Source organism: Bacteroidota bacterium (genome assembly GCA_005882315.1).
Lineage (GTDB): Bacteria > Bacteroidota > Bacteroidia > Chitinophagales > Chitinophagaceae > VBAR01.
Map to the genome: position 1 here is coordinate 1 of VBAR01000003.1, position 57,671 is coordinate 57,671.

Consider the following 57,671-nt stretch of genomic DNA (forward strand, 5'->3'; position numbering starts at 1 on the left):
GTAATAAACTTTTAAAACAAGTATTTGCAGTGGTAAAAAACAAAACATTGTATCAACCTAATTATTGCTCAGCTAAACCATAAAAAAAATCAATTTTATATTTGGTTTTTTACACAGTTCATGTTGTATGCTGTGCTCCCTCGTCTATTCGTTGCGACAATCAGAAAACTGAAGCTCTTTACAAAGTCTATTTAGCTTTTGTCTTCCAACTTCATTTAATAACCCTTCTCGTTTGGGGTCGCCGATCTTAATCGTCGATTCTAATCTTGCACAACTTAAACAAATCGCTGTTTGTCCAATTACTCTACCATTTTTAAAGTAAACAATTCCGTGTCTGGGTTCATAACATGCAACAAGTACAGGGTTGGAATATGATTTTTTGTCACCGATAACAGTAGCAACATAATCTTCTTGTTGTTGTGTCAACTTTTTTACTTGTTGGATTTTGTTTATCCATTGTCCTTTGTCGTTAAGCGGTAAAAATGTATACTCGCCTTCAAAACCAGTATAATCAATAGCAAGAACAGAATCACAATCAAAATTTTTAGTTTTATATGAAATTGTCGTGTCTATGGCCATTTCAACCTTTGAACTGTCGAGCCATTTAATACTTGACCCAAAAAGTTGTTGTTCAGGGTTTGCTATTTTCCCTGTGTCTTGCGACGTCAGCTGGGAGTTTTGAGATGAGTTGTTGCAACTGAGAGAAGTCAAACAGCAAATGGCGAATATGGTAAGAGGTGTCTTCATAGTATTGCATACAACTCAAAAATATTCAAAAATTTTCTAGCTTCCTAAGTTACATATACCATCAATTTTCATCAATTTCCCTTCTGAAAATAAAAAGTCCCGCAACTTGCGGGACTTCTCTTATAACTTTCGGTCGAAACCGATTTACTTCTTCTTCTTCTTAGCTGCTTTCTTTTTAGGAGCCGCTTTTTTCTTTGCTGCTTTTTTCTTTGCTGCCATGATTTGTGAATTTAATGTTTAGTAAAAATGGGTTAACGTTAGTAAAAATAGTAAAATTTTTAAACTAACAAAAATAAATTCACAAAAAATGCACAATGGAGCTTTTGGAAGCTTACGCTTCAACAGGGTTAACAGAAATAAACATTCTGTTGCTTCTTCCTTTTTTAAATTCAACAACACCATCGATCATTGAAAAAATAGTGAAGTCTTTTCCAACTCCAACATTTTTTCCAGGATGATAAGTTGTTCCTCTTTGACGAACGATGATGTTACCAGCAATAGCAGGCTGTCCGCCATAAATTTTTACACCGAGTCTTTTGCTATGTGAGTCGCGGTTATTTTTTACACTGCCTTCACCTTTCTTATGTGCCATGACGAATGAGTTTTGAAATTAATTATTTAATGCTTGTGATCTTGATTTTAGTATACGCAGTACGATGACCTTTTTTCTTGTGAAAACCTTTTCTTCTTTTTTGTTTGTATGCAATCACAGTATCACCTTTTTCCTGGCTTACTATTTCTGCAGCTACTGTTGATTTCACATCACTACCTGCCGTCAACTTACCATCGGCATCTACCATCAATACTTCCACTTCTACTTTATCACCAGCATTACCTTCCACATGAGGAACGTAAAGGGTCTGGTCTTTTTCTACTTTATACTGCTGTCCGGCGATCTTTATTACGGCTATCATATACAAAAATTTAAGGGTGGCAAAGGTAAGGGGAAATGCTTTTCCGGCAAACAGATTATCAAAGTTTTATGTCCACATCCGGGTATAATTAATAGGGCGTCCTTTATATTTGCATCCCGCCCCGGCGGGACTACTCAGCCAGCTTAGCAGTTAGTGTATGAAAATCAAGTCTTTTTTAGCGAAACCCTTCGCTTCATATATATATAAAGGTATCCGAAAAGGGATGGCTACAGCCGTGGCCGACCAGGAAAATATTCTGAAAACTCAGATAAAAACCGGGCGGATAACGGATATCGGCAAGGATATGAAGCTGGCCGATGTGGATAATTATGAGACCTTTAAGCAGGCGGTACCTGTCCGGGATTATGAGCAAATGAGGCCTTATGTGGACAGGATCAAGGAGGGTAAGCATAATGTTCTGTGGAAAGGCAAGCCTATTTATTTCGCCAAAACATCCGGCACGACAAGCGGGGCTAAATACATCCCTATTACAAAAGAATCCATCCCAAACCATATTAATACGGCACGTAATGCCCTGCTTTGTTATATGGCAGAGACGGGTAATACTGCTTTTGCTAATGGTAAATTGATCTTTCTTTCAGGTTCCCCGGTGCTGGACAGGATTGGCGGCGTTCCAACTGGCCGGTTGAGTGGTATCGTCAATCATCATGTTCCAAAATATCTCAGGGCAAACCAGATGCCTTCGTATGAAACTAATTGTATTGAAGACTGGGAAACCAAACTCGGAAAAATAGTTGATGAGACCATCAATCAGAACATGACACTCATTAGTGGTATACCACCATGGATGCAGATGTATTTTGATGAGTTGACAAAACGCAGTGGAAAAAAGATCGCTGACCTGTTTCCAAATTTCAGTGTGATGGTTCAGGGCGGTGTAAACTTTGAACCTTACAAAGCCAAACTGTACGAAAGCATTGGCAAGAAAATTGACTGCATTGAGCTGTTTCCTGCAAGTGAAGGTTTCTTTGCTTTCCAGGATTCACAGAATGCGGAAGGTCTTTTGCTGAATACTAATAGCGGAATTTTTTATGAGTTTATCCCGGTTGCAGAGTTTTATAATGATAACCCAACACGATTATCATTGAGAGATGTAAAAGTGGGAGAGAACTATGCAATGATCATTAATAACAATGCTGGCCTTTGGGGATATAATCTTGGTGATACGGTAAAATTTGTTTCAACAAATCCTTACCGGTTAGTTGTTACAGGCCGTATCAAACATTTTATTTCAGCATTTGGAGAGCATGTGATAGGTGAGGAGGTAGAATATAGTTTGTTGCGTGCTGCAGAAGAAGAGAGAGTACATATCACAGAATTTACTGTTGCGCCATTTGTAAATAAATCGGATGGCAGATCCTATCACGAATGGTTTATTGAATTTGAGAATAAGCCAGATGACATGACTGCCTTTATTAAAAAAATGGATGACAACCTGCGGACAAAGAATGTATATTACGATGATTTAATAAGCGGAAATATTTTGTCAACCCTTAAAGTGACGCCAATTCGCAAGAATGGTTTCATTGATTATATGAAATCCATCGGTAAATTAGGCGGACAAAATAAAGTACCAAGATTGAGTAATGACAGGAAGATTGCGGATGAGTTAACTAAGTTTGCTGAATGACCAATGACTCTAACATAAAACGTATTGCCCTTTTTGGCTCTACCGGTTCTATCGGTACGCAGGCATTGGAAGTAATTGCTGCCCATCCGGATAAATTTTCTGCTGAAGTATTGACTGCACAAAACAGCGATGACCTGTTGATACAACAAGCGCTGAAGTTCAATCCCAATATTGTAGTGATCGGTGATGAAAAGAAATACCAGAAAGTAAAAGATGCTTTGGCTGCTACGGATGTAAAAGTATTTTCTGGCGAAAAAGCATTGGAAGAAGTAGCTGCAATGGATTGTTATGATCTGATGCTTGCTGGTATTGTTGGCTTTGCTGGGTTAAAACCTACACTTAAAGCAATTGAAAACAAAAAGACAATTGGACTCGCTAATAAAGAAACATTGGTTGTTGCAGGAGATATTATAATGCAGAAAGCCGTTGAAAACAGGGTTGCTGTTATTCCAGTTGATTCAGAACATTCAGCCATTTTTCAATGTCTTGTTGGTGAATCAAGAAACAAGATCGAGAAAGTGATCCTCACTGCATCAGGCGGACCATTCCTGGGAAAGAAGCCAAACTTTCTCGTGAATGTAAAAAGAGAACATGCTTTGCAGCATCCAAACTGGACAATGGGTGCAAAGATCTCAATTGATTCATCTACACTAATGAATAAAGGGCTTGAGATGATCGAAGCAAAATGGTTGTTTAACCTGAAACCGGAACAGGTACAGGTTATCATTCATCCGCAAAGTATTATTCATAGCATGGTGCAGTTTGAAGATGGAAGTATAAAAGCGCAGATGGGTTTGCCGGATATGAAACTGCCAATACAGTATGCATTAGGTTTCCCTCATCGTATTCCAAATAATTATCCGCGGTTTGAATTCAGAAAATATGCGACACTGAATTTTGAAGAACCCGATATCAGAACATTCCGAAACCTCGCATTGGCGCAGGATGCTTTATTTAAAGGCGGTAATTTGCCCTGTGTAATGAATGCGGCCAATGAACTTGCAGTCTATGCATTTTTAAGGAACAGGGTTGGCTTTTTGGAAATGACAGACCTGATTGAAAAGACGATGGCAAAGATCCCTTTTATAGAAAAGCCTACGCTGGAAGAATATTTTGAAAGCGATGGTGAGGCCCGTAATTTTGTCGCCGACATTATAAAATTGTAACGTTCCCCAACTACGGTTGGGTTGTTTTTTAATAAGAATCTATTATGCATTATTTGTTAGCTATTGATTTGAGTACACTTGGAGTGAAGGCTGCCCAGTTTATTTTATCTTTTTCAATCCTGATCGTCTTACATGAATTTGGTCATTATATCACAGCCAAATGGTTTGGTTGCCGGGTAGAAAAATTCTATTTGTTTTTCAATCCATGGTTCTCGCTTTGGAAAAAGAAAAAAGGTGAAACTGAATATGGACTCGGCTGGATACCATTGGGCGGTTATGTGAAGATCTCCGGAATGATCGATGAGAGCATGGACAAAGAGGCAATGAAATTGCCGGCACAACCTTATGAGTTCAGAAGTAAACCGGCCTGGCAGCGATTGATCATTATGTTAGGTGGGATTATAATAAATGTGGTATTGGCGATCCTCATTTTTATTGTAATACTTTGGGTTTGGGGAAAAGAGTATATGCCGCCGGCCAATGCTAAGTACGGAATTGCAGTGGATAGCCTTGCGCAAACTGTTGGATTAAAGGATGGAGATATTGTGTTGAAAGTAGATACAACAACTTTGAAGGATATTGGTTCTGTGAAGGGCAGGATCGTTTTAGATGAAGCAACTTCACTTACAATACAAAGAGGGGATAGCCTGATTGAATTAAAACTCGATGATGGATTGGTGAGAAAACTAAATACGAGGACCTCAGGAAGTTTTGTAAATGTGAGGGCGCCATTTGTTGTGAAAAAATTTGCTAAAAAATCAAATGCTGAAAAAGCAGGTATTTTGGCTGAAGATAGAATTGTAGGCGTTAATGGTATTGAAACATTATACTATCACGAGTATAAAAGAGCAACAAAAGATATAAAGGATACCAGCCTGACGATAAAAATTCTTCGCGGTAATGACACGATCACTAAAACTGTTGAGTTTGATAAAAATGGATTAATAGGTGTTGAAGCAAAATCCCTGGAAGAGCTCGGCTTTATATTCGAGGCAGAGCATTTTAATTTTTTCCAGGCCATACCGGCTGGTTTTAAAGAATGCTGGTCAACATTAGGAAGATATATGACAGGGTTGCGCCAATTGTTTACTGGTAAAGCAAAAGCCAGTGAATCTGTAGGTAGTGTTTTGAGTATTGGTGGTATTTATCCTGATGAATGGAACTGGCAGATATTCTGGTCGCTTACTGCGATATTCAGTATCATTCTTGCATTCATGAATATATTGCCAATACCCGGGCTTGATGGTGGGCATGCATTATTTACATTAGTAGAAATGATTACCGGTCGCAAACCGAGTGATAAGTTTTTGGAGTATGCACAAATGGTAGGAATGGTATTACTGCTTGCATTAATGGCTTATGCATTAGGGCTTGATATCTGGCGGATATTTAAATAGGGCTAAGAGTTTGAAAGAGAGAAAGAGAGGTTTTATGTCTTTGTATAGTTTATAACAGGGATAAAATTTACTCTTTGCCTCTTTCCACACCTTTATCTCTTAGCTTATAATTCGATCCCAATCTTTTTCATCAATAAAGAGGCGTTCATGCTTTGGCATACGCCTCTTTTTAATTTGTAATCAAAATACAATTCATCGTTCGCTACCTGCACATCAAAATGATAGTTGTGAATATTGGCAGGAAATTCATCAGCCAGTTTTGCCAATTCCAGATCATGTGTAGCGATCAGCCCGGCGGCTTTATGTTGTATGAGTTGTTTTATTAAAGCTTTCGAACCTGTATGCCTGTCGCCGGAATTTGTGCCTCTTAAAATTTCATCCAGCAGCAGGAAAACTTTTTCATTATTATAAACGGCATCAATTACTTCTTTTAGCTTTTTAAGTTCTGCATAAAAGGTAGATGTGCTTTCTTCCAGGTTATCACTAACCCTCATGCTGCTCAGCACTTTCATTGGCGAAAGCGTAAGTGATCTTGCATGAACAGAGGCGCCCATCATCGCTAAAACTATATTCACCCCGATACTTCTGAGAAATGTGCTTTTACCGGCCATATTAGAACCCGTAACAAGATTCATCTGGTTTAATCCTTCGGTTGCAAAAGAATTGCAAACCAGTTTTTCTTTTGGGATCAAAGGATGCCCCAACTCTTCAGCATTAAAAACGCCTTGTTGATCCGATATGACCGGGAATGAATTTTCGGAGTGATTGAAATGAAAATTACCCAATGACGAAAGACATTCAATTTCTGCAAGGGCATGAAACCATTCATCAATGCTTTCTTTATTTTCTTTTTTCCATTTTTCAAGGACAAATATTTGCTGTAAGTCCCAGAATAAGAAAGTGTTTAAAGGAATAAATACAAGTGGGTTCAGGCGAATATCAAACCGGTCTAAAATATTTTTCAATTTTTTTATTGATTGTGATGATGTGCCTGACCCGGTTTTGAATTTGTTTTTTAGCTGTTCAAGTAGTTCGGATCTAAACTCCTTTTGTTCGATCCATCTTATACTGCCAGACAGTGATTCTAATTGCGGGGCTACTTTATCCAATTGCAGGTATGAAGGCATTACTTGTTTTGAAATAATAAAGGAGATGCCAAGCATCAGGATCATTAACGGATAAAAAGCAGATGATGAAAGAACATCCGTAAGATGCAGGATAAGTAATGTAAAGCTTATTACAGGCAAGAGATATTTCAGAACCCGCCAGTATGATTTGCCTGAAAACTCATTAGGTTCTTTAAGCCAGTTATCAATTTTTCGCTGTGTGCTGATGCTGATCGGACTTGCGGTGCCATAGGATTGCAGTTGCTGACGCCAGTTTAGTTCAGTTGTCAGTTCGTTAACTGCGTGCTGACGTTGAAGTATAGCTTCGGGTTCTGCAGGATGCAGCAACCAGTCTGAAAATAATTTATTTCCCTGCTCACTTTTGGTTCGATTGATATATTGATATAAGGAAGCTCTCCCGAAAATATCGAGGTCGTTGGCATATTCATGCATTTCGGGTTTGTATTGGCTGCCATCTGGTAAATGGGTGAAATGATGATTCAGAACTTCAATTTCAGTTTCGTTTATCTTAATAAGTCTTTCAAGGTTTTCGATTGCATCATTATTGTTGAGATCTTTTGTGAGGATGAAAAGAAATAAAGCAATAAACAAAAAGGGTAGGGGAAGGAGGAAAAACATTCCATTTGTCCAAAGCCACCATAGGCTGACTAATGCCAGGCCCATGCTTAGTAACCTAAGCCAGCCCAATAAAGATTTTCGCTTTTCTAGTTTATTAAGTTCAGCCTTTAGTCTTGTAATTTCTTGCTGATAGGTTTCTAATGGATTCGTCATTGGGTAAAAATAAAATATTTCGCATTGGCATGGTGGCGAAATAAATTTTAAGTAAAAATTCAATATGCACCACGGGAAACATGGTTATCTTTGCAGACAGTTCGATTATGCTGAATAGGGATACCGAACGTACAAGAGTGCGACGCAACAATGGCCTAATAGTAGCAATGTTGCCGGTAACAAAAGTAGCAATGTTGCCGGTAACAAAATATCGAAATGAAAATGGGGGTGCCCGGTTTTGACAGCATAGATCTTTGAAAGTGTAAGCATGTTCTGCGTTGTGTAATTAGCAGGCTAATCTGAATACTCAAAACTCAAATGGCAATACTCAGTATGCCATGGCTGCCTAATCAGTGATTAAGTAGTCATTAGGGCCGCCGGGCCGGTTCGCTTGTTTCCATGCCCTGCCGCCGACTTAAAATAAAACAAGTTGCTGCAATCATAGGCTGTGCTGATTGCCTAAGACCATCCAGCTAAGGAAGTGATCGGTTGTTTGTTTCCAGTTACTTTCCGACACAATAAAACAGAATAAGCATGTAGAAAGCTTTCGGCGAATATGTTTGGACAGGAGTTCGATTCTCCTCACCTCCACCCGGTTTAAATGCAACAAAATGTAAGCGACTGCAAAATTATGATTAGCAGTCGCTTTTGTTTTTAGCATGATGCAACTATCAGCAAGCTGCTGCAATTTTCTGGTGTACTTTCAGAGACATTTTCGTTAGGCACCCGTTCACTTTTGGCGATGTCCAATTTTGTAGCATTCTGCAGCAATTATCACTTTGAAAATATTCACCTCCACCCGGTTTAGATGTAAAAAATGTAAGCGACTGTTAATGATTAGCAGTCGCTTTTCGTTTTAGCATCGTTGATGTCTCAGCTCTTTTATTTTCTTAGATTATCCGTTCAATGTCTTCATTGTGAGTAATTAATTACCCATTTTGTTAGATTTCATTTTCGTCTTTCTAATGATTTTGAGTTGGCACGATTTTTTTAAGGGTATTGTTGTCTTAACTTTTAAAACCTTTTATTATGACTCCAAATCTTACCCTCGATGAAATGATACTTCAATACAGTGAGAACCCATTCATCGACGAAAAAATGTTTCAAGCCCCGGCTTTTTCAGATAACAAGCAAAAGCATAAGATATTAACAAGATTAGTACTTATTGCCAGGAATTTGTTTAATAAAGAGCAAGAACCAATTCTCGATACTTACAAAAGACGATACGAGATCATGCATGGATAACATTTTTCTCCTTTAAATTGATCGGTTGACTTAATTCTCTTCTAAAAAATAATTGCCTCAATGAAAATATATGCAATGTATATGCAAGAGGTACTAGTACTCCCGGCAATAAGATAAAAGGAAACTCTGCTACTAATGTGTTTGCCGGCTCGTTCATAAAATAACGGATGGATGTTGGCATTGAAAGCACTGCGATCACAAGTATATTGATCAGTAAAAGGATCCCAAGAAAATTATAGAAAATAGCCAATTTAGATGCATTACTTTTTCTTCTTGCCAGTAAATAACCAACTGGCAAAGCAAGTAAACCAGTGAGTATATCAAAATTTCTTCCTTCGAATGTCATTTGAACAGGCAACTTATTATTTAAAAAGGCTAAAAGAAGTAATAGTTCTACCATTATTCGGAAAGATTGCATCCAGATCAGCCAATGCGGTGGGATTGATTGTAAGAGTTGTGTCCCTTTTTTTGAAAATGCAATGAGTAAAACAATTGGTAAAGGAATAAGTATTGCTAAAGCCGGTTTTGGTGGTAAACTACTGAAGTCGGAAAAGAAATCCTGGAACGAAAGTACTGAAAGCAACACTGCCCATAATAATATAGCAACTGTTGAGATAGTAAATATTCTTTTGCGACGAGTTTCTTCCCAGCCTGTTCTTTTTAAGACAGCCTGTAATCCTTTTATGATAAGGGCAATACATGCCAGGGTAAGCAACAGCATCAGGAAGCCCGGTATTGAAAAATTGCTTTTCATTTTATAAGCTTTTATTGTGTTTTGATCTTATGATCATATCACAAAGAAACTATAGAGGATCTTGCCTGCTCTTTGCAAATGACAAGAAATGACCGGGGATTATTTTTTTAGATATTCCTTTCGAATGCGGCTTAAAGAAGTATCAGTAATGCCAAGATAAGAGGCGATATGTTTCAGTGCAGCATACTGAAATATTTCAGGATTGGTTTTCAATAGTGTGTCGTACCGTTGCTCCGCTGTTTCGGTGATCATTGAGAGCATTCTTGTTTTTAGTGAAGAAAATCCTTTTACTAATATGGCACGGCCAAAATCCCTGAACTCATGCAGAGAATGAAAAAGATTATTAAGCTGGTCGTAGGTTATACACCACCCTTCAGAGTCAACAATTGACTGAAAGTTTTCTTTTGATATTGTGCGATTAAAAAAGGATGACACTTCAAATACCACCTGGTTTGAAGAATAGAAATTAGTTGTAACCTCATTGCCATCTGTATCATGTGCAAATGCTCGGATGAAACCATTTTCAAGAAAAAAATAATCATTGCAAATTCTTCCTTCTTTAAAGAGAAAATCATTTCGTTTGATTTCTTTTGGAGTAAACTGTCCGGCTATCTCTTCTGCTGTTTTTTGAGAGACGAGGTTGGAATTTCTTAAAAATTGAATTAGTTTTTGACTACCCATGAATAATCATTTTAAATGATCGGTTTATTTTTCTTTCTTAACCACAATTCCATCATCGCAATTGTTGCAAGGAACATAGGCGATCCTCGTTTAATATCATTGGTGCAAGTTAATATATTGCTGTCTAAACAAATAAAGCAGGGCATTTCTGTGCATGGTATTTGTAGGCCTGATTAAGTAATTAATTTCTTAATCTTAAAAATCAAACCTATGAGTCACGAAAAAAATATAGGATTGATCGAAATGCTGAATCGTTGCGCTATTGAATGCAGCCATTGTGCAATGGCCTGCCTCAATGAAGATCATGTAAAAATGCTGAACCGCTGTATTAAGCTTGATCTTGACTGTGCTGAACTTTGCCGTACTATAGCATCACTTCTTTCACGTGGCTCCGAACATGGTGAGCATTTGCTGAAAGAATGCGTAGAACTTTGTAATGTATGTGCTGATGAATGTGAAAAACATTCACATATGCAACATTGTAAAAGATGTGCAGAAGTATGCAGGGAATGTGCAGAGGAATGCAGTGCAATGGCGTAAAAAATCACAGGGACGATCCATCGTCCCTGTTTACTTATATAAAATATTTAAAATAATATGATCATGTCAGTATATGTAATAAACGCTTATGACATACACGACTTTGAAACATTCAAAGATTATCCGCCGCGTGTAGGACCCTTACTTCAGAAACATGGAGCAAAATTGTTGGCAATGGAAACAAATCCAAAAGCATTGGAAAGAAACCCTAAAACCATGAATGCTTTAGTAGAATTTCCTTCAGAGGAAGCTGTACTTAATTTTTATAATGACCCCGAATATCGATCCTTTATTCATTTAAGACACAATTCCACATCAAATTGCACAATGATCATATTGAATCAATTTGAAAACAAGCAAAGTTGAATAATATTCATGCGGTTCCTCATTTCTTTAAATCAAAAACAACCTTCGCATTTTTTTGTTCGCTGGAGGAGATGAAAACCTGGTAGCGGTCGTTTGCAGTAGTAATGATCATGACGGAAGTATTGGGCGGAATAGAGCCTAAATTTTCAGCAACCATAATTATTTCATGATGAGGTTGAGAAGGATTTATACTAACGGTGATTGATATCGGTTTTTGAGAAAGCCGCATATGCGATCTTATTAATGTATTGTTGTGGTATATGCTGATCGTATCACCATCGATCTCACCATTATCATATAGATCAATTTTTATTTCACTGGCTTCAGTTTCAATTTCCCTGACCAATGCATTTTCCCTGTTCTTTAATACCAAAGGGGCAGCAGGAAGGATATTCTTATGTTTAACAACTGGATTTGTTTTTAATAGCGTATCAGTTTTCGGTTTGATCACAGGTGCTGGCTGGACTTTTTTCTCCAGTGGAGTTGTAGATTTTTTAGGTGCCGGTTTTGGCTTTGTTGTCACCGGTGAATTTTTCTGTGAAGTTTTCTTTGGCACTTCAGCTACCTGTGTATTTTGTTTTACACATTCGCGGAATGTGATATCGTCTAATGCAAAATCATTTCCACAACCACTTGGTCTATTATCGGCCATCACAAGTATCAATGTTGACGTTGAGGCAGGAGTTGTGAAATAGACACGATGCTGCGTCCAATGCGGATCTTCAACTCTTGGCAGATCGCCTGTCACAATGTTTGCGACGATTTTCCCTTCAGGTGTTTCCAATCGAATATTCAGGTTAGGTAAAAGTGGATATGGACATTTTTTTGTAGGCCTGCAAAGATTGACAAGCCACAAGCCTAATTCATAAATGGTATTACTCTTCAACCCAGTTATTGGCGTTCTTAGAAATACATCTCCTGCCACTCCAGCATTTACCAACAACATATTTCCATCCGCATCGCCGGCGGTGTGGTCCTCAGAAATGGTATGCCAATCGTCGTCGAAGCATTCACTGGTATATGAAGCAAATGAATAATATCCATCAGAAGGGCAATAGCGTGAAACCCGCCGGTAGCCTGTAAGTTCATTATTAATATCGCGGACATTGCCGGTACCAAAATGTATGGTGAATTGAGAGGGCTTAAAGATACAGTTAACCTGTTGCGCTTTTAAAAAGAAAGCGAAGGAAAGAATAATGAGTATGAAACCAAACTTCTTCAATGCCGCTGCACTTTACTCTTAAAGTTACTTTACCAGGGATATATTTTTTTAAAGGATTTTATGAAAGGTAAATTTTTTTCGAAAAAAAATTTGGTGGTTTAGAATAATATTTAGACATTTGGCTAAATATACAATCATTGAATTAAGAGATTATGAACAATGTATTTAAAGCTTTGAATGATCCTACCCGGCGGGAGATACTTGAATTACTGAGAGAAAAGGATATGACGGCAGGGGAGATAGTGAACATGTTTAATATATCCGGTCCCAGCATTTCTCACCACCTGGATCTGTTGAAACAGGCCAAATTGGTGATCGCAGAAAAAAAAGGACAATTTGTTTCTTACTCTCTTAATACAACAGTTGTAGATGAGATCATGAAATGGTTACTTCAAATCAAATCAAAAAAGAAATAATTATGGATAAGTTTTTGAAAAGGATCATTTGGCTGTTCATTGCAGGCCCGGCAGTTTATCTCGCCATCGCCTGGAATAACATTCCTGAAATAGTTGCTATCCATTTTAATTTAAATGGAGAACCTGACCGTTATGGCAACAAAAATGAGCTTATTATGATGACAATAATATTGACAGTAGTGAATGCAGCTGTTTATTTATTGTTGCCCCAGGTTTACAGGATCGATCCAAAAAGATATGCAGCAGAAAATAAAAACAGATTACATCGTATAGCCTTTGCTGTAAGCGTATTTATTGCTGCTGTTCTTTGTCTACTTATATATACTTGTGTTCATGAAAATATAAAATCCAGTGGCCGGTTTATTGTGGCTGGAGTAGGCCTCTTGTTTGCAATTATTGGTAATTATATGCATACTATCAAACCGAATTATTTCGCTGGTATACGTTTGCCCTGGACGTTGAATAACGACGAGAATTGGAGAAAGACACATTTGCTGGGAGGAAAATTAATGTTCGCAGGCGGATTGCTGATCGCTGTTATCAGCCTTTTTACTTCGTTCTTATTATCTATGATCATTTTATTTGCAGTAATGAGTTTAATAATACTTATTACCTGCATTTATTCATATAATTTATACAAAAGGCTAAAAGCTTCACAGTAAATTATTAACGGAAGATCATTTGTCGTGTCGCTTGAGTATTAATTTATTTTATGCGTTCACCTTTAGCATCATAGGTGCCAAGCACAGATCCGGTAACATGATCGTCATCTTTTTTGATCAGTGTTATGTTAACATCATTTCCCATGGCCTGGTAATAAAGTGTTACTTCATTGTCTTTTACTTCGACTTTAGAACATTTGGTTATTTCTTTACCGGTTGAATCCTGCACTATTCCTGTGAGTGTATTGTCGGTTTTCTCCAGCGAATAAATTCTTTTAAGGTCTCCGTAAGGCGTGCCGGTCACCAGTACTTTCCATTTACCTGCAAAAAAATCTGCACCCGTTTTGGATTGCGCATTCACACCACCTGCTAAAAGCATAAATGCTAATACTATTGCGACTGAATTTAATCTTTTCATACGAGATGTATTTGAATGTTTTTAGTTATTTAGAAAAATCGAAATATTATTTTCTATTTGTTTTGAGATGGATCAGTTGTTGCAATATCAACTGCATTCTTCCATGTACCATCTGCTTGTTTACGCCAAATAGTTACTGCCTTATTATTTGTTGTAATTGTTTTGCCGGTTGAGTCATTATAGGAAACTTTTGAATTCTCAATCAGGTAAGCCATATCGCCGTTATCTGAAACTTCAACACTTTGTGGTTCCCAACTTATACTAAAGCCAAGCATTTTAAAACTTCCTTCTACCATTTGCCGGATCGCCTGTTTACCTTTTAACGGAGCCATCCCTTCCTGCATTACCAAAGCATCGTCTGCCCAATAGCTTAACGTCTTCTCAATATCCTTTGTAGCAGCTGCCTGCGACCATTCCTTGCTTAGCTGTATAATTTTTTCGCCTTCTGCTTTTTTATCAACCTTCGTTTCACTGCAACTAGCTATTGCCAGTAAGAACAGAAATATTGTTATTGGTTTCATATCTGTATTTATTTTAATAAATTAATCATCCATGTCATCGTCATCATCATCATCCATGTCAACATCATTATCATCGTCATCATCATCATCCATGTCAACATCATTATCAAAGTCATTATCGTCTAAGTCATCTTCATCTTCATCGTCATCAGCATTGATTTCTTCCTGGTTAATGCCTGAGGGAAGCCCGGAATAAAGTTGTAATCTTAAATGGCCATCTGGTGTTTGCGGATTATCCAATTCGTCAAAATCTTCCCAGGCATCTTCTTTTGCATCTTCTTTTGTTCGCCCGATTCCATGAAAAGTACGCTCAGTCCTTTGATCAGTGATAATACAATCGTACGAAATAGCATTCCCAAATTCGGTTTTCCTTTCAATATATTCAATCTTAAATCTTTCTGACATGACTGGATTACACGTTTAAAGATCCATTCAAACTTTCATAAAGTAACAAAAAAAATCAGACTTCCATTTTCTAATGAATATAAATGAATGTGTAGAGATCCGGAAGGTCTTCTGCGGCCCCCTTTCTATTTGGATATACTTATAAGGTAATTAGAATAGGATTATCATTTATTTTTTCCGCAGAATGATAGCTGCACTTCTTTTCAAGTCGCCTTCAAAACGTATATCATACCGGGTGGTACCATCTTCAATGATCAAAAGCCCTGTATTGGGAGGAATGGTGCCTAATGATTCTGCATGCATTACAAGTATCAACGAATCACCTTTTCCAATCCTTGCTGGGATAGTAATTGAAAATGCTTTGGTAGTAAGTCCTTTTTTCTCAGCTATCATTTTTCCATTCAGTACCATGCTGATCGTATCACCATCGACGGTACCATTATCAACGATACTTAATTTCAGGCTGTCTGCGGAAAAAAATATTTCCCTGATCTTTTCAATTTTTCGTTCATTGATTTTTAAGGGAGCAACAATATTTTTTTCAGATACTGATTTTTTCTCTCTTGTTCGTGTAAATGCAAGATTATGTAACAGGTTCAATTCATCTAAACTAGATAAAATTTTTGGTGATGTTGCTTTGCTGGATTTTTGAAGATAGACCTCGCCATTATAATTTCGTGTGTCCCGGAAGTCGATCGACCTTGTTTTGAAGATGCCACTTAAAGTCCATACCGTATCTTTCTTTTGTATTGTAAGAAACCCATAAAGTTTTGTTCGGATAGCTACTGTATTGAAGTTTTCGTAGATCAGTTCTCCATCTTCAACCCGTATTTCTTTTTTGCCTACAGTGATCTTTGCTGTCTTGATCCCGATATTGTCGAAACCTTCCTTATCATAAATAATTAATGAATATCCGGATGTTTTTTCATTGTTTTCGCTTATCGCCAGTTCATAGGGAAGCTGGCTTCCGGGAGTTTTAATATAACCCGTCCATACACCAGCCAGGCTTTGGGCAAAGATCCATAGGGGAAAAAGATTCAATATGGTTAAAAGGATTTTCATTAAATCATCAGAATTATTCAGAGCCTTAAGTTAACAGGTTTATTGGTTTAGCAAAGTTATTTTTTGACTGACAAAAGTTTTTATGTAAGTTGATAAAGATCAGGTAAACAGGATTGAATAATATCAATTTTTGCAGGCTATGAAACGAAAAACAGCTGAATATGTATCAGCAAAAGAGGCATTGCAGATCGTAAAACCGGGAGACCGGGTATTTATTCACGGAAGTGCCTGTACGCCTACGTATATGTTGGAGCAGTTGGCCAATGAATCATACAGGTTGCGGGATGTCGAAATCGTTTCCATATCTGTATATGGAGAATTCTTTTTGAATAGGCCTGAATACCTCGGCATATTCAACATTAATTCTTTATTTGGTTCATCTACTCTGCGAAACAGCATGAATGATGGTCATGCAGATTATGTTCCCGTATTTCTGAGTGATATTCCTGAACTGTTCAAGCAAAAGATTCTGCCGATCGATGTTGCTATCGTCCAGGTTTCTGTGCCAGATGCTCATGGGTATTGTTCCCTTGGTGTTTCTGTTGACGTAGCAAGGGCAGCAGTGAATACAGCAAAATTTGTAATAGGACAGGTGAACCCGAATATACCCCGAACACATGGCGATGGGATGGTGCCGGTTGAACGCTTTCACAGTATGGTGTATCATGAAGCGCCACTGCATGAAGCACATTTTGCAGAAAAGGTAACCGAGAAAGAAATGCAGATCGGAAAATTTATTGCTGAGTTAATTGATGATCGCAGCACTTTGCAAACCGGTATTGGTGCTATACCTGATGCAGTGTTGAAATCGCTTTATAATCATAAAGACCTGGGTGTACATACTGAAATGTTTTCAGATGGATTAATCGATTTGGTGGAAAAAGATATAGTAACAAATAAATATAAAAGGATACACCCTAATAAAGTAGTAACCGGTTTTGCACTCGGCACAAAAATGCTTTACGATTATGTTCATGATAACCCTGCTTTCGCTTTTTTAGATATTGATTATGTAAATGAAACTTCTGTTATTCGTCGCAATCCAAAAGTAATTGCCATCAATAGTGCAATTGAAGTGGATATAACTGGGCAGGTTTGTGCCGACTCTATCGGCACTTATCAATTCTCTGGTGTTGGCGGACAAATGGATTTTATAAGAGGCTCAGCATTGAGTGAAGGAGGTAAGCCTATCATCGCATTGCCATCGAGAACACAGAAGGGTGTTTCAAGAATTGTTCCCATTCTGAAACCCGGTGCCAGCGTTGTTACAACAAGAGCACATGTGCATTATGTGGTAACCGAATATGGTGCTGCTTATTTGTTTGGAAAAAATCTGCGTCAACGGGCAAAAGCATTGATCAATATTGCACATCCGGATGACAGAGAACTATTAGAGAAAAGTTGTTTTGAAAGATTTAAAATCTTCTGATCAGTTTTACAGGTATAAATAATAATCTTTTAAGAGTTGTACAAATTCCTCTGTGTATTGCTGATGTTCATCCCAAATCGATATTTCATCAAACTCTGCTTCAGAGTAGCCTTCTTCAGTAATAGTGCCCATGATCATAATGCGGAAAAAATTATGGTGAACTGATTGGCGTACCAATGTGATTTGTTTCAGCTGCATTTTATTTTGGTATACCAGGCTTCTGATCTCTTCATCTCTTTTAAAAGGAAGTAAAAGAAAAAATAAACCACCAGGGTTCAAGTTTTGCTTGATAGCCGTAAGTAAATCCTGTAATGATAAATTTTCGCCATGATGAGCTATATTCTTTTTTGATGAAACTGATTTCAGTTCATTTTCATAAAAAGGAGGGTTGCTGATAATGACATCATATTTTTTTTCAAAATGATGATCCCGGATATCAGCGTTTATCACTTGTATACTGTTTCTGAAGGAACATGCCTCTTCATTTTCTGTAGCCTGGGCTGCTGCCTGGTCGTCTATTTCTATTGCATCAATATTTGCGTCGCAATTTTGTGCCAGCATTAATGAAAGTAAGCCAGTGCCTGTTCCTATATCCAGTACATTTCCAACTTTCAGATTCTGACTCCCGACTCCCGACTCCTGACTCCTGACTTTTTCCGCTAACCATGCTCCAAACAAACAGGCATCTGTTGTCACCTTCATGGCGCATTTATCCTGGCGGATGATGAATTGCTTAAATCTGAAGAAGGAATTAGACATACTGGATACTTGATGCTAGATACTGGATGTTTAAGCTCCTGTTTTTAGGAATAGTCGAATATAAAGTTAACTAGAATCTAGTATCTGGTATCCAGTTCACCACTCGGCTCTTGCACTTGCAGTAACATCAAGGCTTGAAAAGTCGCCAGCCAAGTATTTGTAATAGCCGGTGATGGCAATCATGGCAGCATTATCAGTGCAATATTCAAAGGCGGGTATAAAACAGTTCCATTTATATTTCTCACCCATTTCATAAAATGCTTTTCTTAAACCGCTGTTAGCTGATACGCCGCCGGCAAGACAAATATCCTTTATGCCTGTTTGAATAGATGCTTTTTTTAGCTTATTTAGCAGTATGGAAATAATGCGTTGCTGTACTGAAGCGCAGATATCTTCAATGTTTTCTTCAATAAATTTTTTTCTTTCAGCTTCTGGTGCTAGAAATTCTTCTTTATACAAATTGCTTTTGCCTGCATTTTGTAAAAAATAAAGGATGGAAGTTTTTACACCACTAAAACTAAAATTCAAATCAGCTATTTGTGGCTCAGGAAAATTAAAACGGTTTGCATCGCCATTCACAGCATACTTATCGATCAACGGTCCGCCGGGATAAGGGAGGCCCAATAATTTTGCTGTTTTATCAAATGCTTCGCCTGCTGCATCATCAATGGTTTCACCGATCACTTTCATAGCTGTTGGTGATTCACATAAAACAATTTGTGTATGCCCTCCACTAACTGTTAAGCATAAAAATGGAAATGAAGGTTTTTTATCTGCAATCCGGTTTGCCAGCACATGTGCCTGCATATGATGTACTGCAACTAAAGGCTTGTCTAATGATAATGCTAATGATTTTGCAAACTGGGCACCAACAAGCAGTGAGCCGATCAACCCGGGTGATTGAGTGAACGCAATACAGTCAACAGTCTGCAGTTCACAATTAGCAGTCTTAAGTGATTCAGTTACTACAGGAATAATATTTTGTATATGTGCACGACTCGCCAGTTCTGGTACAACGCCGCCATACTGTTCATGTACTTTTTGCGTAGCAATAATATTTGACAAGATATTTCCATCCCTGCATATGGATGCGGAGGTTTCGTCACATGAAGATTCTATAGCGAGAATTATGGGCATGAAATGTAAAATGCAGAATATAAAATTTAAAATGTAAAAGTAAGTGATATCACTTCTTCGGTTTTACATTTTGTGTTTTAGATTTTATATTTATTATTTACTCCTGATTGCGACTACAGGATCCATTCCTGCTGCCTGAGAGGCAGGGATAATACCGGCAATGATCCCTACAGAAAGGCAGATAATAAAAGTCCACATCATATTAGCGACAGATATGAAAATAGGAAAATTCAGTGCCTTTGTTAATATAACGGTTACCAGGAAAACCAAAAGCAGCCCGATCAAACCACCGATAACACAGAGAAATGCTGATTCCATTAAAAACTCAGAAAGGATAATTCTTTTCTTAGCGCCAATTGCTTTTTTCAATCCTATCTGGCTGGTACGTTCTCTTACAGTAACAAACATAATATTAGCCACACCAAATAGACCAACGATCAAACTAATGCCTCCGATAATGGCACCGCCCATATTCAATCCTGAAAATGCTTTACTTACAGCAGCGCTGAAATCGTTTATATCATTTAAGGAAAAATCATTTTCCTGTGTAGGATTGAGTTTGTGAATGCTCCGCATTGTTCCTTCCAGTTCATCTTTCAGTGCCACACTTGTGATATTATCAAGTCCCTGAACCATTATTAACGGGTTAGCCCTGCGTTCGTCCATAATATTTCTCGCCATCCGGTAACTCATCAATATGCTTTCATCAAAATTCCATCCGCCGATCAAATTCTTGCCCTGCTTACGTATTACACCCGATACAGGTATTTTTTTTCCTCTTGCCTCAATATGTTTTCCTATTGCCAGTTCAGCTTTACCATATAATTTTTCAGCAACTGTATAGCCGAGAACAACTGCACTACTTCCTGTTGCAAACTCAGCATCCGAAATGTAGCGACCAAATTCAATATCTATTTTCTGTACTTCGTTGAATTCTTCATTAACTCCATAATAATTAATATTCGACAGGTCATTGTCTTTATAGCCCACCTTATCATTTAGACTTATTTTAAATCCTATGAATTTTGCTGAGTGTGTTCTCTCTTTGATCTGCTTTACTTCATCAAAGCGGGGAGAAGGACGTTTTTGAAACTGCCACCAGGGTCTGTCAGGCCCGCCACCCCATTCCCATTTGTCAACGTAGATAGTGTTAGTGCCAAGTGATTTTATTTCACCCTGGATATTATGCTCAAGGCTGTTTACAACGGTGAGTACGCCAATAATACAAAGAATGCCGATAGTAATACCAAAAAGAGAAAGAAATGTGCGGAGCTTATTCTTCCACAATTCCTGTGCAGCCATTTTTATACTATTGCCGATTATATCCAGCGTTCCGCTTAACATTTGGCAAAATTAACTGATGGTAACGGTGCAATAAAAGAAATTATTTAGGTGGTTACCAGCATTGGTTTCTTGGTTGATCGTCCCTTGCAAGTTTATCCTGAGCTTGTCGAAGGCACTCTTGTACTGTTGTATCTCTGTTCATCAGTCAAAAATCACTTCCAAACCTTACCTTTGCCCGCTTGAAATAAATTCGCATAAACCAGAAAATTAATTATTCCCCGCTGCGGCGGGGATAAGGGTATGAAATACGCAACTGAAATACAACGCCGCCGCAGCTTCGCCATCATCAGCCACCCGGATGCGGGTAAAACAACATTGACAGAAAAATTCCTGTTGTTTGGAGGTGCTATTCAAACGGCAGGTGCTGTAAAAAGCAATAAGATCAAGAAACATGCTACCAGCGACTTTATGGAAATAGAAAGACAACGTGGTATCTCGGTAGCTACTTCCGTAATGACATTTGAATACAAAAAGATTTTGATCAACTTGCTCGATACTCCCGGTCACAAAGACTTTGCAGAAGATACTTACAGGACATTAACTGCTGTTGATAGCGTAATTCTTGTTGTTGACAGTGTGAATGGGGTAGAGGCACAAACAAGACGATTGATGGAAGTGTGCCGTATGCGGGATACACCTGTGATTGTTTTCATTAATAAAATGGACCGTGATGGTAAAAGCCGGTTTGATCTATTGGAAGAAATAGAAAAAGAATTATCTATTCACCTGCACCCGATGACATGGCCGATCAATAGCGGTAAGGAATTTAAAGGTGTTTATAACCTGCATGATAAGAATCTTCGTTTGTTCACTGCTAATACGAAGGGTGCCGATGATGAAGTTGTTTCCATCAGCAATCTAAATGATGCAGTGGTAAATGAGTTACTGGGTGAAAAAGATGCTGATCAATTAAGAGAAGATGTGGAATTGGTTGATGGGGTACACGGTGTACTGAATGCTGATGATTACCTGGCTGCCAAAGTTGCCCCTGTATTTTTTGGTAGTGCTATCAACAACTTTGGCGTAAAAGAAATGCTCGATACATTTATTCGCATTGCACCCACACCACGAAGCAGGGAAACATCAACCCGTAACCTGGATGTATACGAAGATAAAATGACCGGCTTTGTATTTAAGATTCATGCCAATCTTGATCTGAAACACCGCGACAGGATTGCATTCCTCCGCATTTGCAGTGGTAAATTTGAACGCAACAAATACTATCATCATGTACGCTTAGATAAGGATATTCGCTTCAGTAATCCTTATTCATTTATGGCGAGGGATAAAAGCATTATTGATGATGCCTATGCCGGTGATGTAGTTGGATTGTTTGATACAGGTAACTTTAAGATCGGTGATACATTAACAGAGGGGGAGGATTTTTATTTTACAGGTATTCCTTCTTTCTCGCCGGAGATATTTAAAGAAGTACTGAATAAAGATCCGATGAAAACTAAGCAACTGGAAAAAGGATTATTGCAATTAACGGATGAAGGAGTAGCTCAATTGTTTACTCAGCATGGAGGAAATAAAAAAATAATTGGTTGCGTAGGTGAACTGCAGTTTGAAGTAATTCAATATCGTTTGTTACATGAGTATGGCGCTTCAGTTGTCTTTAATAATTTACCTTTTTACAAAGCCTGCTGGCTTTCAAGTAAGGATCCGAAAAAGCTGGAAGAATTTTCCCGTTTCAAGCAAATGAATATCGGTGCTGATAAAGATGGGCACATGATATATCTTGCCCAAAGTGAGTGGTATTTGAATACCGAAAAAACCAATAACCCGGATATAGAGTTTCATTTTACGAGTGAGATACATAAGGAAACAGTTTAGAAATAATAACTTCAATAAGTGCAATCCCAATTCATTTTTGAAACGGACCGGTTAATTGTCAGGCGGTATTCTCAGGCAGATAAAGACAATTTTTTTTCACTCAGCGGGGATGAAGATGTAATGCGTTATATCCGGGCTGTTCAGACTCGGGAAGAAAGCGAAAAATTTCTAAAAGAAAATATTGAGTTTTATACTATGTACCCCTTGATGGGAAGATGGGGCGTAGAAGAGAAGCTAACAGCTAAGTTTGTTGGTTCCTTTGCAATAATCTTTATTCCGGGAAGTGAAAAAATCCAATTAGGTTATTCTTTAAAAAAAGAGGAGTGGGACAAAGGTTATGCAACCGAGTTAACCAAAGCTGGTCTGAAATATGTTTTTGAAGTGATGAAACTTCCGTTGATCTATGCAGTAACTGAATCAGCAAACACTGCTTCTCAAAAAGTGTTGCTCAAGGCAGGCTTTGAAAAGGAACTTATTTTTAAAGAAGGCGAAAAAGAATTATACCGGTTTATTATCCATAACAAAACTTCTTAGCGTACTACTTTCCATAAAGTATAATAATCTGATGAAGCAAAGCTATGTCGCACAATAGTTACTGAATTGTCAGGATTAAATTTCAAATCATATTCACCGTCTAGTATTAATGACCAGTCAAAATCAGCAGTCCACATACAGACATCATCAAACTGAATTGTATTTGAGCTGCCATTCTTAGTTACAGAAAATGTGCCATTACAAATAGCAGGATATTTAGGCCTATCGCTACTGCCACTAAAATTATTTTCTGTAAAAAGTAGGGATACATTTACAGTATCACTACCTGTTCTATAAAATTTGCCCATATATCTTCCACTTAAAACATGATCTTCTCCTTCAGGAAATTCCTGTGATTTTTTACAGGCAATTATCAGCGGAATTGCTATCAGGAGGGTAAACAGAATTTTCATATACAAGGTTTTAAACCCTGTTTGCAAAAACTGTGCAAATTAGCTAATATGAAAATCAGCTATCTTATGAGTGTGATAACACCTTTTCTGAAAACTGATGATTCACAGGTAGTTTTGGCCCTGATCCAGTAAACGTAAACATCAGATTTTTGTTCCACCCCTCGGAATCTTCCATTCCAGCAATTACCCGGGTTTGTAGTGTGAAATACTTTTTCACCCCATCGATTAAAAATATTAAACTCTAATTCAACAATTGGTCCCCAGAATTTAATTCCAAAGCAATCATTCAATCCGTCATTATTTGGAGTAAATGCACTTGGCATCAGGTAGCCAGATTTCCCGGTTGCATTTACATTTACCATTACGGAATCTATATTAGTGCAGCCAGACGCATCCGTTCCGGTTACAAAATATTGAGTAGTTATAACCGGGCTTGCAATCGGCGTGGGTATGTTAGCATTATTTAAATCGGCTGCTGGGCTCCAACTATAATCTTGTGCCCCAGTTGCTGTAAGTTGGGCAAAGTCCACTGTACAATCTATATCATTTGATCTTGTTGCAATTATTGTTGGCAGTGCTAATACATTAACCGGAACTGTTAAGACCGATGATTCATTACAGGTTGTTTCTGTTATGGTGACAGAATAGTTGGTGGATATCTGAGGATTTGCAAGTGGATTAGCTATTGATGCATTATTCAGACCGATTGAAGGTGACCAAGAATAAATAGTACCACCTGATGCATTCAGTTGAACGGTTTCATTTTTGCAAATTTCCTGTGCAGGACTAACTGTAAATTGTGCAGGTGAAATGACATTCACTTTTACAGAATCATTACTGCTGCAATTATTGTTGTTAGTTACCGTAAGATAGTAAGTTGTATTTGCAGATGGTGATGCAACGGGATTTGAAATAGTTAGATTGCTGAGAGTTGCGTTCGGTGCCCAGGTATAGGTGCCGCCACCTGAGGAAGAAAGTTGTAGTGTGGTGTTTCTGCAGATCGCAGTATCATTTGAAATAGTTACAACAGGGGTTCCTACAACTACAACTTGCTTGCAAATACTTGCCTGTGTTGGAAGACCATCATCAATTGTCAAGTTAATATTATAAGTGCCGGGAGTATTATATGTTACTGGTGGTGGATTAGGTCCTGTGAAATTTGGAATGTTTGAATTATTGCAACCTGTAAATTGCAAACGTGTTATTGTACCATTATCAACATTTGTAATAAAAGAGTATAAGTCTGCGCCAACTCTGAAAATCTTTGATAAAGAATGAGGGAAGCTAAGATTCCCTGTATTTCCAAGAGATGTAAGCGTTGGAACTGAGGTAAGGTCATTGTTGAAATCAAGCCTCACCAGGTCAGGAGCATTTAGAAAACCATTTACAGCAAAGCCAGTGATCTGATCACAGTATTTTATCATTGTCAGATCTCGTGGGTGTCGTAGTAAGCCGCCAGGATTGCCAAGATTTACTCCCGTCGGAGTATTTAATAACGATGCGCCAAAATCAAGTCTTGTTAGAGAAAATGTTCCGCCGGTTCTTGAGTTATTTCCTGCATTTACAATAAACACTCTCCAGTTAGTATTGTCTTTTATAGCATGGATACCTACAGGGTAACTTAGATTGCCTATATTCCCAAGATTAATTGCTGATGGGGTATTGTCAAAGCTATTTGTAAAATCAAACCGTGTGATCGTATTGTTTTCTGCGTTCACTGTAAATCCATACCAGCTACTATTTTCCTGGAATACGTGCAGGTCTATAGGATTTAGCAGATTACCAATATTACCCCAGTTCGTTGCAACCGGACTAGTATTAGTAATGTTAGTTCCGAAATCAACTTTCAAAACTCTGGGTGTACTTCCCCCTGGCACATAACCTGCCACCATTATTGCATACCATTTTCCTTCATTCTTAACTACCTGTATTCCTTCAGAAATAAGTGGTATTACTCCACCCATATTTCCAAGATCAGTTGTTGTTGGAGTATTCAATAAACTATTTCCGAAGTCAAAGCGTACTAGCTTGCCAGGCGCAAAATTTACTACGAATCCATAATAATTGTTATTCTCATAAACATAATCCATAAAAACAGGCGTGGTGATCACACCTCCAAAATTTCCGAGATTAACAGCAGCAGGAGTTTGATTGATATTTCCAACACAGAAATTCCAAAAGTGGCTTGTGGCTCCTGTTGACGTATTTTGAATATTAACGGGAGCATTTACACAAACAGTGTCAGGTATTATGAAACTGGCGGTTTGAGAAATACCATTTTCAAACGTGATGAATAAAAATGTAATAACAACTGAAAAATTTATAAGAGCCTTTTTCAAAACTTGCATAGTCTGTGACGGATAATTAATTAAGGTCTGCTTTTTACTTATTTATAATAGGACGGGTTATTCCCGTATAATTATGTGGGGTTATTTTCTTCAATTCTTTTTTCACAGCATCGCTCACTTTCAACCTCTCAATAAATTCATGAATTGATTTTTTATCAATTGTGTTATTCCCTCTTGTCAGGTCTTTTAATGCCTCGTAGGGTTTAGGAAATTTCTCACGACGCAAAACAGTTTGAATGGCTTCAGCTACAACTGCCCAGTTGTTTTCAAGATCAATGTAAATAGTAGTTTCATCGATCACTAATTTCTCTAATCCTTTCTCAATTGATTTAAATGCAATCAATGTATGTGAAAAAGGAACTCCTATATTTCTTAAAACAGTTGAATCGGTTAAGTCTCTTTGTAATCTTGAAACAGGAAGCTTTGCAGAAAGATGCTCAAAGATTGAATTGGCTAAACCAAGATTTCCTTCAGCGTTTTCAAAATCGATTGGGTTTACTTTATGTGGCATGGCACTACTTCCAATTTCGCCTTTCTTTGTTTTTTGCCTGAAATAATTCATGGAAATATAAGTCCACAAATCACGGCAAAAATCGATAAGGATATTATTGATGCGTTTCATGCAGTCAAAACCTGCAGCGAGATTATCATAGTGCTCAATCTGAGTAGTGTATTGCTGGCGTTGTAATCCGAGATTGGTTACAAACTCATTTCCGAATTTTATCCAATCAGTTTTTGGAAAAGCAATATGATGTGCATTGAAGTTGCCGGTGGCTCCACCAAATTTTGCTCCCACAGGAATATTGATCAGTTGCTCCACCTGGTTTTCTATTCTTTCTACAAAGACCATTATTTCTTTGCCGAGTTTGGTTGGGCTTGCAGGCTGCCCATGTGTATGTGCCAGCATTGGAATATCCTTCCATTGGCTAACAAGTAATTTAAGTTCTGTATTCAGATTTAGAAGTGCCGGTAAATATTCATACTCCAATGCATGTTTCCACAAAAGAGGTACAGCTGTATTATTAATGTCTTGTGATGTCAGTCCAAAATGGATCCATTCTTTCGCATCATCTCCGCCACATTTATCCAATTCATTTTTTAAAAAATATTCAACAGCTTTTACATCATGATTGGTAGTGTATTCGATCTGTTTTATTTCCTGTGCATCTTCCTGTCCAAAATTTTCCTGCAATTTTTGCAGGTGCTTCACAGCCTTACCCGGTAGTTTGAAAAATTTTTTCTTTTCCAGCAATAACAGGTACTCAATTTCCACATGCACCCGGTATTTCATTAATGCATATTCTGAAAAATATTCATCGAGATGCTGAACCTGTTTACGATAGCGGCCATCGATAGCTGAAATGGCTGTAAGCGGGGTTAATTCCATGACTTGATTTTAATAGTTTGCTGCTCTTTACCTTTGCGGCAAAAATACTTCAATTGGATAAGATAAAAGTGGGCATTGTAAATTATCTCAACACAAGACCGTTGATATTTGGATTGCAAAAAGAACCTATGAAAAGCCAGGTAGAATTGGTGGAAGAATACCCGTCCCGCTTGGCAGATATGCTGAAGAATGATGAGATTGATATCGGCCTGATACCGGTTGCTGTATTGCCGGAAATTCCCGGGTATAAAATAGTAGGTGATTATTGTATCGCTGCAGAAGGTGAGGTGGCATCTGTTTGTCTCTTCAGTGAAGTGCCGATGCATGAGATCAAAAAAATATATCTCGACTATCAAAGCCGATCTTCAGTTGCTTTATTAAAATGGCTGATGAAGGAATACTGGGGACTGAATGCCGAACTGGTTGAAACCACAAATGATGATTTTAGGAACGAGATCAAGGGCACAACGGCAGCACTGATCATTGGAAATCGGGCTTTACAGCAAAGGCGGATATCAACATTTATTTTTGACCTCAGCTCTGAATGGAAAAAAATTACAGGATTGCCATTTGTATTTGCAGTATGGGTAAGTAAAAAGGAATTTCCACCTGAATTTATCAAACAGTTTAATGCTGCTAATGCTGAAGGTCTTGAATATCTCGATGAAATAGCTGCAGCTAATCCTTTCCCTGATTTTGATCTGAAAAAATATTACCAGTTTCATATCAATTATTTTTTGGATGAGAGAAAAAAAGCCGGCATGGAAAAATTCCTGGCAATTATAACCGATCACTAAGATCATATTCCCGCTTGTTTATTTTTATATCATCAACTATTTTCCAATACTTTTGCTTAAACAGGAAACTAAATGAAAATTGTGATTTTTGCCGGTGGATTAGGTACACGCATTTCAGAAGAAACTACCACCAAACCAAAGCCAATGGTTGAGATCGGGGGTAAGCCGGTATTATGGCATTTAATGAAATACTACAACAGTTTTGGGTTTGATGATTTTATCGTTTGTCTCGGTTATAAAGGGTATATCATCAAAGAGTATTTCATGAATTATTTTCTTCACAATTCTGATATTACAGTTGATTTAAAAAATAACCATACCGAAATACTCGGTACGTATTCGGAGACATTTAAAGTTACACTGGTGGAAACCGGGCTGGATACTAAAACAGCCGGAAGATTGAAACGGGTTCAAAAATATATCGGTAACGAAGATTTCATGCTTACATATGGCGATGGATTGTGTGATGTTGATTTAAAAGCATTATATAATTTTCATAAACAGCATGGTAAGATCGCTACTGTTACAGCCGTTCAGTTAGAGGCCCGTTTTGGAGGAATGGAACTGGGTAGTGATGGTAGTGTGGAAGCTTTTCGTGAGAAAGCAAAGGATGAAAATAAATGGATCAATGGCGGATTCTTTGTTTTAAAACCGGAGATCTTTAAATACCTCGAAAATGATATGGACCAGATGATGTGGGAGGATGATCCGCTGGAACAATTGACAGCCGATCAGCAACTGGTCGCTTTCAGACATACCGGTTTCTGGAAATGTATGGATGCACTGCGTGATAAAATGGAATTAGAACATCTTTGGCAGACCAGCAATGCTAAATGGAAAATATGGTAAACTCTTCTCAGCTATTTTCTTTTTACAAAGGGAAAAAAATATTTGTTACGGGTCATACCGGTTTTAAAGGTTCATGGCTTTGTGCCTGTCTTTATACTGCAGGTGCGCAGGTAAAAGGATATGCTTTAGCACCGGATTACCAAAATGGGTTGTATGATTTGTTTTCTCCTTTTAATATTTCTGAAAGTATTATTGCTGATATAAGAGATAAAGAAAAACTCGAAAAAGAAATCATTTCATTTCAGCCGGATTTCATTTTTCATTTAGCAGCCCAACCTCTTGTTCGTCGTTCATACGAAATTCCTGCAGAAACATTTGAAGTAAATGTTGTTGGCACCGCCAACGTATTGGAAGCAGTGAAGCTGTTAAATAATAAATGCTCAGTGATTGTTATAACTACTGACAAGGTTTATGAGAATAAAGAAAAAGGGAACCTGTTTACTGAAGACGACAGGTTGGGCGGGCATGATCCTTACAGTGCCAGCAAAGCAGCAACTGAAATAGTTGTACAATCTTTCAGAGATTCTTTTTTTGATCCTTCAAAATACAGTCAACACCAAAAAGGAGTTGCCAGTGCAAGGGCCGGAAATGTGATTGGTGGTGGTGATTGGAGTAAGGACAGAATTGTGCCGGATATCATCCGATCACTTCAGCAGCATAAATCAATTGAAGTCCGGAATCCCAGAGCAATACGTCCATGGCAGCATGTTCTGGAGCCATTGAATGGTTACCTGCTTCTTGGTTATTTGCTCAACGAAAAACCAGCGGCCTTTGCAAAAGCATTTAATTTCGGTCCACAGCATTACGATCATCTTTCCGTAAAAGAATTAGTTGAGATCGCAATCAAAGCATGGGGAAGTGGTGAGTGGAGTGATATATCGGACCCTTCGCAGCCGCATGAAGCTGAATTGTTGAAGCTTGATATAAACCGTGCAGAGAATGAGTTGGGCTGGAAACCTATTTTTTCAGCTAAGGAAGCTATTGAAAAAACTATTGAATGGTATAAACAGGCTACTGATAAACAAGCGACATTTACTTTTGAACAAATAAGGCAATATTTTCAAGTATGATTTTTTCACCAACACCTTTATCGGGGAGCTTTAGTATTGATCTAAACCCGTTCAGTGATGAAAGGGGATGGTTTGCGAGATATTATTGCAAGAATGAGTTTAAGGAAATAGGACATGATGCTGAATGGGTGCAAATGAATCACTCTTTCACAAAACATCTGGGCTCGGTGCGGGGAATGCATTACCAGGAAGGTGAGTATAAAGAGATAAAACTCGTACGTTGTATTGCCGGAAAAGTTTATGATGTAATTATTGATATTCGTAAAGACTCACCGACCTTTTTAAAATGGTTCGGTATTGAATTATCAGCAGAAAATAAAAAGATGTTGTATATACCTGCTGGTTTTGCTCACGGGTTTCAGTGTCTCACCGATAATTGTGAACTGCTTTACCATCATTCTGCTTTTTATACACCCGGAAGAGAAACAGGGATCAGCTATAATGATCCTGCTATCAATATTGAATGGCCAATAGAAATTACGGTAATTTCTGAAAGAGATAAAAATCATCCATTCATAACAAATAATTTTAAAGGAATATGAATTGCAGATTTTGTAAAACTGAATTAAAGAATGTTTTTATAGACCTGGTTAACTCACCAGCTTCAAATTCCTTTCTTACACCGGAGCAGTTAAATGAACCAGAGATGTTTTTCCCTTTAAAGGTCTTTACCTGCCATAAATGTTTTCTCGTGCAGGTGGATGAGTATAAAAAATCAGATGCAATATTCGACAGCAACTATGTTTATTTCTCATCTTACAGTACCAGTTGGTTAAGCCATGCCAAACGCTATACAGAAATGATGATCAGCCGTTTTGGTTATAACAAAGATTCATTGGTGATCGAAGTAGCATCCAATGATGGCTACCTGCTCCAGTATTTTAAAGAACAGCAAGTTCCTGTTTTGGGTGTGGAGCCCACAGCCAATACGGCTGCAGTTGCAAAAGAAAAAGGTATTGAATCGGTGATTGATTTTTTTGGAGTGAAGCTTGCAAAACAATTAACGAATGAAGGAAGAAAGGCAGATCTTCTGTTGGGTAATAATGTGCTGGCACATGTTCCGGATATTATGGATTTTGTAGGCGGAATGAAGATCATTCTGAAAGAAGGTGGAGTTATTACAATGGAGTTTCCGCACTTATTGCAGTTAGTAGAAAACAACCAGTTTGATACGATCTATCATGAACATTTTTCCTACCTGTCATTTTATACAGTAAAACAGATATTCGAATCGCAGGGTCTTGAATTGTTTGATGTAGATGAAATTTCAACACATGGCGGGTCACTGCGCATTTATGCTAAACACAAGGAGGATGATTCTAAGCAAATCTCACCGAATGTTACAGCCTTGCTTAAAAAAGAAATAGATAAAGGGATCAATTCGCTTTCATTGTATGAAAATTTTCAGCAAAAAGCCATGAAAGTAAAATTGGGTATGCTGAGTTTCCTGATCGAGCAAAAAAAAGCAGGAAAAAAAGTAGCAGCTTACGGAGCGGCTGCAAAGGGAAATACGCTGCTTAATTTCTGCGGAGTGAGGAATGACCTGGTGTATTATGTGGTGGATGCAAACCCGAACAAGCAGAATAAGTTTTTACCTGCAAGTCATATACCTGTTTTAAATGAAGAATATTTAAAGAAGGATAAACCCGATTTTGTTATCATCCTTCCCTGGAACCTGAAGGATGAAATAGTAACTCAGCTTGCCTATATAAAAGAGTGGGGTGGGAAATTTGTAATTCCTGTTCCCGCACTGCAGATTTTATAATGTATGAAAGTTTTAGTAACCGGCGCCACAGGCTTCATCGGAAATTATGTAGTTCAGGAATTACTGGAACGGGATCATATGGTCATTGCTACTTCCACCAATAAAGAAAATGCGCAGAAAAAAAAATGGTTTAGCAACGTGAATTATATTCCTTTTGATTTAGGGGGATATGATAATTCAGTTGATTATTTCAGTTTTTTCAATCAGCCCGACTGCATGATCCATCTTGCATGGGAAGGTTTACCGAATTATAAAGATTCATTTCATATCGAGGTTAATTTGCCACGTCATCTTCAGTTTTTAAATAATCTTATCAGCAATGGCCTTTCGGATCTAACTGTAACAGGTACTTGCTTTGAGTATGGCATGCAGGAGGGGAGTCTTGATGAGGATATGCCCTCGCTTCCTCAAAACCCTTATGGTATTGCAAAAAACAGACTCAGGGAATCACTGGAGAAATTAAGTAAAGAGAAAGATTTTAATTTCAAATGGGTTAGGCTGTTTTATATGTACGGAGAAGGTCAAAATCCTAAATCACTTTTTTCTCAACTGGATAAAACAATAACCACCGGCGAGCAGGTATTTAATATGAGTGGTGGAATGCAAACAAGGGACTATTTGCCTGTTTCAAAGGTGGCTGAATATATAGTAAGCATCGCATTACAAAAAAAAGTAGAGGGTATTATTAATTGTTGCAGTGGTTTGCCGGTAAAGATCCTTGACCTGCTAAATGAATATTTGCTTTCAAAAGGAGCAGATATAAAATTGAACCCTGGTTATTATCCTTACCCGGATTATGAACCGATGCATTTCTGGGGAAACAATAAAAAACTACTTAAGGCATTATCTGTGCGGGGCTAATACGGGTTTTCCCTTCTATTTCAAATCATCTATTTTTGCCAAAATTTAAAACCGGATGAAAGTTGCATTGATTACAGGTATCACAGGCCAGGACGGATCTTATCTCGCTGAGTTCTTACTGGAGAAAGGCTATAAGGTTCATGGAATAAAACGAAGAACCTCACTCATAAACACGCAGCGTATCGATCATTTATATAAAGACCAGCATGAAAGTGATGTGAATATGGTGCTGCATTACGGTGACCTTACTGACTCTACCAATATTATCCGTATCATTCAGCAGGTACAACCCGATGAAATTTATAATCTCGGGGCTATGAGCCATGTGCAGGTAAGTTTTGAAGAGCCGGAGTATGTGGCGAATGTTGATGGTATTGGTACATTACGATTGCTTGAAGCGATCCGCATATTAGGGTTGGAAAAGAAAACAAGAATTTACCAGGCATCGACTTCAGAGCTATATGGTAAAGTGAGGGAGACGCCACAAACAGAAAATACTCCTTTCTATCCACGTTCGCCATATGGTGTTGCAAAAATGTATGCTTACTGGATCACGGTAAATTATCGTGAGGCTTATGGCATGTATGCATGCAATGGAATTTTATTTAACCATGAAAGCCCTGTAAGAGGTGAAACTTTTGTAACAAGAAAAATAACAAGAGGTGTTGCTGAGATCGTTTTAGGATTAAAGAAAAAAATCTGGCTGGGCAACCTGCATGCAAAACGTGACTGGGGTCATGCAAAAGATTATATCGAAGCAATGTGGCTGATGCTGCAACAGGATAAACCGGAAGATTATGTAATTGCAACCGGGCAAACTACCTCAGTAAGGGATTTTGTTTCGAAAGCCTTTGCAAATGCAGGTGTACATGTTCGTTTTGAAGGAGAAGGTGAAAATGAAGTAGGCATCGTTGACAAAGTCGCATTGCCCGATGCCCGCCCGGATGACCCGGTCGGACGGGTAAAAGTAAAAGTTGGTGATGTAGTGGTAGAAGTAGATAAAAAATATTTCAGACCTACGGAGGTTGATTTACTTCTTGGTGATCCTGAGAAGGCAAACAAAAAACTGGGTTGGTTGCCAAAATATACGCTGGATGAAATGATAAAGGAAATGGTGCAATCAGATATTGAATTGTTCCGCCGCAAGGTTCATCTTACTGAATCTGGGTTTAACACCAATAATCAATACGAATAATGGATAAGCAGGATAAAATTTATGTGGCAGGTCACCGGGGCATGGCAGGTTCAGCAATTGCAAGAAAATTAAAGGAGCAGGGCTTTGAGAATATTATTGGTAAAAGTTCTTCTGAGCTTGACTTAAGAAATCAACAAGCAGTAAATTCTTTTTTTGAAACGGAGAAACCGGATTATGTTTTTTTAGCTGCTGCCAGAGCCGGCGGCATTATGGCCAATAATACTTACAGGGCCAATTTCATTTATGATAACCTGATGATCGAGTCGAATATTATTAATGCTTCTTATGTAAACCAGGTTAAAAAATTATTGTTCCTTGGCAGTTCCTGTATTTATCCCAAAATGGCTCCGCAGCCAATGAAAGAAGATGCATTGCTAACAGGTTTACTTGAAAAAACAAATGAGCCTTATGCAGTGGCAAAAATTGCCGGAATAAAATTATGCGAGGCGTATCGTGATCAGTATGGTTGCAACTTTATCGCAGCTATGCCAACCAATCTTTATGGGCAAGGCGATAATTATCATTTACAAAAATCTCATGTGATACCTGCATTGCTAAGAAAATTTCATGAGGCAAAGCTTGAGAATAGATCGTCAGTAGAAATTTGGGGCACGGGAACTCCGCTTAGAGAGTTTATGTATGTAGATGATCTGGCTGGTGCCTGTGTCTTCCTCATGCAGAATTATAACGAAAGACTTTTTATAAATGTGGGAACAGGAGAGGAGGTTTCAATAAAAGATCTGGCAATGCTGGTAAAAGAAGTAACGGGTTTTACCGGTGAATTAAAATTCGATACTTCAAAACCTGACGGCACACCACGAAAATTGATGGACAGTACAAAATTGCATGATCTCGGTTGGAAAAGCAGTATCACACTGAAAGAAGGATTAAAGAAGGCTTACGACTTTTTTAAAGAATCAAATAAGTAGATCACCTCTTCGTTTTCTCCGGGTTTAAAAATCCTTCGATCACCCACCATCTGAATTTTATCAGCATCCACATTTTATCAGGCTTGCCCTGTAATAAATAAGTAAATCCATAGGCAATTGCATAGCCAAGTTTAGCAAAGTATTCCAGGAATTTAAGTGAGAGTTTAAGAAAAGAACCTTTATTCATCAATCGTTCACTGCCGCCAATACCCATGCTGTGGCGTTTTACATATTCTTTATCAAACTTATTTCCCTCGACATGATGATGAACGATTACATGCGGCAGATAGAAAACTTTTTCATTTGCATGGATGAGTTTTAAATACATCGCTTTTTCTTCACCTGCCATCAGGCTTTTTCCACTGCGGCCAAGATTACCATCAAAATATCCATATTTCTCAAAAGCAGCTTTCCGAAAATGCATATTTGCCCCGGAAGGATAACGAACACTTTTCATTTGAAAAACAGATTTACCCAGATCATAACTGCCCACAAGTCCCCAAAAATATTTTCCAAACCAGTCAGCAACCGGAACAAGATATTTTGGAATTATTCTTCCACCTGTACTCATTGCTTCTGCATTGCTATCGTAAAAACTGGTTATCTCATCAAGCCAGTTGGCTTCAGCGAGGCAATCATCATCGATGTAAGCAACGATATCCCCGGTTGCTTCTTTAGCGCCACGGGTACGGGCAAATGCAATACCCTGGTTGATTTCCTTAATATATCGCCATTGATGGTTTGGATAGTGTTGAGATACTGTTTTGCAAAACTCTTCGGTTCCGTCAGTGCTGTTATTATCGATTATCAAAACCTCGAACAAGTCAGGAGGAGTTTTTAAAGCCGCAATACTTTCAATACAAAGTTTCAGCAGGCTGAGCCTGTTATAGGTGCAGATGGCAACAGAAGCTTTGTATTTTTCCGGCATAGAAGTTTAAAGACGCGGAAAGATATTTTAATAATTCGATAATTGGTAAGAGGCCTGGTAAAACAAATTAACAGCGGACAGCCGGGTTTTTGATAGGTTTTTAAATCAGTTAAATGAATATCTTCGCACATCTCAAATAAAAGTCAAAATGCATATAAAGACTCGATTAACATGCAGAGTTTGTGGTTCTTCTTCGCTGAAAAAAGTTGTTGACCTTGGCCCGCAGTTTTTACAGGGTTCATTTATAAAACCGGGAAAGGAAATGCCTTCCAACAGGCGTATTCCTTGTGTACTGGTGAGATGCAATCCCGAGCAGGATGAAAATGCATGCGGGCTTTTGCAGATGCAGCATTCTGTTCCTCCTGAAATCTTATATGCTGCTTATTGGTACAGGTCGGGTACAAATAACACGATGCGCAACCATCTGAAAGGAATTACTGAATCGGTAATGCAACTGGTAAGCAAAAAAGATGCGGCTGTATTAGATATTGGTTGTAATGATGGAACGTTGTTAGGTTATTATCCAGAGTCATATAAAAAATATGGTTGCGATCCAAGTGATGTAGCCAAGGAAGTAAAACATGCAGAAGTTGTGCAGGATATATTTCCATCGGAACAGCTAAATAAATTGATGAAGGGTAAGAAAGCAGATGTGGTTACATCCATTGCTATGTTTTATGACCTGGAAAGCCCGGTGGATTTTGTAAAATCGGTTAAAGATATTTTGGCTGATAATGGAGCCTGGATATTTGAGATGAGTTACATGCCTAAGATGCTGGAGTTGGATTCCTATGATACCATTTGTCATGAGCACCTGGAATATTATAGTCTTGCAGTGTTGGATAAAATTTGTGCATTGGCAGGAATGAAGATATTTAAAATCGCATTTAATGATATCAACGGAGGAAGTATTCGTTGTTATGCTACTCATGCAAGCAATGATAGCTATAACAATTCGGCAGATAATAAACTGATAAGTGAAGTAAGGCAGCAGGAGTTTGACCTGGAACTGGATACAGATAAACCCTATAGCACATTCAATCAACGAATCGAAAAACTGAAAAGTGAATTATATGGCTTATTGGTTTCTTTAAAAAAAGAAGGAAAGAAGATCCATATCTACGGGGCATCTACAAAGGGCAATACGATCCTGCAATGGTGCGGTATTGATAATACGATAATTGATTATGCAGCGGAACGTAACCCGGATAAATATGGGGCGATGACACTCGGTACGAATATCCCGATCATAAGCGAAGAAGAAAGCAGGGCTATGAACCCGGATTATTATCTTGTTTTACCCTGGCATTTTAAAGAAGAATTTTTACAACGGGAAAAAGCTATTCTTGAAAGAGGCACCGGGCTGATATTTCCCTTACCTAAAATTGAGATTTACAAGAAATGAACTGGAAACGATTTGCAGGAAAAATGTTTGCTGCCTGGCAAACCCTGAAAAGCAATGTGCAACCCAGTTATTCACAGGCCGGAGAAGACCAGGTGATGCGTTATCTTCTTTACAGTTGTTTAGGTATTACACAACCAACTTATCTTGATATTGGCACTAATCATCCTTTCAGTTGCAATAACACATTTTATTTTTACAAAAGAGGTAGCAGGGGTGTTTGTATCGAACCGGATATACAGTTCTCTGATTTGATCAAACGACACAGGAAGGAAGATGTTTTTATTGAAGCTGGTGTTGGTGTTTCAAATATCAATGAAGCTGATTTTTTTGTTTTTCCTGGTCAATATTGTGGCTGGAGTACATTTTCAAAAGAAGAAGCAGAAAGCAGGGAAAAAGAGAGCGGTATTAAAATAAAGGAAGTGAGGAAGATGCCACTGGTAAGTATCAATGATGTAATGGGTAAATATTTTTCAGGTTGGCCCAACCTCATATCATTGGATGTAGAGGGGCTGGACCTTGATATATTAAAATCATTGGACTTTGAAAAATATAAACCCGAAGTGATTTGTGTGGAGAGCATCACATTCAGCACAGTGAATAAGGAAACAAAGATCAGTGAAATAGCAGAGTTCGTAACTTCAAAAGGATATTTTGTATTTGCAGATACACATGTAAATACTATTTTTTGCAGAACAGATGCATTCAATAAAAAAGGATAAATGAAAGCAATTATCTGGGGTGCTGATGGCCAGGATGGATTTTATCTTGATGCTTTGCTGAAGCAACAGGGCTATGAAGTTATTCCTGTTACTAAAGAAGATGCCGGCACTATCAGTATTTCAGATTACTCACATGTAAGCAGACTTATAAAACAGTCAAAACCGGATTTTATCTTTCATCTCGCTGCTAATTCCACTACACAGCATTATGCCTGGCAAGAGAATCATGAGATCATTAGTACGGGAACCTTAAATATTCTTGAGTCAGTAAAAGAGTACAGCCCTTCAACGAAAATATTTCTATCTGGCAGCGGCTTGCAGTTTAAAAATACCGGGCAACCTGTTTCTGAAACTGATCCTTTTGATGCATCCAGTATCTATTCGGTAAGCCGTATACATACTGTTTATGCAGCCAGGTATTATCGTCAGTTGGGTATTAAATCTTATGTCGGTTATTTCTTTAATCATGACAGTCCTTTGAGAAGTGAAAGACATATCAATAAAAAAATAATTGAGGCTGCTAAAAGAATTGCGGGAGGCAGCAAAGAGAAATTAGAGATAGGAGATTGGGCAGTGAAAAAGGAATTTGGCTATGCAGGAGATATTGTAAAAGGTATCTGGGCATTGGTACAACAAGATAAAGCGGTAGAAGCTATGATTGGCACGGGTAAGGCACATGCTATTGAAGAGTGGTTGGAAATTTGTTTTTCACTGCAGGGTTTAAATTGGCGGGATCATGTGGTGCAGAATAAAGGTTTTATTCCTGAGTACGAAATTTTAGTTTCCAACCCGACATTGATCAATTCAATTGGCTGGAAACATGAAACAGATATTAAGACACTGGCAAAAATGATGAGCTGAGGCTATGAGAAAAAAAATCCTGATAATTACTCTGAATGATTATATCATTTATCAGCCAACGATTCTGAATCTTTACGATAAACTCAGCGACAAAGCGGATGTAAAGATCATTTCCTTCCGCCCACAATTTGCTACAAAAAAGAAAGATGAAAAAAGAAATATTGAGTATCTCGAAACGAATTACTGGCTGACGCAATTTTATACAAAAACAGATTTCATCGTATCAAAGGTTTCACGGCTTGTTAAACTGTTCAATCCAAAGTTTGCCTATCATCACCTTTTTTATAATAAATACCTGCCTTCAATCCTTAAACATAAACTAAGCAAAGAGAAGGATACTTATGATGAGGTAATTGCCGTTGATCTGCAGGTGTTATATCTTGCTCAACAATATTTTGGTGCTGTTCATTTTCTTTCGCTGGAGGTGGATAATAACACCAATGAATACTATAAAAAGATAGACCATTCAAAGATCAAGTCTGTTTTTGTGCAGAGCGAAATTCGATATGCTTATATGTTTCCGGGAAAAGATATAAGGCGGTTTATTGTACAGAATGCGCCGGATTATAAAGAGCTTGATCTGGCAGGACTGGAGCGAAAAGATTTCATCTGGGCAGGAGCTATTGATCGTCGGCTTGCCGTGTTAGAATGCCTTGAATTTTTTAATCAGCATCCTGATTTTAAGCTAGTTCTGAAAGGCGGCGGTGATTATAAAACAAAACGAATAATTGATGAAAAGTATGGCCATCTCTTGTCGTCTCAGCGGGTTGTGATCGACCAATCTTACCTGGATGCAGGGGAGTTTGTAAAATTTCTCTCAAGCTTCCGTATTGGTTTTTGTTTTTATGATTGGGACCTGATCAAAGCAAGTTTTAATTATCAAACGGCGCCTTCGGGTAAAATGTTTATGTACCTGGCAGCTGGCACTCCTGTTATTGCCTGTAAGATTCCGGGCTTTGACTTTGTTGAAAAATTCGGTTGTGGTGTGCTTATTCATAATTACGAACCTGCTACTATTGCTAATGCCGTGAAACTGATAGAAGCCGATCATAAAAAGTATTCAGATGCCTGTATTGAAGCAGCAAAGTATTTTAGTTTTGATAAAAGTGTAAATCCTTATCTTGAATTTTTGTTAACCCAGAGCCAATAAGCGGCAAGCTAATTATGAAATACTCCATCATACTTCCTGTTTTTAATGGAGGAGAATACTTGAAACTTTGCGTGAAAAGTATTCTCGGGCAGTCATTCAGCGATTTTAACCTGCTGGTACTTGACAGCGGCAGCAGCGATGGGAGTATTGAATGGATTGAAGGTTTAAATGATGACAGGATCAAGATCTATCCCACAGAAAAAAGATTGACGATTGAAGAGAACTGGACAAGGATAAGATCAATTCCACGTAATGAATTTATGACCATCATCGGCCATGATGATTTGTTTGACAAGAATTACCTGCAAATGATGGATGAATTGATTAACCGTTATCCTGATGCAAGTCTTTATCAATCTCATTTCAGATTTATTGATGCTGCAGGATCAATAATGCGGAAATGCAAGGCAATGAATGAAAAAATTTCTCCGGCTGAACTGCTAAAGCATTTTCTGAATAGCAGCATTGATACAATGGGCACTGGCTTTATAATGCGCAGCAATGATTTTGATGAGGTTGGTGGAATGCCTAACTATCCTAAGCTGTTATTTGCAGACATGGAATTATGGCAGCGTTTGACAGATAAAAATTATTTAGCTGTAGAGCAGGCAGAACTCTTTTCTTATCGCCGGCATAGTGGAGCAACGACAGCTTCTACAGATATTTCAGTGATCATTCAGGCGCTGGAAAAGTTTATTGATTATTTAAGCCGGTTATCCAGTACCGATCAGAAATATGCAGAGCTGATCAGGAATGAGGGCAATACTCTTTTAAAACAATACTGCCAGGGACTTTCGCATAAGTTATTACGTACACCTGTTACTCAGAGAAATAACCTTACTGTCGCCCGTGTGATTGATGAATTCAGAAAATTAGGAAAGAAGCTAAATACAAAACATGCTTTTGAACCACTGGACCATTTTAAAATCAAGCTAGGGAAAATAATAGATAGCAGTGCTTTTCTGCAGAGTGCTTATCTGTCGTTTCGCAGTTTACTTAAGAAGTAGGTTTGTTTTTCTGGTTCTTCCATTGGAACCATTTCTTTCCTATACTTGTTTGCATAAAATAATGCAAGGCTTTTTGTCTTAGCTGCCAGAGTGATTGTTTAAAACTGCTGCCAATATATTTTTGATGACTTTCTTTCACTTCCATTAATCCTTTTGAAGGCTGCACATTGCTGGCGCCCCCGGGTGCAAAATAAACAAGGGGCTTTTCGATATACACTGATTTTTCATCCCGCATTCTAACCAGCATATCATAATCCATGGCGATCTTTTTTGAAGTATCGTAATAACCATGTCTTTCATATACTTCTTTTTTTATGAACATACTTGGGTGTGCAACTGCACGCATGCCTTTCCACAACTGATCTTTATCAAACGGAACGCCGCTTACTACATCTATATTTCCACGGTGTTGAACATATTGTGAGTGACACCACATTAGGCCGGGATCATTGGAGAAATATTGACTGACGATTTTAATTGCATCCTGATCAAAATAGGTATCACCTGAATTTAATAGCTGGGTAAGACTGAATTTTGAATTCAGAACTCCTTTATTAAATGCATCTGCAATTCCTTTATCCCGTTCATGGATCCATCTTCTAAAAGCAGGCTGCGGGTTCGATTCAAGCCAGTTTAGTATTTCTTCATTGGAAGAGCCGTCAATGATCAAATGCTCACCGGGAGATTGTGATTGTGCATCTACCGACTGACAGGTTTTGACCAGATCAGCAAGATTGTTAAAACAGATTGTTATGACGGATAATCCTTCTGGCATTTTAATTTAATAAGCAAAGTAAAATTAAAAGGGGCTGAAAACCTCAACCCCTTTTAATATAAGATAATTATGCTTTTGCTTTTCGGTTTCTCCACTCCATAAAAATACCAGCGAGCAACAGGATAATTAATAAAGACTGGAATATGGTAGTGTATTTTTTACCTTTTGTATAACTATCCGGTTTAAACTCAAAACGGATATCATGTTTGCCGGCTGGCACTGCCAGTCCACGTAAAACATAGTCAGTTTTTACGATCGGGGCTTCTTTGTTGTCAATATAAGCTTTCCATCCTCCGGGATAATACACTTCGCTGAAAACGGCAAACTGGTTGCTTGCTGCATTGAATGAATAAGTGATCTCATCATTATCATTTTTAAGCAGTGTAATACTGGCAGTACTGTCAGCTACAGGCATATTTGGAATTGATGACTTGAAAGACTCCTGCACAAACGCTGTATCTGCAGGATTGAATTTACTTATTGCGTTCATTTCTTCATCAGCATTTTTTACAAACTGAATAGTTTTCACCAGCCAGCAGGGGCCGAGAACATTTGGATTTCTTTGCATAGCAACCGTTTGCCCGTACTGCAGACTTTGTGGATTGTTTTCTTTTTGTATAAAATATTTTGCGTTAAGCATATTCAAAATGGCCGTATTACCAGTACCCAATTGCCGCTCGATGATATCTTGATAGATACGCAGTTTAGCCGCATGGTAACCGCCTATTGAATTGTGCGTATAAGAAGTGATACTCTCCTGGAAACGGTCCTGTGCAAAATTCATTACACGGAAATGCGATTTGTCCGCCTTGATAGAATCATCATAAGCAGTCTTTTGAAATACGAGCTCATTATCTGATTTTTCCTGGTATTTTTCTTTGTTCAGGTATTTGCTGTCAATCGTTATCAGGTCAACAAAAATAAATACGGTCAACAGGATCGTTGCAACAAGAGGTTTAATCGTATTACGGATCATTAACCAGATAATCAAAGCAGCCAATGCAATGAAACCAAATGAACGCATTATATCACCCATGAATAATCCTTTCCTGTCGGCCTTCAATCCATCGTAAAAAGATTTTATAGTATCCACCAGTTGCTGTTGCCCGGAACTACGGACTTGTTTCATTACTTCATTATCCATACTATTCATGTAGTCCAATGATACGTACAGTAGTAACAATACAACAAACAGGATACCGGTTGCGATCAATCCTTTTTTCAATTGTGGCCACAATGATTTTTTATTTTCTGTATTTACCAATGTATTTATACCCAATACGGCCAGTAGCGGAAGAAGTAATTGAGGGATCACTAATATCATGCTCGGTGCCCTGAACTTATTATAAAATGGTACGAGGTCGAATACGATATCATTAAATCCTTTGAAGAAAGAACCCCATGATAGCATAATGGAGATTATAATTGCGGCTAATATTCCCCATTTGTATTTTTTATCTGTAATAAAAAAACCAAGTATGGCAAGAAAGCAAACAATAGCACCCATGTAAGCAGGACCATCGGTACCTACTGAGCCATCAATACTTGTTATTCCACCCCAATAAGATGTTACCGGCAACTGATTTTGTAATTCCTGCGGCATTGTCCTTAATGCTTCAATGGCTTTTGATTTATCCTGATCTATTTCACTAAACCCACTGCTGCCTCCAAACATTCTTGGTGTTACCATAACAAGTGGCTCTGCCATTTTCAGGCTGTAAGCGAATGCATAATCTTCATCCAGGCCATTTTTTGAGGTAGTTGATTTTTTTGTTGTGGTATCGGTAAGATATGATGCGCCGCCGCGGATAGTATACTTCTGGTATTCGTAGGTTGAAAGAAGACCTACTGAATTTGTCAATACACCTATGGCCCCGGCTACTATAGCAAATGAAGCTGCAAGCAATAAATGTTTAAAATCTTTTTGCTGGATCCACCTGATCGCAAATACAATGGTCATGATAGCAATTGCGAAAACTAAGTAATAAACGATCTGAAGGTGGTTCATAGCGATCATGGTCGCAGAGAACAAAGCCGTCAGTGCAGCGCCAATCAGGTATTTTTTATCATAGATCAAAAGCACTGATGCAAGTACTGCGGGCATATATGCTATTGAAAGCATTTTAGTATCGTGTCCTGCATGGATGATAATAGGATTGTAAGTAGCATATGCAAACGCCAAGGCTCCCATTATTCCTACCCATGGTTTTATCCGCAACACCTGTGTAAGAATATAAAAACAAATGCAGGCCAAAAAGAAAAATGAAATTGGCTTTGGCAAATTCAATGTCATGATCGTATTCACATAGCCGGGTACCACATTATTGTAAGGCACAGCGCCTATCTGGAATGCAGGCATACCGCTGAACAAACTATTTGTCCATAGAGGGCCATGTCCATGTGTCTTTTCATAATCGAAAGATTGCTGCACAGCTCCTTTCCAGTGTGTAATATCATTTTGGGCTACTACTTTTCCCTGCAATGCAGGGCTGCAATAGATAATTGCAGCGATTAAAAAGATGGCGATAGCGATAAGATGGGGTAAAAACTTCTTTAACAAATCATTCTTCATACTACTTGGTTATAAGGCTGACAAAATAATGCTATTTTACACGAAATTCGGGTATGCGCTGGCTATTATTTTTGTCAAGACTGGCTTTTATTTGTGGTTTTGCTTTTGTTCTGAGTTTAGTTGCGCTTTTCTTTAAAGAAGTGCAAAACCAGGAACTGCTATCAACAATAATTATTATTGGCTATGTAATCGGAATATTAGTGGTGCCAATTAGTTTGATTTGCTATATGGTGTTAGTGATAGTGGGAAAAAAACCGGGAACTGTTGTTCCTAAGTGGTTGTTAATCGCAAACCTTTTATTCTTTTTTATATTACTCACTTATATATTTTACCTGAATGATCCATACTATTATAAAGGATAAACCAACCCGGTTGTTTATCATTCTTGCCGGTATTTTTATTACTAATGCATTAATTGCCGAGTTTATTGGCGTGAAAATTTTTTCATTGGAAACAACTCTCGGTTGGAATCCAGCCGATCTGAAATTGTTTGGTGGTTCCTATTCATTCAATCTTACCTGTGGTGTTTTATTATGGCCGGTTGTTTTTATTATGACTGATATAATCAACGAGTATTATGGTAAAAAAGGAGTAAGGTTTCTTAGCTGGATGACAGTTTGTTTGATAGCCTTTGGTTTTTTGATCGTATTTGGCGCCATACACACTTCATCCAATGCATGGTGGGTAACGAGTAAGCAGGAAACAGGAATAGAAAACATGAGTAAGGCGTTCAATGGTATTTACGGGCAAGGACTTGGAATCATCATTGCATCAATGACAGCATTCCTGATCGGGCAGGTAGTGGATGTCGTGGTCTTCCATCGCATAAAAAAAGCGACTGGCGAAAAAAAGATATGGCTACGTGCAACTGGTTCAACTCTCGTATCACAATTAGTTGACAGCTTCGTTGTGTTGATGATCGCATTTTATTTTTATCCTAAACTTGTTTCAGGACAAGGAAAGCCCTGGCCAATCGATCAATTGCTTGCTATTTGTATTGTTAACTACATCTATAAATTCATAGTTGCAATCCTGCTTACACCTGTGATCTATCTTATTCATGGTTGGATAGAAAGATATCTTGGTCACGAAAAAGCAGCGGAGATGAAGGCTGCGGCTATGGCGTAAGCTATTTAAAGCAGTGTCTCATTCTAAGTACTAAATACTTCTTGTTCCCTTCAGCATTCTGACTACGATCTTATCAATCGGTAATGTCACTACATCTTCATTGAAATCTTTCCAATCAATGAAACGAAAGGTTTCAATTTCATTTTCCCGTTCGTAAATCGCTAATTGGTTTTCATCGAAATCAAATGGCTTATCACGAAGAGGAACGGAGATCGGCTCTAATGCCTTTGCATAATAATAAATAGAAAGTATCTGCTGTCCTTCACGGAAAGCACTGGGCTGGTAATAATCGGTAGTATAAATATGGTCGCCAACTTCAACAAGTAAATTAATTTCTTCTTTAAATTCACGTTTCAGACAATCTCTTGTGCCTTCACCTAAATCCAATCCACCGCCGGGAAATTTAGTAAAAAAACCGCCACGTATATATTCATCACTAACCAGCACTTGCTTTTGTTCATTAATTAAAATGCCATACACCCTGACTGTAATGCTCATTGATTTCTTTGTTTAATGATATCGAGATGATGTTCGGTATGATAGATCGTGAAGTAACATAGCTCCCTCAAAGTGATTTTGCCCAGTAGGGGATGAGGGGCTAAATAATTATCAAGCTGTTCGTCTTTCCAATTTTTTTTGAGAGAATTAAAATATGCCTGCAAACTTTTTCCCCATTTGTCAATCAATTCCTCCTTTGAAATACCAGTTATTATTTTCGGTACAAAAACACCTGAGGCTTTTCCACCGGCAGCCAGTTTGTTTTTATACTTCACTACCAGTTCATCAAAACTTCGCGAAGGACGGTTGGGTTTTCCAACGTAGAGTCTCACAATAAATTTTGGTAAAGCATAAGCCAGCCGGGTCTGCTTCATAGAAACAGTAAGATGATCTATATTCTGTGCTATTGACCATTTATCTGCTGGCTGAAAGAAAAACTTTTCATTCGTTATATTCCGGCTGTAGTCTGTGAATTCACGGAATATTTTTTCGGAAGCAGTTATTATTTCAGGGAGATTCATTCTTCGATATCTATTGAGCCTTCAAAAACCTTTTCTGCCGGGCCGCAGAGCCAGATATTGCTGAAGCCTTCGTCATTGTGTTTATCATACTCAACACTTAGTTTGCCGCCAGAGGTATTTACTTCCACTTCATTAAAGCCATTATCATTATGCCAGCAAACCAGTGCAGCAGCCGTTACACCTGTGCCACAGCTTAGGGTTTCATCCTCCACACCGCGTTCATAAGTGCGGACAAATATTTTATCAGGATCATCCATCTGCTCCACAAAATTTACATTAATGCCTTCGAGTTCAAAATCCTTACTATATCGTATTTCATGACCTTTTTTAAAAACATCTACATTCATTACATCGTTTACCATTTTTATATAATGAGGTGAACCTGTATTCAAAATAAAATCACCATGAAACTTCTTAATATTCTCTACATCATTCATCTTTAGCGAAACAATGCCATCTGTGTCAATCTCGGCTTCATGTTCGCCATCATAGGCAATAAATTTATACAGGCTTTTATGAATGCCCAGGTTATAAGCAAATTTTACCATACAGCGTCCGCCATTGCCACACAAGCTTCCTTCTTTTCCATCGGCATTATAGTATCTCATTTCAAAATCATAACCCGGTTTTTCATTCAGCATCATTAATCCATCAGCGCCAATTCCAAAACGACGGTCACAGATACGACGTATCTGGTCAAGCCTGATGTCTTTATATTGACCTGTTCTGTTATCCAGTATCACAAAGTCATTTCCGGTTCCCTGGTATTTATGAAAATTTATTTTCATAACTAGTGGTTAGTAGCGAGTGGCTAGTTGGGTTTAGAGTTAAGGTTTTCGATCATTTTGCTTAGCATCCTGAAAACTGATTCAAGATATTCTTCAAGTTCTTTTATCTGGCCTTTTTTATAATAATTCAGTACGATGGCTATCTCAAACTGTGTATCCATTTCAACAAGAGAACTTCTCGATATTTCATAAAATCTTTTCTTTTCTAATTTCGAAATCCGTGATGCACCTTCTGCAATATTACTTGAAATAGAGATTGCTGAACGTCGGATTTGGGAAATAAGTACATACTGTTCTTCTTTAGGGAATGAAGCGGTTGCTTTGTATACTTCTTTTATAAGATTTACTGACATCTGATAAACATCCAGTTTTTTGTGTGATAGTTGTAACATATGTATAAGGTTTGGTTACAATGAATTCTCATAGCCAACTCGCCACTTGCTTCTAACCATTTACCTTACTTAAATTTGACTTGCAAATATCTCAATAAATTTTTTAATCAGGGTTTCCACGGCAGCTTTTCCATCTTTTGAAAACTCTTTCTTTACCCTGTTGGCTACAATGGCATTAATGGCAAGACAATTATGCCCTAGTAGTTTTCCTAAGCCATATATTGCTGAGGTTTCCATTTCAAAATTAGTAATTCGATGCTGACCAAAACGGAACTCAGTTAAACGGTTAATAAGGTCAGGACTTCGTAAACCTAATCTCAAAACTCTCCCTTGTGGCCCGTAAAAACCGGGACAGGTAACGGTGATGCCATTATGAAACCCATGTACAAAATGCTTGAGCAGGGAAGAAGCTGCACTGCTGATATAAGGATAACTCATTTGCCCGTGCATTTGAGTATGTGTAACAAATGAATGTAGTAATTGTTTGTCTTCTTCGTTTTGCTCGTGACGGTAAAAATTCAGGAGGTTGTCAACACCCAATCCATGTGTAGAGGCCACAAAGCTATCAATCGGTATATCTGCCTGTAGCGAACCGGAAGTACCGATGCGGATAATATTAAGTGTTTTTAACTGCGGCTTGATCGTTCTTGTTTCAAAATCAATATTGGCCAGCGCATCCAATTCATTCATTACGATATCAATATTATCCGGACCAATACCGGATGAAAGCACCGTAATGCGTTTATTATTTACAATACCAGTATGAGAAATAAACTCCCTGTGCTGTTGTTTTACTTCGATCTTATCAAAATATTTACTTACTTCTTTTACCCGGTCAGGGTCGCCAACTGTGACAATAGTGCCTCCAATTTCCTCCGGTCTTAAATCGAGATGATAAACTGCACCCCGGTTGTTAATTATTAGTTCCGATTCAGCGATCCTGCTCATTTTTTGGGGTTTATAGCTAAAATTTATGCCTCAAATGTTATACATTTGCTGCGTTTCGGGTTTAAAATTAAATATACAATTTACAACCTGAAATAAATTCGGTTCTGTGGCCGAGTGGCTAGGCTGAGCTCTGCAAAAGCTCCTACAGCGGTTCGAATCCGCTCGGAACCTCGAAAGAACAAAGCAAAGGCCTGCAAAAAATTATTTTGCAGGCCTTTGTATTTTTTGACCCTTGCAATCAAGGATTACTATACATATTACGATAATGTAGAAAGAATAAAAAATACCGAAGATAAAATTAGACGAGCAAAGCAGTTGCTAGCTACCAGCCTTAATCGTCTTCTTCCTCTTTAACCAAGTTTCCTTTTTCATCAAATTCTGCCTTCATCTTTTTACCATTCAGTATGAATTTGGCTTTATATGTTTCAATTGTATCCTCATGGGCATCTTCCCACCTTATATCCGAAGCTGAGGAATATTTTACACTAAATGCTGATTGAACAGATTCAGGTACATCGCCAACAGGTATTTCTTTATCGTCTTTGGCATCTTTCTTACTATCGCAAGACTGAAGAATGAGTAACGAAAAACTGATAACGGTTGCAACAATTATTTTTTTCATTGGAAACATTTTCCAAAAACTTGCAAATGTGATGCCGGGAAGAAGAAAAGAAGTGAAAGGGGCAATCTTAAAAAAATGTCTTGACTTGTATTCTGTATTCGGGAATTAGGAAATGATAAAGTGGTATGCCATTTGTCGGAAATTTCAGATAAAAATATGAGTGTTCCGCAGGATTAATCCTATGAAGCGATCAATGAATAGGAGCTAAACAATTTATTTGAACCTCTGAAACTTTATTTATGCCAACGTTACAAAAAGAAGCCACTATACAAAAAGATACAATTACTTCTGGAGAAAACCAACCTTATTGGATCGACGCTGTTCCTCAATTAACTTTTGAAACTTTAAGTAATGATATTGATACCGAAGTTTTGATCATAGGGGCAGGAATAGCTGGTTTGACTACAGCATATTGTCTTGCTTCATCAGGAAGAAAAGTTGTGGTGATCGAAGATGGCTTGCCCGGAAGTGGTGAAAGCGGCAGAACGACGGCTCATTTGACCAATGCTTTGGATGATCGTTATTATACCCTTCAAAAAATATTTGGAGAAGAAAAAACAAAGCTTGCTGCACAAAGTCATAGTGCAGCAATTGATTGGATCGAAGAAACGATACGCAAGGAAAATATTGATTGTGATTTTATGCGATTGGATGGATATTTATTTCTTCATCCAACAGATAAGAAAGAATCTTTACAAAAAGAGTTAGAAGCAACTCATGCTGCAGGGCTGCAAACTGAGCTTATAAAATCTATTCCTGGCATAGCTGAAAGTGGCCACTGCATTCATTTTCCCAGGCAAGGACAATTTCATATTATGAAATACCTGAATGGACTTGCAAAAGCTATTGAAAGAATGGGAGTAAAAATTTTTACAAACACTCATGCCGAACGAATAAAAGATAATGTTGTTATTGCCAATGGGAAGACAATAAACGCATTAAACATAGTAGTAGCAACAAATTCGCCTGTGAACGATATTGTTACTATGCACACAAAACAATTTCCATATCGATCATATGTTATTGCAGCCATTATTGCCAAAGGTATGGTTAAGCCTGCTTTATGGTGGGATACAGGCGACCAGGATTCTACATGGATATCCCAACCTTATCATTATGTTCGCTTGCAATCTTACAACGATAATTATGATTTGCTGATCTCAGGTGGTGAAGATCATAAAACAGGGCAAGCAGGTAAGGAAGATATTCCGGAAGAAGAACGATACAAAAAATTAATTGAATGGACGAGTAAACGTTTTTCCGCAATGAAAGAAATAGTTTACCGTTGGTCGGGCCAGGTGTTAGAACCATTGGATTCACTTGCATTTATTGGAAAAAATCCAGGCAGTGAAAATATCTACATAATAACCGGGGATTCCGGAAATGGCATGACGCATGGAACTATAGGCGGTATCCTTATCAATGATCTTATAAATGGAAAAGAAAACCCATGGGAACAAATTTATAAGCCTTCGAGGATCCCTTTAAAAGTTGGTGGAGATTATATACGAGAAGCATTAAGTATGGCGGGGCAGTATAGTGATTGGATATCAAAAGGCGACATTGAATCCATTGACAAATTAGAAAACAATGAAGGAGCTATTGTTTCTTCTGGGGTGAAAAAACTGGCTGCTTACAAAGATGAATGGGGCGAGTTGTTTGTATTCAGCGCTACTTGTCCTCATCTTGGTTGTGTTGTTCAGTGGAATGCAGATGAAAAAACATTTGATTGTCCCTGTCACGGTTCTAGATTTACTAAAGAAGGGAAAGTGATCAATGGTCCGGCAATCTCAAATTTAAAAAGTATTGAAATAAAAAGTTTCGCTGAAAAAACCTGATCATTGAGATTTTAATCAAATTAATGTAGCATCTACCAAATACAAAACCGATTCATAGTTTTTACCGACCGCTTCACTCATTGCCATTTCACAGGTTTTTGTAGAAGAATAATAACCTTCATATGTTGCATTCTTTACTTCATCTGCCTCGGCTGAGGTTGCCGATGCAGTCAATTCAGGGAAAAGAAAACCTCTGTCGCCGGCCATACCGCAACAGCCTGCTGTTTTAGGAACACTAACATTTTCTGAAAAGCAGGAAGCGATCTTTAAAAATTTATTTTCAATACCCATTTTCTGTAATGAACAAACCGGGTGTAATACAATGCTTTTCTTTTTTTGTACCGATAGATTTTTAGGAAGAATGTAATCATGCAAATAATCAATACTATCTATGATGCGTAAGCCATCGAATCGTTCTTTATTGTCTTGCGTAAGTACAGGTCGAAGATGTTGTAATGTGTAAGTACAAGAACTGATATCCATCACTACCGGATATTTACCTGTGCCAGTTATCTTCCACAGATGATCAATAATTTTGTTCGCCGTAAATTGAAATGCTTTCCCATATCCTTTGGATGAATATATCTGACCGCAACAGGTACCGATGATATTATTAGCAATGATCACATTCACACCAGCTTTTTCAGAAACACTTAAAAATGTTTCCATAATATTTTTCTTTCCATCGGCAGATACACCCATTAGCCGGGAAATACATCCAGGAAAATAAACGATCGAATCATTGATTGCCGAAATAGCAAATTTATTTTTTAAGGATTTTAAAGATGGGGGAGAACCTAATTGTTCTGTCCATAATGGAAACGATGGAATGATCTTCCGTATTCCTTTTGTTAAGTGAAACATCGCCTTCTTACCGGCAAACTTATTGAAACCCGTTCCTGCTTTTAATGCAAACCTTGTTGTTCTTTCTACAAGTCCAAAATTTTTTGCAACAAACAAAGCAACGCTATTAGACAATGAAGAATGATTTTCTCTTCTTAGACGTTTAACAAGGTCGCCGGTATTAATATCAACGGGGCAAGCTGTTGCACACATACCATCTACTGCACAGGTATCAAGCCCGTCATACTGGTATTGCTTCAGCAGTTCTTTGTAATCATTTTGTTCACCGGCATTTTTTAATTGTACCAATGCACGACGTACAACAATTCTTCTTCTTGGCGTCAGTGTAAGATCACGACTGGGACATTTATGTTCACAATAGCCACACTCGATACATTTATCTACTTCTTCTTCAACAGGCGGTAGTAGCTTCAGATTTTTTATATGTACTTCTTTGTCTTCATTAATTATGACGCCGGGATTCAGCAGGTTAAAAGGGTCGGCTGCGGCTTTGATGCGTTTCATAATTCTATAAGCATCGCCACCCCATTCTGTTTCTACAAATGGCGCCATATTCCGGCCGGTGCCGTGTTCGGCTTTTAATGTTCCGTTATATTTTGTTACTACTATCTCAACTACTTCACGCATAAAACGATCATAGCGTTCTATCTCTGTAGCCGTATCAAAAGCCTGTGTAACTACAAAATGAATATTGCCATCTTTTGCGTGGCCGAAAATGATAGCATTGTCATATTCGTATTTTTTGAAAGAGGTTTGTAAGTCAAGTATCGCATCTCCTAATGTTTCAAGCGGGAAAGCAATATCTTCTAATATAACTGTAGTGCCGCTGGCACGTACTGCTCCTACGGCAGGAAACAATCCTTTACGAACCTTCCATAAAAAATTTATTTGCTCCGGGTCGCTGGTGAATTCAGGTTTATTTAATAATGAAAGCTGGTTTGAATATTGAAGAAAATTACCGACTCTTGATTCTAATTTTTCAGTTGTTTGTTCCTGGAATTCGATGAGTAAAGCAGCAGCTGTTTCCTGCAAAGTTTTTACGAAGGGATCAATGCCTTTCATATTTTCAACTGCACGCAAAGATGCACGGTCCATTAATTCCACCATTTCAGCGCCGGAATTTATTAGGGGAATGATTGCTTTGCAGGCAGAATAAATATCAGGGAAAAATAAAAGCGAAGTTGATTTGCATGGCAGATCAGGAATAGTTTGCATTACAGCTTCAGCAATAAAGGCCAGTGTGCCTTCTGCACCGATAAGGAGATGAGCAAATATGTCAAAAGGATGATCATAGTCTAAAAATGCATTCAGTGAATAACCAACTGTGTTTTTTGTTTTGTATTTAAAACGGATTTTGTCATGAAGCGATTGATTTGCCCTTATTTCATTACGAAGACTTTTTAATTCAGTGAAAAGCTCCGGGCATTCAATTTCAAAATTCTTATAGTCAGTTTCTTTTTCAGTTGTAAATATTTTTCCATCAGGTAAAATAAAACGGATATGTTTTGCTGTATGATAGGAATTGTATTTCACTCCACAGCACATACCACTTGAATTGTTGGAAAGTATACCACCCATCATAGCAGCGCTGATACTGGAAGGATCGGGGCCGATCTTGGTCTTATATTTTTTCAGGTATGCATTTACCATGGCGCCGGTAATACCCGGCTGCACTCTTACTTTCTTTCCTTCTTCTTCAATTTTTATCCTGTTCCAGAACCGGCTCAGGTCAACAAGAATACCATCTGTAATAGACTGGCCGGATAAACTGCTGCCACCCGTACGGAATACCAGCGGAGTTTTAGAATTATGAGAAAAATTAAAAAGCAATCTGATTTCTTCTTCACTTACAGGCTGCACGATTGCTTTTGGTAAAAGATAATAGAATCCTGCATCCGAAGCATAGGATACCCTGTCGATAAGCCGCGACTTAATTCTTTCTTCAGGGAGTATTTGTTGCAGGCCTTGTATAATGTCCATGAATGATTCAATAAAGTAACGGTGTTAAGATAAAGAATTTCTTACTTTTCCTTGCTGTATTCAATTCGATCACCTCGTTAATGAAACTATCAATTCTTTATGTTGCGGATATTGTTTGGTCAGTTTGACTCTGTCACCCATTTCAAAATCAGCAAAATCAAAACCCGGCGAAACAGTACATCCCACCAATGCATAGCTACTTCCGGTTTTCAATCTTGATGCAAACCAGTTGCCTGATTTAATAACGCAAAAAGGAGATTCACCATTTTCGGGATTCTTTCCAAGCCGATGTTCTGTCAATTCCCCTTGCTTGTTTATTTCATAAATGCATAAGGTATCACCATCATAAAAATGCCATAACTCATCGGATCGTATGCGGTGAAACGCCGAGAAATCATTTTGTCGCAATAGGTAGTAAATATGTGTGCAGCTATTTCTATCGCCGGAAAAATTCTCAGGCAATGATGATCGGGGAATTATCAGATCTGCAGTATATATTCTTGCATAAGCCCCGCCTTCAGGATGGGGTTGCAGTTGCAGGTGCTTTATCCAGTAATCTGCGTTATGCTGGGTCATCAATTTTTATGTTCAATAAAAACTCTTCGTCCGTTTAATGCAGTGATAGAGTCAAGTGCCCTGGCAGTATCTGTTGTAGCTACAGGCATCAATACGTATAATTTATAATTCACTGAGTCTTTTGTTTCCATCTGTATCGGCCATCCATTTTCTTTTAGCTGGTTGAACCGTTTGAAGGCACGCATGGCTTGAAACTGGTCAACAACAAATTTATAGTTGACTTCAGTAGTTTGTGATTGAGTGGTTGGCTGAATCGCCGTATCTGGTTTAATCGTAGAACTGTCAATTACTATTGTTCCATTTTCATTTCCAGGTTCTGTATTTTCTGTATCAATTACTGCTTCTTTCTCCGATGTTCTTTTGTACAGGTAGTAACCGCCAAGTATAACCAGGCCTAGCCCTAATAAAATGAATAATGCGATCATTGGTTTGCGCCAGTTTATTTGTTTAGGTGCTTTTAAAAACACTGATTTAAAATCCGGCATATCAGCAGAACTTCCTGTTTCCATGCTCATATTGCGTTCAGCAATTCTTTCTGGCAAAGCGATGCCTTGTATAAATGAATAGTTTCCTTCTTTATTTTTTGAAACTGTACCAATGCCATCGAATGCATAGGATTTCCCGATATTTAAAAATTGGTGTACGATCTCAAGCTGGCTTTCAAGATCAGAAGCAGCCAGCGTTTTCATTTTCCCCGTATGTTTTGATATATACTCAATAAGCCCGTCATCGGTTTTTGTTGCCGTATTGCTTTCAAAGGTTATAGTTCCCGCAACATCAGATTTTGACTTACTGTCCGGATCGGGGTTATATGAAGAATCAAGAAAGAAACTGCCGATACCCTGAATGCTGAGTTTCTTATTGGCAACCAGGTAGTCGGCTAATTGTTGTGCTAATTTCAAAGTTTGGATTTTAAGGCTCAAGATAGAATTTTTTATCAGCCCCGTCAAGCTTAGTTGACTTAAGTTAATTTTGCCACCAAATGCTTACACAACAGGAAAAGGACTTTATTGTTTACTGGGAAAACAACCGTGAACGTAGAAAAAAAGTCATTAAACAGCTTTTTATAGGATTGCCTCTTGGGACCTTATTGGTAGCTCTTATTCTTATAAGTTCCCTGTCGGGCTGGTATAAAAGAGCCGTTATGGAAATTAATTTCGACTCATCATTAATAATTGTTTTATTGATTGCTTCGCTGCTTATTGTGGCGTTTATCGTTGTATTTTCTGTACGTCACAGGTGGGAAATGGATGAGCAGCAGTACCTCGAATTAAAAGCCCGGGAGAAGAAAAACAACATTTAACAATTCATCGGGGCAGCATATTTATCTTGCCGGTGGTCAATAGGGCAGAACACCTATATTTGCGCAAAATTTTTCCAATGACCCGAAAACTTTTAGTTTTTTTAATTTTTAGCGTTGTATTCCTCCAGTTTTCATGTCTTAAGACGAATAAGGATTGTGAGTTTAAGCCCTGCGAATTTGTGGCGCCTGCTGCAGAATCACAGGAAGTGAGTGCGTACCTCGGTGCAAATGGCCTCCCTGGTACAAAGCACTGCAGCGGAATGTATTATAATATCAGCAATCCAGGTACTGGCAAATCACCTGATGGTTGCTCGTATGTAAACGTAAAGTATAGAGGTTATACAACCACCAATCCCATTCCATTTGATGAAAAGACAACTGCTCAACTCATCAATCTGAATCAGGTAATAACCGGTTGGAGATCTGGTATTCCTTTATTGAAGGAAGGTGGCATAATGACGCTTTATGTTCCTCCTTATCTCGGTTATGGCACCCAGCCGTTGAAAGACCCTAGTGGTAATGTAATTATTCCAGGTAATTCTATTCTCATTTTTGATATTGAGCTTGTGACGGTTGAACGTTAAAAACCGATACTAGCTGCTAACAAAGAGCCGCCCCTAATAAGGCGGCTTCTTTATTTATATTTGTAAAAATCTATCCGTTTGTCACACGAAGCCATTTCAGTTTTTGATATTCTTAAAATAGGTGTGGGACCATCCAGTTCGCATACGCTTGGCCCATGGAGGGCTGCGCAAAAATTTGTTCAGTCTATTTCAGACAAGAACTTATTACAGCAGGTAACTACAGTCCGTGTATTATTGTATGGTTCACTGGCAAAAACCGGCAAAGGCCATGGTACAGATATAGCAGTTCAATTAGGCTTATGCGGCGAGGATCCTGTAACCTTTGATGTTAATGCGATCAACAGCCGTATTGCTGATATCGCATCCATGAAAGAGATCCTGCTGGGAGGTTTGCATGAAGTACAATTTGATCCCCATAATGATATTGAATTTTTATTCAGCGAATCATTGCCCTTTCATCCGAATGCAGTTACATTTTTAGCCGAGTGCAGAAATGGCGAAGCCATCTCAGAAACTTTTTACAGTATAGGTGGTGGGTTTGTAGTAAAAGAGGGAGAGGAGAAAGGTTCTTTAGCCGATGTACAGTTGCCATTCCCTGTGAATAATGCGAATGATCTATTGCATTGGTGTATGAAAACCGGCATGTCGATAAGTGAAGTGGTAATGGAAAACGAAACGGCCTGGCGCGGCGAAAAAGAAACCCGTGATGGAATGCTAAATATCTGGAATGTGATGCGTGACTGTATTTACCGTGGCTGTCATACAGAAGGTATCTTACCGGGTGGATTGAATGTAAAACGTCGGGCAGCAGAGTTGAATAAAAAATTATTAAGCGGTAAAAAATATAATGACTATGATGACTGGATGGCTGCCATCCGTGCCGGTGGCAATTCTTTTAAATATACGTTAGATTGGGTAAGTTGTTTTGCTTTGGCGGTAAATGAAGAGAACGCATCTTTTGGTCGTGTTGTAACAGCACCAACCAATGGAGCTGCCGGCGTTATACCCGCAGTTTTACAATACCATATAATTTTTGGTGATGGCAATACGGATGATAAGATCATTCGCTTTCTCATGACAGCGGCCGAGATCGGAAGTATTTTTAAAAAAGGCGCAACACTTTCCGCAGCAATGGGTGGCTGCCAGGCAGAGATTGGTGTATCATCGGCAATGGCTGCAGCTGCATTGGCCGAGAGCATGGGCGGTACACAGAAACAGGTTATGATGGCTGCAGAGATCGCCATGGAACATCATCTTGGTCTTACTTGCGATCCGATTGGAGGATTAGTACAGGTGCCTTGTATCGAACGAAATACAATGGGTGCCATAAAAGCAATTACTGCTGCACAGCTAGCATTGCAGGGTTCTCCCGATTATGCAAAAGTTTCTCTTGATGCTGTAATAAAAACCATGTGGGATACTGCAAAGGATATGGATCACAAATACAAAGAAACGGCTGATGGCGGCCTGGCAATAAATGTACCGCTTAGCTTG

59 protein-coding genes, 1 tRNA gene and 1 other RNA gene (1 of these 61 running past the window's edge) are annotated in these 57,671 nt (G+C 38.2%); 32 read left to right on the top strand and 29 right to left on the bottom strand.

Translation table 11 applies throughout. The features are described from left to right. Positions 1-144: 144 nt before the first annotated feature. The 3 genes from E6H07_13340 to rplU all read right to left on the bottom strand — a co-directional run bounded on the left by E6H07_13340 (position 145) and on the right by rplU (position 1,661). A complete protein-coding gene (locus E6H07_13340) occupies positions 145-747 on the bottom strand; it encodes a hypothetical protein (protein ID TMI62399.1) in 603 nt (200 codons plus the stop codon). Between the two features lie 331 nt (positions 748-1,078). Continuing rightward, positions 1,079-1,339 (bottom strand): 50S ribosomal protein L27, encoded by a 261-nt coding sequence (locus E6H07_13345; GenBank protein TMI62400.1) that lies wholly within the window; start codon positions 1,337-1,339, stop codon positions 1,079-1,081. A gap of 22 nt (positions 1,340-1,361) precedes the next feature. Then, entirely contained in the window at positions 1,362-1,661 is a 300-nt protein-coding gene (rplU, locus tag E6H07_13350; GenBank protein TMI62401.1) for a 50S ribosomal protein L21, read from the bottom strand. Between the two features lie 157 nt (positions 1,662-1,818). On the opposite strand from rplU, the gene E6H07_13355 reads away from it, so the two are divergent. The 3 genes from E6H07_13355 to rseP are packed head-to-tail and all read left to right on the top strand — an operon-like array spanning position 1,819 to position 5,875. After that, complete coding sequence (locus E6H07_13355; protein TMI62402.1) at positions 1,819-3,312, top strand: GH3 auxin-responsive promoter family protein; 1,494 nt, start codon at positions 1,819-1,821, stop codon at positions 3,310-3,312. Then, the gene (locus E6H07_13360) at positions 3,309-4,478 is read left to right on the top strand and encodes a 1-deoxy-D-xylulose-5-phosphate reductoisomerase (GenBank protein ID TMI62403.1); all 1,170 of its coding nucleotides are present in this window, start codon (positions 3,309-3,311) and stop codon (positions 4,476-4,478) included. Before E6H07_13355 ends, E6H07_13360 begins: the two co-directional genes overlap by 4 nt. Before the next feature lie 44 nt (positions 4,479-4,522). After that, positions 4,523-5,875, top strand: coding sequence for an RIP metalloprotease RseP (gene rseP / locus E6H07_13365; GenBank protein TMI62404.1), 1,353 nt, complete (start codon positions 4,523-4,525; stop codon positions 5,873-5,875). Positions 5,876-5,979: 104 nt separating this feature from the next. On the opposite strand, the gene E6H07_13370 is transcribed toward rseP, so the two are convergent. Then, positions 5,980-7,773, bottom strand: a complete 1,794-nt coding sequence (locus E6H07_13370; GenBank protein TMI62405.1) for a hypothetical protein — start codon at positions 7,771-7,773, stop codon at positions 5,980-5,982. Between the two features lie 224 nt (positions 7,774-7,997). Between E6H07_13370 and ssrA the strand changes: the two genes are divergently transcribed. Together ssrA and E6H07_13380 are read left to right on the top strand one after the other, a co-directional pair. After that, positions 7,998-8,367, top strand: a transfer-messenger RNA (tmRNA) gene (ssrA, locus tag E6H07_13375). A 435-nt stretch (positions 8,368-8,802) separates the two neighbouring features. Beyond that, entirely contained in the window at positions 8,803-9,018 is a 216-nt protein-coding gene (locus tag E6H07_13380) for a hypothetical protein (protein TMI62406.1), read from the top strand. Here E6H07_13380 and E6H07_13385 read toward each other — a convergent pair. Beyond that, a complete protein-coding gene (locus E6H07_13385) occupies positions 9,005-9,772 on the bottom strand; it encodes a hypothetical protein (protein TMI62407.1) in 768 nt (255 codons plus the stop codon). The genes E6H07_13380 and E6H07_13385 overlap by 14 nt on opposite strands. Positions 9,773-9,871: 99 nt before the next feature. Next, entirely contained in the window at positions 9,872-10,453 is a 582-nt protein-coding gene (locus E6H07_13390; GenBank protein TMI62408.1) for a Crp/Fnr family transcriptional regulator, read from the bottom strand. A 210-nt stretch (positions 10,454-10,663) separates the two neighbouring features. Between E6H07_13390 and E6H07_13395 the strand changes: the two genes are divergently transcribed. After that, positions 10,664-10,993 carry a four-helix bundle copper-binding protein gene (locus E6H07_13395; protein ID TMI62409.1) on the top strand — a complete coding sequence of 110 codons (330 nt, stop codon included), beginning with the start codon at positions 10,664-10,666 and terminating at the stop codon, positions 10,991-10,993. A gap of 57 nt (positions 10,994-11,050) precedes the next feature. Continuing rightward, a complete protein-coding gene (locus E6H07_13400) occupies positions 11,051-11,359 on the top strand; it encodes a DUF1330 domain-containing protein (GenBank protein ID TMI62410.1) in 309 nt (102 codons plus the stop codon). A 19-nt stretch (positions 11,360-11,378) separates the two neighbouring features. Here E6H07_13400 and E6H07_13405 read toward each other — a convergent pair whose 3' ends face one another. Beyond that, the gene (locus E6H07_13405) at positions 11,379-12,581 is read right to left on the bottom strand and encodes a hypothetical protein (GenBank protein ID TMI62411.1); all 1,203 of its coding nucleotides are present in this window, start codon (positions 12,579-12,581) and stop codon (positions 11,379-11,381) included. A gap of 152 nt (positions 12,582-12,733) precedes the next feature. Between E6H07_13405 and E6H07_13410 the strand changes: the two genes are divergently transcribed. Both E6H07_13410 and E6H07_13415 read left to right on the top strand, forming a co-directional pair. Continuing rightward, entirely contained in the window at positions 12,734-12,997 is a 264-nt protein-coding gene (locus E6H07_13410; GenBank protein TMI62412.1) for a winged helix-turn-helix transcriptional regulator, read from the top strand. Further along, a complete protein-coding gene (locus E6H07_13415; GenBank protein ID TMI62413.1) occupies positions 12,964-13,659 on the top strand; it encodes a DUF1648 domain-containing protein in 696 nt (231 codons plus the stop codon). Before E6H07_13410 ends, E6H07_13415 begins: the two co-directional genes overlap by 34 nt. Before the next feature lie 43 nt (positions 13,660-13,702). Here E6H07_13415 and E6H07_13420 read toward each other — a convergent pair whose 3' ends face one another. The 4 genes from E6H07_13420 to E6H07_13435 form a co-directional block, all read right to left on the bottom strand. Further along, entirely contained in the window at positions 13,703-14,077 is a 375-nt protein-coding gene (locus E6H07_13420) for a hypothetical protein (GenBank protein TMI62414.1), read from the bottom strand. 53 nt (positions 14,078-14,130) lie between these two features. Further along, the gene (locus E6H07_13425) at positions 14,131-14,598 is read right to left on the bottom strand and encodes an SgcJ/EcaC family oxidoreductase (GenBank protein TMI62415.1); all 468 of its coding nucleotides are present in this window, start codon (positions 14,596-14,598) and stop codon (positions 14,131-14,133) included. Positions 14,599-14,619: 21 nt separating this feature from the next. After that, positions 14,620-15,003 carry a hypothetical protein gene (locus tag E6H07_13430; GenBank protein ID TMI62416.1) on the bottom strand — a complete coding sequence of 128 codons (384 nt, stop codon included), beginning with the start codon at positions 15,001-15,003 and terminating at the stop codon, positions 14,620-14,622. 168 nt (positions 15,004-15,171) lie between these two features. Further along, complete coding sequence (locus E6H07_13435; GenBank protein TMI62417.1) at positions 15,172-16,065, bottom strand: hypothetical protein; 894 nt, start codon at positions 16,063-16,065, stop codon at positions 15,172-15,174. Between the two features lie 139 nt (positions 16,066-16,204). Between E6H07_13435 and E6H07_13440 the strand changes: the two genes are divergently transcribed. Then, entirely contained in the window at positions 16,205-17,494 is a 1,290-nt protein-coding gene (locus E6H07_13440; protein TMI62418.1) for an acetyl-CoA hydrolase/transferase family protein, read from the top strand. A gap of 6 nt (positions 17,495-17,500) precedes the next feature. Here E6H07_13440 and E6H07_13445 read toward each other — a convergent pair whose 3' ends face one another. The 3 genes from E6H07_13445 to E6H07_13455 all read right to left on the bottom strand — a co-directional run bounded on the left by E6H07_13445 (position 17,501) and on the right by E6H07_13455 (position 20,734). Beyond that, the gene (locus tag E6H07_13445) at positions 17,501-18,253 is read right to left on the bottom strand and encodes a methyltransferase (GenBank protein ID TMI62419.1); all 753 of its coding nucleotides are present in this window, start codon (positions 18,251-18,253) and stop codon (positions 17,501-17,503) included. Positions 18,254-18,349: 96 nt separating this feature from the next. Then, positions 18,350-19,390, bottom strand: a complete 1,041-nt coding sequence (gene tsaD, locus E6H07_13450) for a tRNA (adenosine(37)-N6)-threonylcarbamoyltransferase complex transferase subunit TsaD (protein ID TMI62420.1) — start codon at positions 19,388-19,390, stop codon at positions 18,350-18,352. A 93-nt stretch (positions 19,391-19,483) separates the two neighbouring features. Next, the gene (locus tag E6H07_13455; protein ID TMI62421.1) at positions 19,484-20,734 is read right to left on the bottom strand and encodes an ABC transporter permease; all 1,251 of its coding nucleotides are present in this window, start codon (positions 20,732-20,734) and stop codon (positions 19,484-19,486) included. 240 nt (positions 20,735-20,974) lie between these two features. Between E6H07_13455 and E6H07_13460 the strand changes: the two genes are divergently transcribed. Then, on the top strand, positions 20,975-22,570 hold the full coding sequence (locus tag E6H07_13460; GenBank protein TMI62422.1) for a peptide chain release factor 3: 1,596 nt from the start codon (positions 20,975-20,977) through the stop codon (positions 22,568-22,570). An 18-nt stretch (positions 22,571-22,588) separates the two neighbouring features. Further along, positions 22,589-23,104 carry a GNAT family N-acetyltransferase gene (locus E6H07_13465; protein TMI62423.1) on the top strand — a complete coding sequence of 172 codons (516 nt, stop codon included), beginning with the start codon at positions 22,589-22,591 and terminating at the stop codon, positions 23,102-23,104. On the opposite strand, the gene E6H07_13470 is transcribed toward E6H07_13465, so the two are convergent. From E6H07_13470 to purB, 3 genes are read right to left on the bottom strand one after another with little or no spacing between them, the layout of a single operon-like run. Beyond that, positions 23,101-23,517, bottom strand: coding sequence for a hypothetical protein (locus E6H07_13470; protein ID TMI62424.1), 417 nt, complete (start codon positions 23,515-23,517; stop codon positions 23,101-23,103). The two genes, E6H07_13465 and E6H07_13470, sit on opposite strands and share 4 nt — an antisense overlap. Before the next feature lie 59 nt (positions 23,518-23,576). Further along, on the bottom strand, positions 23,577-25,865 hold the full coding sequence (locus tag E6H07_13475; GenBank protein TMI62425.1) for a gliding motility-associated C-terminal domain-containing protein: 2,289 nt from the start codon (positions 25,863-25,865) through the stop codon (positions 23,577-23,579). A gap of 34 nt (positions 25,866-25,899) precedes the next feature. Continuing rightward, positions 25,900-27,252, bottom strand: coding sequence for an adenylosuccinate lyase (gene purB / locus E6H07_13480; GenBank protein ID TMI62426.1), 1,353 nt, complete (start codon positions 27,250-27,252; stop codon positions 25,900-25,902). A 20-nt stretch (positions 27,253-27,272) separates the two neighbouring features. On the opposite strand from purB, the gene E6H07_13485 reads away from it, so the two are divergent. The 8 genes from E6H07_13485 (at position 27,273) to E6H07_13520 (ending at position 34,718) form a co-directional block, all read left to right on the top strand. Next, positions 27,273-28,049, top strand: a complete 777-nt coding sequence (locus tag E6H07_13485) for a menaquinone biosynthesis protein (protein ID TMI63071.1) — start codon at positions 27,273-27,275, stop codon at positions 28,047-28,049. A gap of 72 nt (positions 28,050-28,121) precedes the next feature. Beyond that, a complete protein-coding gene (rfbF, locus tag E6H07_13490; protein ID TMI62427.1) occupies positions 28,122-28,898 on the top strand; it encodes a glucose-1-phosphate cytidylyltransferase in 777 nt (258 codons plus the stop codon). Continuing rightward, on the top strand, positions 28,883-29,968 hold the full coding sequence (gene rfbG, locus E6H07_13495) for a CDP-glucose 4,6-dehydratase (protein ID TMI62428.1): 1,086 nt from the start codon (positions 28,883-28,885) through the stop codon (positions 29,966-29,968). The genes rfbF and rfbG overlap by 16 nt, the downstream gene beginning before the upstream one ends. Then, positions 29,965-30,510: a dTDP-4-dehydrorhamnose 3,5-epimerase gene (gene rfbC, locus E6H07_13500; GenBank protein ID TMI62429.1), complete on the top strand. Its 546-nt coding sequence runs from the start codon at positions 29,965-29,967 to the stop codon at positions 30,508-30,510. The genes rfbG and rfbC overlap by 4 nt, the downstream gene beginning before the upstream one ends. Continuing rightward, a complete protein-coding gene (locus E6H07_13505; GenBank protein TMI62430.1) occupies positions 30,507-31,733 on the top strand; it encodes a class I SAM-dependent methyltransferase in 1,227 nt (408 codons plus the stop codon). The genes rfbC and E6H07_13505 overlap by 4 nt, the downstream gene beginning before the upstream one ends. Positions 31,734-31,736: 3 nt before the next feature. Next, positions 31,737-32,594, top strand: coding sequence for an NAD(P)-dependent oxidoreductase (locus E6H07_13510; protein ID TMI62431.1), 858 nt, complete (start codon positions 31,737-31,739; stop codon positions 32,592-32,594). Between the two features lie 55 nt (positions 32,595-32,649). Beyond that, complete coding sequence (gmd, locus tag E6H07_13515; protein TMI62432.1) at positions 32,650-33,789, top strand: GDP-mannose 4,6-dehydratase; 1,140 nt, start codon at positions 32,650-32,652, stop codon at positions 33,787-33,789. Beyond that, the gene (locus tag E6H07_13520; protein TMI62433.1) at positions 33,789-34,718 is read left to right on the top strand and encodes a GDP-L-fucose synthase; all 930 of its coding nucleotides are present in this window, start codon (positions 33,789-33,791) and stop codon (positions 34,716-34,718) included. The genes gmd and E6H07_13520 overlap by 1 nt, the downstream gene beginning before the upstream one ends. A gap of 1 nt (position 34,719) precedes the next feature. Here the strand turns inward: E6H07_13520 and E6H07_13525 are convergent, their stop codons facing one another. After that, a complete protein-coding gene (locus E6H07_13525; protein ID TMI62434.1) occupies positions 34,720-35,646 on the bottom strand; it encodes a glycosyltransferase family 2 protein in 927 nt (308 codons plus the stop codon). A 148-nt stretch (positions 35,647-35,794) separates the two neighbouring features. Between E6H07_13525 and E6H07_13530 the strand changes: the two genes are divergently transcribed. Genes E6H07_13530 through E6H07_13550 form a run of 5 tightly spaced genes read left to right on the top strand, consistent with a single transcriptional unit; the run spans position 35,795 to position 40,788 of the window. Then, positions 35,795-37,051, top strand: coding sequence for a class I SAM-dependent methyltransferase (locus E6H07_13530; protein TMI62435.1), 1,257 nt, complete (start codon positions 35,795-35,797; stop codon positions 37,049-37,051). Beyond that, entirely contained in the window at positions 37,048-37,770 is a 723-nt protein-coding gene (locus tag E6H07_13535; protein ID TMI62436.1) for an FkbM family methyltransferase, read from the top strand. The genes E6H07_13530 and E6H07_13535 overlap by 4 nt, the downstream gene beginning before the upstream one ends. Then, positions 37,771-38,631 (top strand): NAD-dependent epimerase/dehydratase family protein, encoded by an 861-nt coding sequence (locus E6H07_13540; GenBank protein TMI62437.1) that lies wholly within the window; start codon positions 37,771-37,773, stop codon positions 38,629-38,631. A 4-nt stretch (positions 38,632-38,635) separates the two neighbouring features. Then, positions 38,636-39,781, top strand: coding sequence for a glycosyltransferase family 4 protein (locus tag E6H07_13545; GenBank protein TMI62438.1), 1,146 nt, complete (start codon positions 38,636-38,638; stop codon positions 39,779-39,781). A 14-nt stretch (positions 39,782-39,795) separates the two neighbouring features. After that, positions 39,796-40,788, top strand: coding sequence for a glycosyltransferase family 2 protein (locus E6H07_13550; GenBank protein TMI62439.1), 993 nt, complete (start codon positions 39,796-39,798; stop codon positions 40,786-40,788). Here E6H07_13550 and E6H07_13555 read toward each other — a convergent pair. Together E6H07_13555 and E6H07_13560 are read right to left on the bottom strand one after the other, a co-directional pair. Next, the gene (locus E6H07_13555; GenBank protein TMI62440.1) at positions 40,778-41,563 is read right to left on the bottom strand and encodes a glycosyltransferase; all 786 of its coding nucleotides are present in this window, start codon (positions 41,561-41,563) and stop codon (positions 40,778-40,780) included. The genes E6H07_13550 and E6H07_13555 overlap by 11 nt on opposite strands. Before the next feature lie 67 nt (positions 41,564-41,630). Then, complete coding sequence (locus E6H07_13560) at positions 41,631-44,135, bottom strand: hypothetical protein (protein ID TMI62441.1); 2,505 nt, start codon at positions 44,133-44,135, stop codon at positions 41,631-41,633. 53 nt (positions 44,136-44,188) lie between these two features. On the opposite strand from E6H07_13560, the gene E6H07_13565 reads away from it, so the two are divergent. Both E6H07_13565 and E6H07_13570 read left to right on the top strand, forming a co-directional pair. Further along, the gene (locus E6H07_13565) at positions 44,189-44,497 is read left to right on the top strand and encodes a hypothetical protein (GenBank protein ID TMI62442.1); all 309 of its coding nucleotides are present in this window, start codon (positions 44,189-44,191) and stop codon (positions 44,495-44,497) included. Then, positions 44,472-45,263 (top strand): VUT family protein, encoded by a 792-nt coding sequence (locus tag E6H07_13570; GenBank protein TMI62443.1) that lies wholly within the window; start codon positions 44,472-44,474, stop codon positions 45,261-45,263. The genes E6H07_13565 and E6H07_13570 overlap by 26 nt, the downstream gene beginning before the upstream one ends. A gap of 30 nt (positions 45,264-45,293) precedes the next feature. On the opposite strand, the gene E6H07_13575 is transcribed toward E6H07_13570, so the two are convergent. The 5 genes from E6H07_13575 to E6H07_13595 form a co-directional block, all read right to left on the bottom strand. Continuing rightward, entirely contained in the window at positions 45,294-45,761 is a 468-nt protein-coding gene (locus E6H07_13575) for an NUDIX domain-containing protein (protein ID TMI62444.1), read from the bottom strand. After that, positions 45,758-46,282 (bottom strand): DinB family protein, encoded by a 525-nt coding sequence (locus E6H07_13580; GenBank protein ID TMI62445.1) that lies wholly within the window; start codon positions 46,280-46,282, stop codon positions 45,758-45,760. The genes E6H07_13575 and E6H07_13580 overlap by 4 nt, the downstream gene beginning before the upstream one ends. Next, entirely contained in the window at positions 46,279-47,070 is a 792-nt protein-coding gene (locus tag E6H07_13585) for a diaminopimelate epimerase (GenBank protein ID TMI62446.1), read from the bottom strand. The genes E6H07_13580 and E6H07_13585 overlap by 4 nt, the downstream gene beginning before the upstream one ends. Positions 47,071-47,093: 23 nt before the next feature. Then, positions 47,094-47,462: a four helix bundle protein gene (locus tag E6H07_13590; protein TMI62447.1), complete on the bottom strand. Its 369-nt coding sequence runs from the start codon at positions 47,460-47,462 to the stop codon at positions 47,094-47,096. Positions 47,463-47,531: 69 nt separating this feature from the next. Next, positions 47,532-48,410 carry a phosphorylase gene (locus E6H07_13595; protein TMI62448.1) on the bottom strand — a complete coding sequence of 293 codons (879 nt, stop codon included), beginning with the start codon at positions 48,408-48,410 and terminating at the stop codon, positions 47,532-47,534. A gap of 100 nt (positions 48,411-48,510) precedes the next feature. Here E6H07_13595 and E6H07_13600 point away from each other — a divergent pair. After that, positions 48,511-48,584 (top strand) — tRNA-Cys (locus tag E6H07_13600). A 157-nt stretch (positions 48,585-48,741) separates the two neighbouring features. On the opposite strand, the gene E6H07_13605 is transcribed toward E6H07_13600, so the two are convergent. Next, positions 48,742-49,032 (bottom strand): hypothetical protein, encoded by a 291-nt coding sequence (locus E6H07_13605; protein ID TMI62449.1) that lies wholly within the window; start codon positions 49,030-49,032, stop codon positions 48,742-48,744. Between the two features lie 239 nt (positions 49,033-49,271). On the opposite strand from E6H07_13605, the gene E6H07_13610 reads away from it, so the two are divergent. Continuing rightward, complete coding sequence (locus E6H07_13610) at positions 49,272-50,870, top strand: FAD-dependent oxidoreductase (protein TMI62450.1); 1,599 nt, start codon at positions 49,272-49,274, stop codon at positions 50,868-50,870. 15 nt (positions 50,871-50,885) lie between these two features. On the opposite strand, the gene E6H07_13615 is transcribed toward E6H07_13610, so the two are convergent. The 3 genes from E6H07_13615 to E6H07_13625 form a co-directional block, all read right to left on the bottom strand. Next, positions 50,886-53,714 carry an FAD-binding oxidoreductase gene (locus E6H07_13615; protein TMI62451.1) on the bottom strand — a complete coding sequence of 943 codons (2,829 nt, stop codon included), beginning with the start codon at positions 53,712-53,714 and terminating at the stop codon, positions 50,886-50,888. Positions 53,715-53,783: 69 nt separating this feature from the next. Next, positions 53,784-54,290, bottom strand: a complete 507-nt coding sequence (locus tag E6H07_13620; protein ID TMI62452.1) for a cupin domain-containing protein — start codon at positions 54,288-54,290, stop codon at positions 53,784-53,786. Next, a complete protein-coding gene (locus tag E6H07_13625) occupies positions 54,290-55,192 on the bottom strand; it encodes a hypothetical protein (protein TMI62453.1) in 903 nt (300 codons plus the stop codon). Before E6H07_13625 ends, E6H07_13620 begins: the two co-directional genes overlap by 1 nt. Before the next feature lie 80 nt (positions 55,193-55,272). Here E6H07_13625 and E6H07_13630 point away from each other — a divergent pair, with 80 nt between their 5' ends. The 3 genes from E6H07_13630 to E6H07_13640 all read left to right on the top strand — a co-directional run. After that, positions 55,273-55,593, top strand: a complete 321-nt coding sequence (locus E6H07_13630; protein ID TMI62454.1) for a hypothetical protein — start codon at positions 55,273-55,275, stop codon at positions 55,591-55,593. A gap of 77 nt (positions 55,594-55,670) precedes the next feature. Next, positions 55,671-56,177 carry a peptidylprolyl isomerase gene (locus tag E6H07_13635; protein TMI62455.1) on the top strand — a complete coding sequence of 169 codons (507 nt, stop codon included), beginning with the start codon at positions 55,671-55,673 and terminating at the stop codon, positions 56,175-56,177. A 78-nt stretch (positions 56,178-56,255) separates the two neighbouring features. Further along, on the top strand, positions 56,256-57,671 hold the 5' portion of the coding sequence (locus tag E6H07_13640) for an L-serine ammonia-lyase (protein ID TMI62456.1). 12 nt of this gene lie beyond the right edge of the window; only the first 1,416 of its 1,428 coding nucleotides appear in the window; the start codon lies at positions 56,256-56,258; the stop codon falls past the right edge of the window.

Bases quoted from the DNA above. Each gene is read 5' to 3' on its own strand.
- E6H07_13340 (TMI62399.1), bottom strand. From the start codon at position 747: ATGAAGACACCTCTTACCATATTCGCCATTTGCTGTTTGACTTCTCTC.
- E6H07_13345 (TMI62400.1), bottom strand. From the start codon at position 1,339: ATGGCACATAAGAAAGGTGAAGGCAGTGTAAAAAATAACCGCGACTCA.
- rplU (TMI62401.1), bottom strand. From the start codon at position 1,661: ATGATAGCCGTAATAAAGATCGCCGGACAGCAGTATAAAGTAGAAAAA.
- E6H07_13355 (TMI62402.1), top strand. From the start codon at position 1,819: ATGAAAATCAAGTCTTTTTTAGCGAAACCCTTCGCTTCATATATATAT.
- E6H07_13360 (TMI62403.1), top strand. From the start codon at position 3,309: ATGACCAATGACTCTAACATAAAACGTATTGCCCTTTTTGGCTCTACC.
- rseP (TMI62404.1), top strand. From the start codon at position 4,523: ATGCATTATTTGTTAGCTATTGATTTGAGTACACTTGGAGTGAAGGCT.
- E6H07_13370 (TMI62405.1), bottom strand. From the start codon at position 7,773: ATGACGAATCCATTAGAAACCTATCAGCAAGAAATTACAAGACTAAAG.
- E6H07_13380 (TMI62406.1), top strand. From the start codon at position 8,803: ATGACTCCAAATCTTACCCTCGATGAAATGATACTTCAATACAGTGAG.
- E6H07_13385 (TMI62407.1), bottom strand. From the start codon at position 9,772: ATGAAAAGCAATTTTTCAATACCGGGCTTCCTGATGCTGTTGCTTACC.
- E6H07_13390 (TMI62408.1), bottom strand. From the start codon at position 10,453: ATGGGTAGTCAAAAACTAATTCAATTTTTAAGAAATTCCAACCTCGTC.
- E6H07_13395 (TMI62409.1), top strand. From the start codon at position 10,664: ATGAGTCACGAAAAAAATATAGGATTGATCGAAATGCTGAATCGTTGC.
- E6H07_13400 (TMI62410.1), top strand. From the start codon at position 11,051: ATGATCATGTCAGTATATGTAATAAACGCTTATGACATACACGACTTT.
- E6H07_13410 (TMI62412.1), top strand. From the start codon at position 12,734: ATGAACAATGTATTTAAAGCTTTGAATGATCCTACCCGGCGGGAGATA.
- E6H07_13415 (TMI62413.1), top strand. From the start codon at position 12,964: ATGGTTACTTCAAATCAAATCAAAAAAGAAATAATTATGGATAAGTTT.
- E6H07_13420 (TMI62414.1), bottom strand. From the start codon at position 14,077: ATGAAAAGATTAAATTCAGTCGCAATAGTATTAGCATTTATGCTTTTA.
- E6H07_13425 (TMI62415.1), bottom strand. From the start codon at position 14,598: ATGAAACCAATAACAATATTTCTGTTCTTACTGGCAATAGCTAGTTGC.
- E6H07_13430 (TMI62416.1), bottom strand. From the start codon at position 15,003: ATGTCAGAAAGATTTAAGATTGAATATATTGAAAGGAAAACCGAATTT.
- E6H07_13435 (TMI62417.1), bottom strand. From the start codon at position 16,065: ATGAAAATCCTTTTAACCATATTGAATCTTTTTCCCCTATGGATCTTT.
- E6H07_13440 (TMI62418.1), top strand. From the start codon at position 16,205: ATGAAACGAAAAACAGCTGAATATGTATCAGCAAAAGAGGCATTGCAG.
- E6H07_13445 (TMI62419.1), bottom strand. From the start codon at position 18,253: ATGTCTAATTCCTTCTTCAGATTTAAGCAATTCATCATCCGCCAGGAT.
- tsaD (TMI62420.1), bottom strand. From the start codon at position 19,390: ATGCCCATAATTCTCGCTATAGAATCTTCATGTGACGAAACCTCCGCA.
- E6H07_13455 (TMI62421.1), bottom strand. From the start codon at position 20,734: ATGTTAAGCGGAACGCTGGATATAATCGGCAATAGTATAAAAATGGCT.
- E6H07_13460 (TMI62422.1), top strand. From the start codon at position 20,975: ATGAAATACGCAACTGAAATACAACGCCGCCGCAGCTTCGCCATCATC.
- E6H07_13470 (TMI62424.1), bottom strand. From the start codon at position 23,517: ATGAAAATTCTGTTTACCCTCCTGATAGCAATTCCGCTGATAATTGCC.
- E6H07_13475 (TMI62425.1), bottom strand. From the start codon at position 25,865: ATGCAAGTTTTGAAAAAGGCTCTTATAAATTTTTCAGTTGTTATTACA.
- purB (TMI62426.1), bottom strand. From the start codon at position 27,252: ATGGAATTAACCCCGCTTACAGCCATTTCAGCTATCGATGGCCGCTAT.
- rfbF (TMI62427.1), top strand. From the start codon at position 28,122: ATGAAAATTGTGATTTTTGCCGGTGGATTAGGTACACGCATTTCAGAA.
- rfbG (TMI62428.1), top strand. From the start codon at position 28,883: ATGGAAAATATGGTAAACTCTTCTCAGCTATTTTCTTTTTACAAAGGG.
- rfbC (TMI62429.1), top strand. From the start codon at position 29,965: ATGATTTTTTCACCAACACCTTTATCGGGGAGCTTTAGTATTGATCTA.
- E6H07_13505 (TMI62430.1), top strand. From the start codon at position 30,507: ATGAATTGCAGATTTTGTAAAACTGAATTAAAGAATGTTTTTATAGAC.
- E6H07_13510 (TMI62431.1), top strand. From the start codon at position 31,737: ATGAAAGTTTTAGTAACCGGCGCCACAGGCTTCATCGGAAATTATGTA.
- gmd (TMI62432.1), top strand. From the start codon at position 32,650: ATGAAAGTTGCATTGATTACAGGTATCACAGGCCAGGACGGATCTTAT.
- E6H07_13520 (TMI62433.1), top strand. From the start codon at position 33,789: ATGGATAAGCAGGATAAAATTTATGTGGCAGGTCACCGGGGCATGGCA.
- E6H07_13525 (TMI62434.1), bottom strand. From the start codon at position 35,646: ATGCCGGAAAAATACAAAGCTTCTGTTGCCATCTGCACCTATAACAGG.
- E6H07_13530 (TMI62435.1), top strand. From the start codon at position 35,795: ATGCATATAAAGACTCGATTAACATGCAGAGTTTGTGGTTCTTCTTCG.
- E6H07_13535 (TMI62436.1), top strand. From the start codon at position 37,048: ATGAACTGGAAACGATTTGCAGGAAAAATGTTTGCTGCCTGGCAAACC.
- E6H07_13540 (TMI62437.1), top strand. From the start codon at position 37,771: ATGAAAGCAATTATCTGGGGTGCTGATGGCCAGGATGGATTTTATCTT.
- E6H07_13545 (TMI62438.1), top strand. From the start codon at position 38,636: ATGAGAAAAAAAATCCTGATAATTACTCTGAATGATTATATCATTTAT.
- E6H07_13550 (TMI62439.1), top strand. From the start codon at position 39,796: ATGAAATACTCCATCATACTTCCTGTTTTTAATGGAGGAGAATACTTG.
- E6H07_13555 (TMI62440.1), bottom strand. From the start codon at position 41,563: ATGCCAGAAGGATTATCCGTCATAACAATCTGTTTTAACAATCTTGCT.
- E6H07_13560 (TMI62441.1), bottom strand. From the start codon at position 44,135: ATGAAGAATGATTTGTTAAAGAAGTTTTTACCCCATCTTATCGCTATC.
- E6H07_13565 (TMI62442.1), top strand. From the start codon at position 44,189: ATGCGCTGGCTATTATTTTTGTCAAGACTGGCTTTTATTTGTGGTTTT.
- E6H07_13570 (TMI62443.1), top strand. From the start codon at position 44,472: ATGATCCATACTATTATAAAGGATAAACCAACCCGGTTGTTTATCATT.
- E6H07_13575 (TMI62444.1), bottom strand. From the start codon at position 45,761: ATGAGCATTACAGTCAGGGTGTATGGCATTTTAATTAATGAACAAAAG.
- E6H07_13580 (TMI62445.1), bottom strand. From the start codon at position 46,282: ATGAATCTCCCTGAAATAATAACTGCTTCCGAAAAAATATTCCGTGAA.
- E6H07_13585 (TMI62446.1), bottom strand. From the start codon at position 47,070: ATGAAAATAAATTTTCATAAATACCAGGGAACCGGAAATGACTTTGTG.
- E6H07_13590 (TMI62447.1), bottom strand. From the start codon at position 47,462: ATGTTACAACTATCACACAAAAAACTGGATGTTTATCAGATGTCAGTA.
- E6H07_13595 (TMI62448.1), bottom strand. From the start codon at position 48,410: ATGAGCAGGATCGCTGAATCGGAACTAATAATTAACAACCGGGGTGCA.
- E6H07_13605 (TMI62449.1), bottom strand. From the start codon at position 49,032: ATGAAAAAAATAATTGTTGCAACCGTTATCAGTTTTTCGTTACTCATT.
- E6H07_13610 (TMI62450.1), top strand. From the start codon at position 49,272: ATGCCAACGTTACAAAAAGAAGCCACTATACAAAAAGATACAATTACT.
- E6H07_13615 (TMI62451.1), bottom strand. From the start codon at position 53,714: ATGGACATTATACAAGGCCTGCAACAAATACTCCCTGAAGAAAGAATT.
- E6H07_13620 (TMI62452.1), bottom strand. From the start codon at position 54,290: ATGACCCAGCATAACGCAGATTACTGGATAAAGCACCTGCAACTGCAA.
- E6H07_13630 (TMI62454.1), top strand. From the start codon at position 55,273: ATGCTTACACAACAGGAAAAGGACTTTATTGTTTACTGGGAAAACAAC.
- E6H07_13635 (TMI62455.1), top strand. From the start codon at position 55,671: ATGACCCGAAAACTTTTAGTTTTTTTAATTTTTAGCGTTGTATTCCTC.